The 56,514-nt window shown below is 62.3% G+C and carries 51 protein-coding genes (2 of these 51 only partly in view); 18 read left to right on the forward strand and 33 right to left on the reverse strand.

The window, feature by feature from the left end; all coding sequences use genetic code 11:
- Window positions 1-217 carry the end of a class I SAM-dependent methyltransferase gene (locus AC0L2P_RS25560; protein WP_473505164.1) on the forward strand. Its footprint begins 476 nt before the window's first position, so only the last 217 of its 693 coding nucleotides appear in the window; its start codon lies off the left edge, out of view; it ends in the stop codon at window positions 215-217.
- Window positions 183-647, forward strand: a complete 465-nt coding sequence (locus AC0L2P_RS25565) for a GtrA family protein (RefSeq protein ID WP_473505166.1) — start codon at window positions 183-185, stop codon at window positions 645-647. Before AC0L2P_RS25560 ends, AC0L2P_RS25565 begins: the two co-directional genes overlap by 35 nt.
- Here the strand turns inward: AC0L2P_RS25565 and AC0L2P_RS25570 are convergent.
- The gene (locus AC0L2P_RS25570; protein ID WP_473505168.1) at window positions 644-1,276 is read right to left on the reverse strand and encodes a hypothetical protein; all 633 of its coding nucleotides are present in this window, start codon (window positions 1,274-1,276) and stop codon (window positions 644-646) included. The two genes, AC0L2P_RS25565 and AC0L2P_RS25570, sit on opposite strands and share 4 nt — an antisense overlap.
- Window positions 1,263-2,426, reverse strand: a complete 1,164-nt coding sequence (locus tag AC0L2P_RS25575) for a hypothetical protein (protein ID WP_473505170.1) — start codon at window positions 2,424-2,426, stop codon at window positions 1,263-1,265. The genes AC0L2P_RS25570 and AC0L2P_RS25575 overlap by 14 nt, the downstream gene beginning before the upstream one ends.
- Window positions 2,427-2,817: 391 nt before the next feature.
- Between AC0L2P_RS25575 and AC0L2P_RS25580 the strand changes: the two genes are divergently transcribed.
- The 4 genes from AC0L2P_RS25580 to AC0L2P_RS25595 all read left to right on the forward strand — a co-directional run bounded on the left by AC0L2P_RS25580 (window position 2,818) and on the right by AC0L2P_RS25595 (window position 6,015).
- Window positions 2,818-2,973: a hypothetical protein gene (locus tag AC0L2P_RS25580; protein WP_473505171.1), complete on the forward strand. Its 156-nt coding sequence runs from the start codon at window positions 2,818-2,820 to the stop codon at window positions 2,971-2,973.
- 163 nt (window positions 2,974-3,136) lie between these two features.
- Complete coding sequence (locus AC0L2P_RS25585) at window positions 3,137-4,117, forward strand: hypothetical protein (protein ID WP_473505173.1); 981 nt, start codon at window positions 3,137-3,139, stop codon at window positions 4,115-4,117.
- Window positions 4,117-5,151: a hypothetical protein gene (locus AC0L2P_RS25590; protein ID WP_473505175.1), complete on the forward strand. Its 1,035-nt coding sequence runs from the start codon at window positions 4,117-4,119 to the stop codon at window positions 5,149-5,151. Before AC0L2P_RS25585 ends, AC0L2P_RS25590 begins: the two co-directional genes overlap by 1 nt.
- A gap of 117 nt (window positions 5,152-5,268) precedes the next feature.
- Window positions 5,269-6,015, forward strand: a complete 747-nt coding sequence (locus AC0L2P_RS25595; protein WP_473505177.1) for a gamma-glutamylcyclotransferase — start codon at window positions 5,269-5,271, stop codon at window positions 6,013-6,015.
- On the opposite strand, the gene AC0L2P_RS25600 is transcribed toward AC0L2P_RS25595, so the two are convergent.
- The 10 genes from AC0L2P_RS25600 to AC0L2P_RS25645 all read right to left on the reverse strand — a co-directional run bounded on the left by AC0L2P_RS25600 (window position 6,002) and on the right by AC0L2P_RS25645 (window position 20,453).
- Entirely contained in the window at window positions 6,002-7,984 is a 1,983-nt protein-coding gene (locus tag AC0L2P_RS25600) for a glycoside hydrolase family 127 protein (RefSeq protein ID WP_473505178.1), read from the reverse strand. The two genes, AC0L2P_RS25595 and AC0L2P_RS25600, sit on opposite strands and share 14 nt — an antisense overlap.
- Before the next feature lie 27 nt (window positions 7,985-8,011).
- On the reverse strand, window positions 8,012-8,869 hold the full coding sequence (locus AC0L2P_RS25605; protein ID WP_473505180.1) for a carbohydrate ABC transporter permease: 858 nt from the start codon (window positions 8,867-8,869) through the stop codon (window positions 8,012-8,014).
- Window positions 8,869-9,795: a carbohydrate ABC transporter permease gene (locus AC0L2P_RS25610; protein ID WP_473505182.1), complete on the reverse strand. Its 927-nt coding sequence runs from the start codon at window positions 9,793-9,795 to the stop codon at window positions 8,869-8,871. The genes AC0L2P_RS25605 and AC0L2P_RS25610 overlap by 1 nt, the downstream gene beginning before the upstream one ends.
- 488 nt (window positions 9,796-10,283) lie before the next feature.
- Window positions 10,284-11,540, reverse strand: coding sequence for an ABC transporter substrate-binding protein (locus AC0L2P_RS25615; RefSeq protein ID WP_473505184.1), 1,257 nt, complete (start codon window positions 11,538-11,540; stop codon window positions 10,284-10,286).
- Window positions 11,541-11,610: 70 nt separating this feature from the next.
- Window positions 11,611-12,660, reverse strand: a complete 1,050-nt coding sequence (locus tag AC0L2P_RS25620; RefSeq protein WP_473505186.1) for a LacI family DNA-binding transcriptional regulator — start codon at window positions 12,658-12,660, stop codon at window positions 11,611-11,613.
- A gap of 259 nt (window positions 12,661-12,919) precedes the next feature.
- A complete protein-coding gene (locus tag AC0L2P_RS25625) occupies window positions 12,920-14,389 on the reverse strand; it encodes a DUF6600 domain-containing protein (RefSeq protein ID WP_473505188.1) in 1,470 nt (489 codons plus the stop codon).
- Window positions 14,390-15,011: 622 nt separating this feature from the next.
- A complete protein-coding gene (locus tag AC0L2P_RS25630) occupies window positions 15,012-17,201 on the reverse strand; it encodes a helicase C-terminal domain-containing protein (RefSeq protein WP_473505190.1) in 2,190 nt (729 codons plus the stop codon).
- 22 nt (window positions 17,202-17,223) lie between these two features.
- On the reverse strand, window positions 17,224-17,532 hold the full coding sequence (locus AC0L2P_RS25635) for a DEAD/DEAH box helicase family protein (RefSeq protein ID WP_473505192.1): 309 nt from the start codon (window positions 17,530-17,532) through the stop codon (window positions 17,224-17,226).
- An 84-nt stretch (window positions 17,533-17,616) separates the two neighbouring features.
- Window positions 17,617-19,557: an ATP-binding protein gene (locus tag AC0L2P_RS25640; RefSeq protein WP_473505194.1), complete on the reverse strand. Its 1,941-nt coding sequence runs from the start codon at window positions 19,555-19,557 to the stop codon at window positions 17,617-17,619.
- Window positions 19,558-19,796: 239 nt separating this feature from the next.
- The gene (locus tag AC0L2P_RS25645; RefSeq protein ID WP_473505196.1) at window positions 19,797-20,453 is read right to left on the reverse strand and encodes a hypothetical protein; all 657 of its coding nucleotides are present in this window, start codon (window positions 20,451-20,453) and stop codon (window positions 19,797-19,799) included.
- Window positions 20,454-20,982: 529 nt separating this feature from the next.
- Between AC0L2P_RS25645 and AC0L2P_RS25650 the strand changes: the two genes are divergently transcribed.
- Both AC0L2P_RS25650 and AC0L2P_RS25655 read left to right on the forward strand, forming a co-directional pair.
- A complete protein-coding gene (locus AC0L2P_RS25650; protein ID WP_473505257.1) occupies window positions 20,983-22,713 on the forward strand; it encodes an adenylate/guanylate cyclase domain-containing protein in 1,731 nt (576 codons plus the stop codon).
- A 223-nt stretch (window positions 22,714-22,936) separates the two neighbouring features.
- A complete protein-coding gene (locus tag AC0L2P_RS25655) occupies window positions 22,937-23,473 on the forward strand; it encodes a dihydrofolate reductase family protein (protein ID WP_473505198.1) in 537 nt (178 codons plus the stop codon).
- 213 nt (window positions 23,474-23,686) lie between these two features.
- On the opposite strand, the gene AC0L2P_RS25660 is transcribed toward AC0L2P_RS25655, so the two are convergent.
- Window positions 23,687-24,592, reverse strand: a complete 906-nt coding sequence (locus AC0L2P_RS25660) for a LysR family transcriptional regulator (protein ID WP_473505200.1) — start codon at window positions 24,590-24,592, stop codon at window positions 23,687-23,689.
- 147 nt (window positions 24,593-24,739) lie between these two features.
- Between AC0L2P_RS25660 and AC0L2P_RS25665 the strand changes: the two genes are divergently transcribed.
- Window positions 24,740-25,636, forward strand: coding sequence for an MBL fold metallo-hydrolase (locus AC0L2P_RS25665; protein WP_473505202.1), 897 nt, complete (start codon window positions 24,740-24,742; stop codon window positions 25,634-25,636).
- Between the two features lie 68 nt (window positions 25,637-25,704).
- Here AC0L2P_RS25665 and AC0L2P_RS25670 read toward each other — a convergent pair whose 3' ends face one another.
- The 5 genes from AC0L2P_RS25670 to AC0L2P_RS25690 all read right to left on the reverse strand — a co-directional run bounded on the left by AC0L2P_RS25670 (window position 25,705) and on the right by AC0L2P_RS25690 (window position 31,969).
- Window positions 25,705-26,574, reverse strand: coding sequence for a patatin-like phospholipase family protein (locus AC0L2P_RS25670; RefSeq protein WP_352453459.1), 870 nt, complete (start codon window positions 26,572-26,574; stop codon window positions 25,705-25,707).
- Window positions 26,571-27,821, reverse strand: coding sequence for a M16 family metallopeptidase (locus tag AC0L2P_RS25675; RefSeq protein WP_473505204.1), 1,251 nt, complete (start codon window positions 27,819-27,821; stop codon window positions 26,571-26,573). The genes AC0L2P_RS25670 and AC0L2P_RS25675 overlap by 4 nt, the downstream gene beginning before the upstream one ends.
- A 322-nt stretch (window positions 27,822-28,143) precedes the next feature.
- Window positions 28,144-29,496 (reverse strand): M16 family metallopeptidase, encoded by a 1,353-nt coding sequence (locus AC0L2P_RS25680; RefSeq protein ID WP_473505206.1) that lies wholly within the window; start codon window positions 29,494-29,496, stop codon window positions 28,144-28,146.
- Window positions 29,497-29,628: 132 nt separating this feature from the next.
- On the reverse strand, window positions 29,629-30,183 hold the full coding sequence (gene rsmD / locus AC0L2P_RS25685) for a 16S rRNA (guanine(966)-N(2))-methyltransferase RsmD (RefSeq protein WP_473505208.1): 555 nt from the start codon (window positions 30,181-30,183) through the stop codon (window positions 29,629-29,631).
- Window positions 30,164-31,969, reverse strand: coding sequence for a pseudouridine synthase (locus tag AC0L2P_RS25690; RefSeq protein ID WP_473505210.1), 1,806 nt, complete (start codon window positions 31,967-31,969; stop codon window positions 30,164-30,166). Before AC0L2P_RS25690 ends, rsmD begins: the two co-directional genes overlap by 20 nt.
- Window positions 31,970-32,045: 76 nt before the next feature.
- On the opposite strand from AC0L2P_RS25690, the gene AC0L2P_RS25695 reads away from it, so the two are divergent.
- Window positions 32,046-32,498: a nucleoside deaminase gene (locus AC0L2P_RS25695; RefSeq protein ID WP_473505212.1), complete on the forward strand. Its 453-nt coding sequence runs from the start codon at window positions 32,046-32,048 to the stop codon at window positions 32,496-32,498.
- 65 nt (window positions 32,499-32,563) lie between these two features.
- Here AC0L2P_RS25695 and AC0L2P_RS25700 read toward each other — a convergent pair whose 3' ends face one another.
- Window positions 32,564-33,238, reverse strand: a complete 675-nt coding sequence (locus AC0L2P_RS25700; protein ID WP_473505214.1) for a hypothetical protein — start codon at window positions 33,236-33,238, stop codon at window positions 32,564-32,566.
- A 195-nt stretch (window positions 33,239-33,433) separates the two neighbouring features.
- Window positions 33,434-36,424 carry an isoleucine--tRNA ligase gene (ileS, locus tag AC0L2P_RS25705; RefSeq protein WP_473505216.1) on the reverse strand — a complete coding sequence of 997 codons (2,991 nt, stop codon included), beginning with the start codon at window positions 36,422-36,424 and terminating at the stop codon, window positions 33,434-33,436.
- 393 nt (window positions 36,425-36,817) lie between these two features.
- Here ileS and AC0L2P_RS25710 point away from each other — a divergent pair, with 393 nt between their 5' ends.
- Window positions 36,818-37,219 (forward strand): antitoxin Xre/MbcA/ParS toxin-binding domain-containing protein, encoded by a 402-nt coding sequence (locus AC0L2P_RS25710; protein WP_473505218.1) that lies wholly within the window; start codon window positions 36,818-36,820, stop codon window positions 37,217-37,219.
- A 3-nt stretch (window positions 37,220-37,222) separates the two neighbouring features.
- On the forward strand, window positions 37,223-37,657 hold the full coding sequence (locus AC0L2P_RS25715) for an RES family NAD+ phosphorylase (RefSeq protein WP_473505220.1): 435 nt from the start codon (window positions 37,223-37,225) through the stop codon (window positions 37,655-37,657).
- A gap of 3 nt (window positions 37,658-37,660) precedes the next feature.
- On the opposite strand, the gene AC0L2P_RS25720 is transcribed toward AC0L2P_RS25715, so the two are convergent.
- Complete coding sequence (locus tag AC0L2P_RS25720; protein WP_473505259.1) at window positions 37,661-38,431, reverse strand: MipA/OmpV family protein; 771 nt, start codon at window positions 38,429-38,431, stop codon at window positions 37,661-37,663.
- 247 nt (window positions 38,432-38,678) lie between these two features.
- On the opposite strand from AC0L2P_RS25720, the gene AC0L2P_RS25725 reads away from it, so the two are divergent.
- Window positions 38,679-39,233, forward strand: a complete 555-nt coding sequence (locus AC0L2P_RS25725) for an HdeD family acid-resistance protein (RefSeq protein ID WP_023674340.1) — start codon at window positions 38,679-38,681, stop codon at window positions 39,231-39,233.
- A gap of 79 nt (window positions 39,234-39,312) precedes the next feature.
- Here AC0L2P_RS25725 and AC0L2P_RS25730 read toward each other — a convergent pair whose 3' ends face one another.
- Together AC0L2P_RS25730 and AC0L2P_RS25735 are read right to left on the reverse strand one after the other, a co-directional pair.
- A complete protein-coding gene (locus AC0L2P_RS25730; RefSeq protein WP_473505222.1) occupies window positions 39,313-40,320 on the reverse strand; it encodes a bifunctional riboflavin kinase/FAD synthetase in 1,008 nt (335 codons plus the stop codon).
- A 9-nt stretch (window positions 40,321-40,329) separates the two neighbouring features.
- Window positions 40,330-41,190: a TIGR01459 family HAD-type hydrolase gene (locus tag AC0L2P_RS25735; protein WP_473505224.1), complete on the reverse strand. Its 861-nt coding sequence runs from the start codon at window positions 41,188-41,190 to the stop codon at window positions 40,330-40,332.
- Between the two features lie 260 nt (window positions 41,191-41,450).
- On the opposite strand from AC0L2P_RS25735, the gene AC0L2P_RS25740 reads away from it, so the two are divergent.
- Window positions 41,451-42,083, forward strand: a complete 633-nt coding sequence (locus tag AC0L2P_RS25740) for a LysE family translocator (protein WP_352479901.1) — start codon at window positions 41,451-41,453, stop codon at window positions 42,081-42,083.
- Between the two features lie 6 nt (window positions 42,084-42,089).
- Here the strand turns inward: AC0L2P_RS25740 and AC0L2P_RS25745 are convergent, their stop codons facing one another.
- Both AC0L2P_RS25745 and AC0L2P_RS25750 read right to left on the reverse strand, forming a co-directional pair.
- Window positions 42,090-42,914, reverse strand: coding sequence for a DUF2189 domain-containing protein (locus AC0L2P_RS25745; protein ID WP_473505226.1), 825 nt, complete (start codon window positions 42,912-42,914; stop codon window positions 42,090-42,092).
- 143 nt (window positions 42,915-43,057) lie between these two features.
- Window positions 43,058-43,762, reverse strand: a complete 705-nt coding sequence (locus tag AC0L2P_RS25750) for a glutathione S-transferase family protein (protein ID WP_473505228.1) — start codon at window positions 43,760-43,762, stop codon at window positions 43,058-43,060.
- Between the two features lie 108 nt (window positions 43,763-43,870).
- On the opposite strand from AC0L2P_RS25750, the gene AC0L2P_RS25755 reads away from it, so the two are divergent.
- Window positions 43,871-44,236 (forward strand): winged helix-turn-helix transcriptional regulator, encoded by a 366-nt coding sequence (locus tag AC0L2P_RS25755; protein ID WP_473505230.1) that lies wholly within the window; start codon window positions 43,871-43,873, stop codon window positions 44,234-44,236.
- Here the strand turns inward: AC0L2P_RS25755 and AC0L2P_RS25760 are convergent.
- From AC0L2P_RS25760 to AC0L2P_RS25770, 3 genes are all read right to left on the reverse strand, one after another.
- The gene (locus AC0L2P_RS25760) at window positions 44,233-44,604 is read right to left on the reverse strand and encodes a DUF2147 domain-containing protein (RefSeq protein WP_473505232.1); all 372 of its coding nucleotides are present in this window, start codon (window positions 44,602-44,604) and stop codon (window positions 44,233-44,235) included. The genes AC0L2P_RS25755 and AC0L2P_RS25760 overlap by 4 nt on opposite strands.
- 171 nt (window positions 44,605-44,775) lie before the next feature.
- Window positions 44,776-45,870, reverse strand: a complete 1,095-nt coding sequence (locus tag AC0L2P_RS25765; RefSeq protein ID WP_473505234.1) for an alkene reductase — start codon at window positions 45,868-45,870, stop codon at window positions 44,776-44,778.
- A 63-nt stretch (window positions 45,871-45,933) separates the two neighbouring features.
- On the reverse strand, window positions 45,934-46,722 hold the full coding sequence (locus AC0L2P_RS25770) for an SDR family NAD(P)-dependent oxidoreductase (protein ID WP_473505261.1): 789 nt from the start codon (window positions 46,720-46,722) through the stop codon (window positions 45,934-45,936).
- A 110-nt stretch (window positions 46,723-46,832) separates the two neighbouring features.
- Here AC0L2P_RS25770 and AC0L2P_RS25775 point away from each other — a divergent pair, with 110 nt between their 5' ends.
- Both AC0L2P_RS25775 and AC0L2P_RS25780 read left to right on the forward strand, forming a co-directional pair.
- On the forward strand, window positions 46,833-47,396 hold the full coding sequence (locus AC0L2P_RS25775; RefSeq protein WP_473505236.1) for a TetR/AcrR family transcriptional regulator: 564 nt from the start codon (window positions 46,833-46,835) through the stop codon (window positions 47,394-47,396).
- A 277-nt stretch (window positions 47,397-47,673) separates the two neighbouring features.
- Window positions 47,674-48,192 carry a CAP domain-containing protein gene (locus tag AC0L2P_RS25780; protein WP_473505238.1) on the forward strand — a complete coding sequence of 173 codons (519 nt, stop codon included), beginning with the start codon at window positions 47,674-47,676 and terminating at the stop codon, window positions 48,190-48,192.
- A 45-nt stretch (window positions 48,193-48,237) separates the two neighbouring features.
- On the opposite strand, the gene AC0L2P_RS25785 is transcribed toward AC0L2P_RS25780, so the two are convergent.
- The 5 genes from AC0L2P_RS25785 to AC0L2P_RS25805 form a co-directional block, all read right to left on the reverse strand.
- Window positions 48,238-50,925 carry an EAL domain-containing protein gene (locus tag AC0L2P_RS25785; RefSeq protein WP_473505240.1) on the reverse strand — a complete coding sequence of 896 codons (2,688 nt, stop codon included), beginning with the start codon at window positions 50,923-50,925 and terminating at the stop codon, window positions 48,238-48,240.
- Window positions 50,926-51,098: 173 nt separating this feature from the next.
- On the reverse strand, window positions 51,099-52,634 hold the full coding sequence (locus tag AC0L2P_RS25790) for a DHA2 family efflux MFS transporter permease subunit (RefSeq protein ID WP_473505242.1): 1,536 nt from the start codon (window positions 52,632-52,634) through the stop codon (window positions 51,099-51,101).
- Window positions 52,635-52,946: 312 nt separating this feature from the next.
- Complete coding sequence (locus AC0L2P_RS25795) at window positions 52,947-54,125, reverse strand: HlyD family secretion protein (protein WP_473505244.1); 1,179 nt, start codon at window positions 54,123-54,125, stop codon at window positions 52,947-52,949.
- Complete coding sequence (locus AC0L2P_RS25800) at window positions 54,122-54,601, reverse strand: MarR family winged helix-turn-helix transcriptional regulator (protein ID WP_473505263.1); 480 nt, start codon at window positions 54,599-54,601, stop codon at window positions 54,122-54,124. The genes AC0L2P_RS25795 and AC0L2P_RS25800 overlap by 4 nt, the downstream gene beginning before the upstream one ends.
- Before the next feature lie 157 nt (window positions 54,602-54,758).
- Entirely contained in the window at window positions 54,759-55,664 is a 906-nt protein-coding gene (locus tag AC0L2P_RS25805) for a LysR substrate-binding domain-containing protein (RefSeq protein WP_473505246.1), read from the reverse strand.
- A 149-nt stretch (window positions 55,665-55,813) separates the two neighbouring features.
- On the opposite strand from AC0L2P_RS25805, the gene AC0L2P_RS25810 reads away from it, so the two are divergent.
- On the forward strand, window positions 55,814-56,514 hold the 5' portion of the coding sequence (locus tag AC0L2P_RS25810; protein ID WP_473505248.1) for an FAD-binding oxidoreductase. It continues 688 nt past the right edge of the window; only the first 701 of its 1,389 coding nucleotides appear in the window; the start codon lies at window positions 55,814-55,816; the stop codon falls past the right edge of the window.

The following is a 56,514-nucleotide window of genomic DNA, read 5'->3' on the forward strand; positions in this document are numbered from 1 at the left end:
GACGCGTCTAGCGGTGTTCCGGTGCCCGTTCGACCAGGACGCGGTCCTGCTCGGCGCCGCCAAAGCTGCGTATCTCTTTCAGCAGACCGGCTTCAGGGACATCCGATCCGAGCATTTCCTGCTGCTGCCGTCGGCAAGGCCCTTTGCCAGAAGAATCGAGCGCGCGCTCGCGTCGCTGCCGCTTGGAGCGCAGTATGCGTGTAGTGCGCATGTCTGAGCGCCGTTCGACCGGCGACGCCGGGCTGAAGCTGCTGGCGCGTTTCGGGTCGGTCGGCATTGCTGCAACGATCCTCTATGCCATGATGGCCACCGCTTTGGCAGAATGGGAGCAGTTCGGCTTCTCGCCGGTCGGTGCCTCGCTCGCGGCTTACACGGTAGCCGCCCTGTTTTCTTACCTCGCGCATAAGTTCGTAACCTTCGCCTCGAGCGGATCGCATCGAACGGAAGCTCCGCGTTTTTTCTTGCTGACGGCGACAGGCTTCGCCGTTGCCTACGCGGCGCCGTTGCTTTTGACGGCGAAACTCGGCCTGCCGCCGATTATTGCCATTCTGGTTACATGCTTGCTTGTTCCGGCGGTCAATCTTCTCATGCTCGACCGCTGGGTTTTTCAGCAGCGAAGACACGGCCAGCGTGATCGCCCGCCCTAACCCGCCTCACTGGGATCGAGCCGGAACGACAACAATTTGATGGAGCGTTTGTAGATGTTGCTGGCGGCCGGAGTTTGCGGAATGCCGTCGAGGTAGTCAAAAGCGATGTCGAGTGTTTTAGTCTCGGCGAGAGCCGCCGGTGGGATGGCGAACGAGACCGCTCGCGGCTCTTTGCCGGACAGCGTCACCGCATGCACCCGAAAGCCGTTCACCGAAATCATAACCCGCTGCGTGAGCTGCGGCGGGCGAATGACGGCGGCCATTTGCAGCGTGGCCGTCAGGCCGTCGCGCAGCGACGGTATCTCCAGGCGAAGCCGCGAGGTCTCGCCCAGCGAATGGGTGCCGTCGGCAACAGGCCCCGACCAGCCGCAGACCATCATGCCGGCTGCCTTTTTAGCTCCGTCGGACCGGAACGACACCGTCTCGCCAAGGATGTAGCTGCCGACCGCATCGCGATTGAGACAGGTCGTTGTCCTATCAATGTAGTAGGCGCGATAATCGGCGTTGACGTTCGGATTGAGAGCAAGCGCAAGAATGACGATTTCTGTTCCCGCCAGAACCGCCGCCAGCGCGTAGCCGCCAAGCCTGGCCCCGCGCTGAGACCGGCCCGAAATGTCAGACCAGGGCAAGATAGCCCCCGATCCATGCCACGGTCATGAAATAACAGGCGCCCAGGAAGAGAGCCAGAGCCGCAAGAAAAGTCAGCTTCGACGCCGACAACAGCATGGCCAGCAACATTGTCAGAGGTGCGAGCCCGACGACGTATCTGACCATCGAGGCCAGGTTCGTGACCAGCGGCAGGATGATGCAGCAGGCGCAGAACAACGCGGCGCCATATTGCCTGCGAACCGCCAGAACCGCCGACAGCGCCAGTCCTATGAGTGCGGCGAGCGCGCTCCATTGCGGCGCCGTCGGCAGCCATCCAGTCGTCGGAACGGCCGAAAGCCCGTCCCATATGAAGGCGAGCGGATTGCCCGGCACCCGTCCGAACGCGCGCTGCACGTGCAGGAAGGCAAAGCCGTCGCCGACGGTCAGATAAAGAAACAGGATGTAGGCGAATAGACCGGCTGGAGAGATGAGAATTGCGACGAGCAGGTCCGGCCGGCCAAGCAGCCAACGTGGGAACGACAGCGTCGACCCGCCCTTGGCGCGGTAATCCCTGAACATCTGAATGACGGTTGCAAATACAACAAGCACTCCGACGAGCCTGGTTGCCGACAGGAGAGCCGATGACAGTCCCGCAGCCAGGTAGCTGGAGCGCTTGAGCGCCAGAAAAACGCACGACGTTAGCAGCACGAAAAGAGGCTCGGTCAGGAAAGTCGTAAAATGATAGGAGAACGGGCCGCTGAGCAGGAAGGCGCAATACAGCACATAGGCGCGCATGTTCTTCTCGAGCAGCGGCCACGCCACCAAGCAGGCGGCGTAGCTGCACCCAATCGATGTGATCGATGCGATCAAGATGGTCGGAAAAGGGAAAACAGACCGGATCGCCGCCACCAGCATCGGATAGAGCGGGAAGAAGCCCCAGCGTCCGACATTGCTCTGGCCTGGAATGGGAAAGCGCTCATAGCCGAGTTCGGAAATGCCGACATACCACGCGCAATCCCACCGGCAGAGCGCTTGGGCGTAGGCCGCGAAGCCGGTTTCCGACGAGACCGAAGCGAATGCGGCATAGCGGATGGCCAGTCCACTGAGGACGAACAGCAACGGCACCGCCACGACGGCTACCGCAACAAGGCGGCGACCGGCGTTCGGACGCGCGACAGCTTCGAGCGCCAAAATCTGCCTCCACCCGTTCAAGTGGCTGGCGCCACTCAAAGCTAGATGACGCGCGCCCTGGCGAATTCAAGGCATGAAGCGCTGCTCAAATCGGCGATACCGCTATCCGGCGTCCCTGATCCAGACCAGCGTTTCGGGGGCACATGATCGACAAAATGACCCGGAAATGACCGAGATACAAAGCTTTCCTTCAGTTGTGCATCAATAAGCCGCGACAATTTTTAACCAATGTTTAGGAAAATTCGCAGGTTTATCGACAGACAGCAGGCAATTCGGCAAACCGGTCTTTGCTGGATTTATGTGGATGGGCAACGCATCCGTACTTGACACCGGGACAAGCTGAAGAGCTATGCTGAACAGGGTCGCAAGTTTGCGCGGGGGGAATCTGTTCATGGATTTCATCGAGAGTTGGTTTGGTATTTCACCTGACGGCGGCGACGGATCGACCGAAGCTCTCTACATACTTGCCATTGTCGCAATATTGGCACTCGTATTCCACCAGCGCATTGTGCAATTCGCGCGCGGTTTTTTCTTCGCGCGGAAATAGCCAGCTTACCATTCGAGCTCAGCTTTGTTCGTCTGACCCCAGCTTTGTTCGTCTGACCAGAGTACAAACGGCACCAGTCGTCTGACACTCCAATACGCTGTTGCCGCGCGAATCCCGTTGTTAATCAGAGCGTTGCCCTGCGTTAGCTTCAGAGGGGGAGTCGATGCGAGGAATAGCGGCAATCCTGCGAGCACTGTTCTCCGCCTGGATTCCGGCACTGATCGAGATGGCTCACCGTTTCTGTCGCCGGTGGCGGCTAGGGGGTGATCGCCGGGTCGACCAGAAAGGGTCCCGGGCGCATTGCGTACCGATCGATCACCCTGCTTTCTGCCGGCCTGACCCGCTGATCTACGATCAGTATTACCTGATCGGCCTTGGTCTCGCGGTCACCTGGGATAATCCCGACATCGAGCTGCGCCAGGGTGGTGTCCCCGTTCCCGCCGGCAGGTTGCAGGCGGACACCGACTACGAGGTGCGGGTTCGCGTCTGGAACGCCTCCGCGAATGCCGTCGTCGTCAAGATGCCGGTTCATCTGTCCTATCTGTCGTTTGGCATCGGAACCGTGTCGAATCCGATAGGCACGAGGCCGGTCTCGGTCGGGGTGATCGGATCCGCCAGCCAGCCTGGGTTCGTCTCCTTCGACTGGCATACGCCGCGGCAAGCAGGTCACTATTGCCTGCAAGCTTTGCTCGACCCGGCCGATGACGCCAACTTCGCCAACAATCTCGGGCAAGAAAATACCGATGTCGGACTGGCGCAGTCGCCAGCAACGTTTCAATTCGAATTGCGCAACGCTACCCGTCGGCCGCATCGGTACCGGTTCACCGTCGATGCCTACACCATTCCGCCGCTCGGCCCCTGTCGCGACGACCGGCAGCCAACGGAAGAGACCGCCAAGGCGGAGCAAAAGCGCCGGCTGGCGGCACACTTGCCGTCGGCTCATCCCCTGCCGCCGGGCTGGAAGGTCGAAATTTCGCCTGACCTGCCGTCGCTGGCGCCGGGCGAACAGGTGACGATCACGGCGGTCGCTACGCCGCCGGACGGCTGGACCGGCCGGCAAGCCCTCAATCTGAATGCGTTTGACGAGGGTGACCGCGCCAGCGGCGGCGTCACCTTGACCGTCCTCAGCAGCTTGGAGCCGTGATGGCCACCGACGACAAATCCTGGACCAAGTGCACGACCGCCGACGAGGTGATTTCGGTCAACCAGTACATCAGCGCGGCGATTACCAGCGGCATATTCGCGGCGGTAATGGTCGTAGTGGTGGTCGCGATGGGCGAGCCATGGTGCATACCGATCGCGCTGGTGGTGACCGAGATTGTCTGGATTCTCGCCTATTGCGACTGGTGGCTCAATAAGCGGCTGGTTTGCCTCGGCGAGCCGGTCAGCATCGTCGGCATGGTCATCAGCATCGAGCCGCCGTCGGAGAAGACCTGGCCGGGAAGCCTGGACTCCGACTACAGCCTCAATTTGCTGCTGCCGAACAACCCGGTAGGCGTCACCCAGCCTGTTGCCGCCGCCAGTGCCCCGTTCGGCTATCTCATGGCGGAAAACGCAATCACCTCCTCGCATGGCTTTCTGTTCACCGGGAACCCGGCGGAGGACAAGGTGACCGGGGTAAAGTCGGAGGCGCTGCATGTTGAGTTCGAGGGTGCATCGATCCATGACCTGCAGACCGTCAACATCCTCGCCCTGATCGCGGCCCTGGCGGCGCTGGCGCTTTGCATGTCGGGCGTGGGCGTGGTCGTTGCCTACGTACTGGCGCTTCTCGCCCTGCTCGCTTCGCTGCTCGGCGCAGCCTTCAGCAGTTCGGACACGGCCAGTCCGAGCGATGCCGGCCTGCCCAGCATCGAGACCAACAAAGGCGATGGAACCGGAGCGACAATCCTGGGGGTGACCGGCCGGTGGGTCTATGATGCCGGACACATCCACGACAGCTTTCATGAAGGCCACAACGAACTGCATCCGGTCCAACAGGCCCAGATTCTGGGACGACCATGGGACGGCGACTGGCCCGACGATATCGACGAAATCGTTCGGGGCTATCAGGACGGCTACGCGCAGTCCCAGGATCCGCTCACTAAGGAGCAACAGGAGCGGCCCGGCTCCCGGTGGTCGCTCCATCCCTATGTCGACGGCTGCAACGACACCGTCCGGCCAGATCAGCCTCCGCACTAAACTAGACCAGTCAAGCTGTTGGACACGATAGTTCGAACCCGATACCGCGCCGGTGTACTCGGCCCTTGAGAATCCTCCAGCCTTCGGCAACATGGCGGCAAAGCTGAGAGCATGAGGATGAGCAAGGTTATTTCCGCTGCGTCGCGGCGTCGGTCGGCACCGCGCAAGTCACCGATGGCGCTGACCGAGGCGCTGGTCGCCCGTACTTTGCGGGCGGTCGAGGACGCCGGACCGACACCGGGCATGGTCTACATGACCGATGCCGACTACGCGCGCATTCGCGACGAGGTGCTGGCCGGCGCGCCGGCCGGGCCGGTGAAGCTGTTCGCCTATGGCTCGCTGCTGTGGAAGCCGGCCGGCGAGCTCAGGGGTGGCGAACGGGCCGTGGCGACGGGCTGGCACCGTTCGTTCTGTTTTACGGTGCAACGCTTCAGGGGCACCGTTGAGCAGCCCGGCCTGATGATGGCGCTCGACCGCGGCGGCCAATGCCAGGGCATGGTGTTCGAGATCGCCGAGCCGGTGGCGGCCAATCTCGAGGCGCTGCTGCGCCGTGAGATGACCATCCTGCCGGCCGTCAACGTGCCGCGATGGCTGCAGGTCAGGACGAGCGACGGCATGGGCCAAGCGCTTGGTTTCGTTGTCGATCCCGCCAATCCGCGCTATGCCGGCAAACTCGAAAAGCGAGCGATAGCGGCGACCCTGGCCACGGCCGTCGGCCATTGGGGTTCGGGCGCCGAATATCTGTTCGAGACCATTCGCCATCTCGACGCCTGCGGCATCCGCGACCGCAACCTCTGGCAGCTGCAGGAACTTGTGGCCGAGGAGATCGGGCGGGCGACGCCGTCGGCCTTCATTCGCCCCTGAGCCAGACCAGCATCTCGCCGGGGTCGCGGTTGTCCCAGGCGAAATACGGCACGGCGGTGACTTTCGCTTCCTCGACCGCCGGCGGTTCGGTGCGGTAGAGCCCTTCTTCCCAGTTTTCGACAGCCTCCTTTTTGGCAATCGCCGAAAGTGTCACGACGCCGCCCAAAAGGTTCGGCTGCTGATGCGCCTCGATGTCGGCCGTTCGCGGCAGGGCGATGCGGTGCAGCTGGCTGGAATTGTCGGTCTCCTCGACGCAATAGATCAGCGGTCCGCGCGCCAGTGCGACGCGGCCGATATCCTGCCGCACCTGCGGGTTGGCGTAGAGGCGGTCGACCGCCATTTCGAGATCGAGCTCGACGCGGTCGCCCTTGCGCCATTCGCGGCGGATCGCTGCGTAGCCGTCGCTGGTGACAGCGTCCAGATCGATATCGGCGCCATTGACCTTAAGCGCCGCCCTGCGGCACCAGCCCGGCAGGCGCAGATGCAAGGTGAACTCGGTCGGAGCTTCCGGTTCGACGGAGATCGAGACCGCGCCGTCCCAGGGATAATTGCTGGTTTGGGTCAGCTCTACTTGCGTGCCGGCGATATCGAAACGAGCCGTGCCGTTTCCATAGAGATGGACTGCCAGTGCGTCGTCCGACAGGCCGTAGAAATAGCTGCCGATCGAGGCGACCATGCGCCCGACATTGGGCGGGCAGCACGGGCAGCGGTGCCATTTCCAGCGGTGGTGGGCGCCGCGGCTTTCGAGCGGATTTTCGTAGAAGAACAGCGAGCCGTCGAGCGACAGGCCGGAGATCGAGCCGTTGTAGAGCGCCCGCTCCATGATGTCGGCGTAGCGCGCATTGGGGCCCATGCCGAGCATGCGGCTTGCCCAGAACACCAGGCCGACCGAAGCACAGGTTTCGGCATAGGCGGTGTCGTTGGGCAGGTCGTAATCGGCGGTAAAACCCTCATTGTGCGACGACGGCCCGAGGCCGCCGGTGACGTAGAGATTCTTGGTCATGAGATCGTCCCACAACCGGTCGAGCGCCACCCGCAGCGTGTCGTCGCCATATTCGGTGGCGATGTCGGCCATGCCCGAATAGAGGTACATCGCCCGCACCGCATGGCCGACGACCTTGTCCTGCTCGCGCACCGGCTTGTGCGACTGGTTGTATTCGTAAGTCTTGAAATGATAGGCCTTCGGGTCGGCCCCGCGGGCACGCGCCTCCTCGTCGAAATAATGCGGCTCAAGTCCCCGCTGGTCGATAAAATATTTGGCAAGCTCCATGTATTTGCGCTTGGCCGTCACCCGTGCCAGCTTGACCAGCGCCAGTTCGATCTCCTCGTGGCCGCAATAGCCCTTCTTCTTGCCGGGCTCGGGACCGAACGTCTCGGCGATATGGTCGACGTAGCGGCACATGATGTCGAGCAGCTTGCGTTTTCCCGTGGCCTGATAATAGGCGACCGCGCCTTCGATCAGGTGGCCGGCGCAATAGAGCTCGTGGCAGTCGCGCAGATTGGTCCAGCGCAGGCCCGGCTGGATGCGCTGGTACCAGCTCGACAGATAGCCGTCGGGCTGCTGCAGCTTGCCGTACATGTCGATGACGGCGTCGATCTTCTTCTCCAGCTCGTCGTTGCGGCGGCGGTAGAGTGAGTAGGCGGCGGTCTCGATGGTCTTGCCCCAATCCGAGTCCCAGAACATCTGCGTGGTCACCGTCGATCCGGTGAACTCGTTGCCGGCGGTGGCGGCCTCGTCCGGCGAGGGTGAGTGGAACGAAATGACGACGCCGGGCGACGGCCGGTCCGGATCGATCTGCTCGAGCATGCGCGCCTCGACGCAGCGGTCGTAGAGGATGCCGGCGGTTTTGCTGGCGACGGCATCGACGCGGTCGCCCCAGAAGCCGCGCACGTCGACCTGCGGCACCGGCAGCGGGCGGAAGGCGAGTTTCGGCTTGGTGCCCTGACTGGCGGATTGCGATGCGGTCATCAATTTACTCCGGTTCGGTTCGATTCGTCACTTGACGGCCCCTGCCATCAGGCCGCGGATGTAGAAGCGCTGCAGCAGCAGGAAAAGCACCAGGCACGGCACCATCATCACGGTGACGCCTGCCTGCACCGCGCCCCAGTCGATGGCGCCGAAGCGGCCGGACTGCAGTGCGGTCATCATGATCGGCAGCGTGAATTTCGACTGGTCGGTCATCAGCACGAGTGCTGCCAAAAACTCGTTCCAGGCGCCGAGGAAAGCGAACAGCGCGATGGTGACGATGCCCGGCCAGACCAGCGGCAGCATCACCCTCAACAGCATGGTGACATTGTTGGCGCCGTCCATGCGCGCGGCCTCCTCGATCTCGCGCGGCACCGCGTCGAAGGCGTTGCGCATCATGAAGATCGAGAACGGCAGCTGCAGCGTGACGTAGACGCAGACCAGCCCGGTCAGCGTGTTGTGCAGGCCGATTTTTGTCAGCACCAGGAAGATCGGCGTCAGGATCGACTGGAATGGGATCATGATCGTCGACAGGATGACGACGAAGAGCAGGTTCTTCAGCGGAAAACGGAAGCGCGAGAAACCGTAGCCGGCGAGCACGCTGACGATCACCGACAGCACCACAGTCATGACCGAGACATAGATGCTGTTTTGCGCCGGCAGCCACAGCCCGTCACCAAAGGTGTTGAGCGTGGCGTAGTTCTCGAGGGAAAAACCCGTCGTCGGCCAGGGCGGCAGCGGCGGCTGGCGCGCCTCCTGCGCCGGCTTGAAGGCCGAAAGCACCGTCCAGGCGATCGGCGCCAGGAACAGAATGGAGGCGATGATGCCGGTCGCGTGCTCGGCGACCTGCGCGCCGATCCGGCTCTTGCGGCTGCGGGCCTGCGCCATCAGTCGACCCCTTCCGGATTGCGCAACAGCCACAACTGGACAAGGCTGAGCGCCACCAGGATGACCAGCAGGACCATCGAAAGTGCGGCGCCATAGCCGAGCTTGAACGACACGAAGGACTGGTTGAAGATCCAGTAGACGGCAGTCAGCGTCTGGTTGCGCGGGCCGCCGCGCAGGATGATGTAGAACTGGTCGAAGGCGAGGATCGAGCCGGCGACCGACAGGATCAGCGCCAGCGCCAGCGTGCGGCGCATCAAGGGCAAGGTGATCGCCCGAAACCGCGCGAATGGCCCTGCCCCGTCGATCATCGCCGCCTCCTGCAGGTCCGGCGGGATCGACTGCAGACCGGTCATCAGGATGATCATGGTGAAGCCCGCCACCTTCCACACCACCATGGCGATGATCGACCAGAAGGCCGGCTGGAAGGTCGCCAGCAGATTGAATTTCTTCTCGGTCAGGCCAAGCTCGAAGGCGGCCGGGCTGAACAGGCCGGAATCGACATTGAGCAGCCACGACCACAAAAGGCTCGCCGAGGCAAAACCGATGACCGCCGGCATGAAGAAGGACGTGCGGTAGAAGCCGGTCAGCTGCCGCGGCCTTTCGATGAACAGCGCCAGCGGAAAGGCGACGGCAAAGATCGCGATCGTCACCACCACCGTGTAGTAGCCGGTGAAACGCAGCGCGTTCCAGAAGCGGGTATCGCGCAGGATCGCCCAGTAATTGTCGAGGCCGATAAAGCTATGCGCGCCCATCAGCGGCCAGTTGTGCAGCGACATCCAGGCGGTCATGCAAAGCGGCACGATGAAGAAGACGACGACAAGGGTAACGGCCGGCGCGACATAGAGCAGACCGATCCACTGCCGGCGGCCAGCGCCGACCAGTTTGCGGGGGCGTGCCGGGGCGGAGATTGCTGTGATGGTGGTCATGGCTCTACGTCCCCCTCCCCCTTGAGGGGAGGGTCCGGCCGAAGGCCGGGGGTGGGGTCCTGCGTGCAGCGCGCCGACGAAAAAGAACGTCGAGTACTTCGCAGACGACCCCACCCGGACCTGCGGTCCGACCTCCCCTCAAGGGGGAGGTGGGGCTGGCGCTCATCCGCCGAGGTGGTGGTTGTAGCGATTAAGGTCATGCCTGTTCTTCCGTTAACGCTGCGTCCCCTTGAGGGGAGGGTCCGGCCGAAGGCCGGGGGTGGGGTCCTCTGCGAAGTGTTCCGACGTTTCTTTCTGTCGGCGCGTTTCACTGAGGACCCCACCCGGACCTTCGGTCCGACCTCCCCTCAAGGGGGAGGTGGAGTGCTGCGCGGGTGGGGTCGCCTGCGAAGTGCGCCAACACAAAGAAAACGTCGAGCACTGCCGCAACGACCCCACCCGGACCTACGGTCCGACCTCCCCTCGAGGGGGAGGTGGGCGCCGGCGCTTTACTTCTGCGGCGCCGAATCGATGATCGACTGCATGGTCTCCTGCGCGTTGGCGATGGCGCCGTCGACGTCTTCGCCGAAGAAGACCTCGTTCATCATCTGGTTCCACGGACCGTTGGCCGAGTTGATCAGGTCGTTGAACACCACTGAATAGGGCGTGCGGCCCTTGGCCATGGCTTCGGCGGCGACCTTGTAGCGCGGGTCGAGGTCTTTCAGCGCCTCATTGGCGATGTCGCCGCGCACCGGCAGGCTGCCGTATTTCGCTAAAATGGTCTGGCCCTCGAGCGAATAGGCGAAATCGAGGAACTCCTTCACCACCGCGACCTTGGTGGTGCCCTTGGTGACGACGAAATTATCGCCGCCGGCAAACGACGACCAGCCGCTATCCTTGCCCGGCAGGAAGGTGATGCCGTAGTCGATGTCGGGATATTGCGTGTTGAGCGCGCCGATAGCGAAGGCGCCGGAGGGCGAGATGCCGATATTGCCGGTGGCGAAGGCGGCAAAGAAGTTGGAGCCGGTGTCGGTCTGCGCGCCTGATGGCACCAGGTCCTTCTTGACCATCGAACGGTAGAGGTCGATGGCGCCGCGCATCTGCGGCGTGTCGAGCGTCGCCTTGGAGCCGTCCTCGGTGAGGATATCGCCGCCCGAGGCCCAGATCAGCGGCGTGAAGGTGAAGATGTTGCAGCCGCCGCAATTGCCGGAGAAATAGAAGCCCTTGATGTCGCCGCCGAGTGCGTTGACCTTTTCGGCATCGGCTTCGATCTCGGCCCAGTTGGTCGGCCCCTTTTCCGGGTCGAGGCCGGCCTGCTTGAACAGCTTCTTGTTCCAGATCAGCACCGAGGAATCGGCCGAGAACGGCAGCCCGTAGATGCGGCCCTTGTAGGTGCCGGTCTTGACATGCGCCGGCGACAGGCTGGCGAAATAGGGCAGCGATTTCGCCCAGTCGGTGATGTCTTCGAGCTGGCCGGCAGCGGCAAAGGACGGCGTGTAGATCAGGTCGAGCGACAGCGCATCGGGCGCCGTGCCACCGGCGGCGGCAGCGCCGTATTTCGGGATGATTTCGGCATTGGGGATGATGTCGAGCTTGATCTGGTTCTGATGGCCCTTGTTGAAGGCATCGACGATGCGCGGCATGAAGTTCGAGCCGTCGGCGCGCACCCAGATGTTGGCGGTGTCGGCGGCGGCGGCCGAGCCGGCCGTTGCCAGCGTGCCCAAAATGCTCGCGGCGATGGCGAGCCCGGTAATGGTGGTTCTCATGCTTCTCCTCCACATGGTTTTAACTCGGCCGCGCCCCCAAGCGGGTGCTATCGAAACGGCCCGTTTCGTTTCAGCCGTCCGGCGGACGGCCGCATGACTGACGCACCACCAGCCGGCACGGCAGTTTTCTGATGCCCGGCACAGCGGGTTGGCCGCCGACGAGCGAAAGCAAGGCAAGGCCGGCCTCGCGGCCAAGTGCCGCGAGATTCATGTCGACCGAGGTCAGCGGCGGGCGGGTCGCCTCGGCGACGATCTGCCAATTGTCGAAGCCGATGACGCCGACCTCGTCCGGCACGCCGATGCCGCGCTCGCGCAACGCGTCGATGACGCCGCGCGCGATCTGGTCGTTGCCGCAAAACACCGCATCGGGTTTTTCGCGCGCGCCATCGTCCCCGTCGAACAGTTTTGCCACGGCGTCGTGGCCCCAGGCTTCCGACCATGGGCCGAGCAAAGGCTCCATCACTGGCAGGCCGTTCTCGGCCAGCACTTCACGATAGGCTTCGGCCCGCGCATGCACCACGGCAAAGCTCGCGGGACCGCTGACATGGGCGATGCGCCGCCGCCCGAGCCGGCAAAAATGCTCGACCGCCAGCCGCGCGCCGCCGGCATCGTCCGACACGAAAGCGATGGCGTTGGGATCGGGCTCGGTGAAAGCGTAGATCGCCGGAATGCCGAGATTGGCGAGGTCGACCGGCAGATGGCGGTCGATGCGCTTGCCGGTGGCGATGATGCCGTCGACGCGCTTGTCGAGCATGGCATCGACATGCAGCTGGGCAAGGCGCGGGTCGTCCTCGACGTTACACAGGAACACCGAGACGCCGGCATCGACCAGCGCATCGGAAACGCCGGCCATCAGCGGCAGCGAAAAGCGGCCATAGGTGTCGTTGGTCAAAAGCCCGACGGTAAAGGAGCGCCGCCTGAGAAGGCTCTGCGCCAGGCTGTTCGGACGAAAGCCAAGCCGCTGCGCCGTCTCGCGAATGCGCTCGCGCGTCTCGGCCGTCATCCGCCCCTGCCCGTTCAGCGCCTTTGAGGCCGTGGCAACGCTGACGCCGGCAAGCGCCGCCACCTCACGGAGGGTGACGGGCTGCTTGGCGGGCGTTGGCTGGACGTCGGACGCCATGATTCGGATATCGATCCTCCCATTTGAGAAAAGCTTTTCTCTTATGGCCCCTGCGGGGTGCTGATTGGTGATGTCAGCGGACGCGGGGCGATTTGGGAAAAGGTTTTCTCAGGGGGAGATTAGGACGACGGATATGGGGATGGCAAGGGGGAATGGCCTGGTTGAAGGATGTTCGGGCAGGCAGCTGCGTATGTCTGCCCTTTGGTCCACGACAGGCACCGCGATCGAACAATCGCGGTGCCGCAGTCTACCCGTACGGCTAGCAGCTCTCAGTCTGTGGATCGCACGGCTTGTTTTTCTGCTTCTGGGGCTTGGGCTTGGCCGCCTGCTCGGGCTCGGCTTGCTGCTGCTCGGCGGGCTGCTGCTTGGCCTTCGGCTTCTCAGGCTTGGCAGCCTGATCGGGCTCGGCCTGCTGCTGCTCCGCGGCGGGCTGCTTCTTGGTCTTCGGCTTCTCAGGCTTGGCCGTCTGTTCGGGCTCGGCCTGCTGCTGCTCGGCGGCGGGCTGCTTCTTGGTCTTCGGCTTCTCAGGCTTGGCCGTCTGCTCGGGCTCGGCCTGCTGCTGCTCGGCGGCGGGCTGCTTCTTGGTCTTCTCAGGCTTGGCCGCCTGTTCGGGCTCAGTCTGCTGCTGCTCGGCGGCGGGTTGCTCCTTGGTCTTCGGCTTCTCAGGCTTGGCCGCCTTGCCAGGCTCGGCCTGCTGCTCGGCGGCGGGTTGCTCCTTGGCCTTTGACTTCCCAGGCTTGGCCGCCTGCTCGGGCTCGGTCTGCTGCTGCCCGGCGGCGGGCTGCTCCTCGGTCGTCGGCTTCTCAGGCTTGGCGGTCTTTTCCGGCTCGGCCTGTTCGGTCGTTGCCGCGCCTTCGGTCGGCTTCGATTTGCGGCCGGCCTGAACCTGCTTCACCTCCTCGATGTCTTTGAGCTTGGCCGGTTTGGCATCGGGGTCGGCTTTCACCTCACCTTCAAAGACCTTGACCGTATCGTTTTCCAATTTGCCGGCCTCTTCGGGCGCGTCGGTCTTGCTGACCTTGACGGCCGTCACCTGCTGGTTCGTCTCCTTCTCGATGACATCAACATCAATGACCTTGTTGATCACGACGTTGTTCTGGACCGTCACGTCGCCGGCCGGCTCGGCCGCCTCGACAATGCGCACATACTCGGGCTCATCACGGATAACGACGGTAGAAACATCCTCAGCAAGGAATTCGCGGGTGGGGACCACAACCCAGTAATAATCCGGCGTCGTGTCGATGGTCACCTCGATTGAAATCAGATCCGGATCGCGGCGCGGCGGCAGCGGAGCCCAGATCATGTGCTCCCTGTCACGACGCCAACTCACCCATGCCGGCGCCCAACGCTTGCCCGGAACCCAGTACCAGCCGATATCGTCGGCATAGCCCCACCGGCCATAATGGTACGTCGCCCAGCCGAACGGCTCGTCGGATACCCACAGCCAGCCATACTGCTCGGTATAGGCCCAGTGTCCAACGGTATATGGACGCCAATCGTCAGGTACATCAGCCGGCACGAAAACGGACGCTCCGTGATACGACACCCAGTCACCATCCGACGACAGGTCTTCGTAGAACGTGCTGATCGAAACCTCGGTGGCAGCCCTTGCCTCGGACACAGGCGACAACGGCATGACCGGCTTGGGAATCTCGACGACCGTGAGCAGACAGCCGGCTACGCCGCCGAGCATCAGTCGCACCGCATGGTGGGTAAGGACGCGTTTCATCCTAATCCTCCTCAGAAACAGATCGCCCTTCATCCTACAAACCCGCCGGCTGCCGGATTGTTCCGCTTTGCTGACGTTGCCCGGATCGGCTCCAGCGACGGCTTGGCATCGCACGATGATGTTTGGGATCGACATAAGCATTGCTTCATGGGACCGTCACAAATGCGCGCCGAAGGCGCGGCGATAGGGTCGTTGGTCAGCGGGCCGCGCCGTCTCGCGAATCCGCTCGCGCGTCTCGGCTGCCCCTGCCCGTTCAGCGCTTTAGAGGCTGTGGCAACGCTGACGCCGGTAATGGCCGCCACCTCGCGGAGGCTGACGGGCTGCTTGGCGGCGTTGGCTGGACGTCGGACCCTATGGTTTGTGTATCGATCCTCCCCAGATGGGAAAAGCTTTCTCTTAGGGCCTGCGGGTGCTGAATGGTGAGGTCAGCGGACGCGGGGCGACGCGCTGTAGTTTCCGGCGCCAGCGTCGGAAGCTGCCAGGAATGAGGATCGTCGATGCCGAGCCGGTCACCAAGGGCCAGACCGCGTCCTTGTTTCACTGGTCGGCATTGCTTCTTCTAAATTGAGCGGCCCGAAACCCCTACCGTTCGGACAAAGTGGCTTATGTGGAGCATATTTTGCTACTTCACATCCTTGAGCTTCCGCGAATAGTTCGTCAGGAGATCGTCAACAGATAGCTGGTGTGCGTCGACCATTTTCTGGATGTGCTGGGCCGACAAGTCGGCAAGGTTCTGGCCCTCAAAGGCTTTGAAAAACTCCCGGCAGGCCTTCTCGAGTTTGCGCAAATCCGAGACGGTGACACCCTCTACATAGTGCGTGAACGCTGCGGCGCTCTCGATCCGCTTGGCAGGATGGATGATTAAGCGCGTTGGCTGCATGCCCTTGTAGTGCTTGTCGAACCAAGCGGAGGAGCGATTCATCTGCTCAGCCTCACGCTTGTTAATTTCGGCGCGCGTAACGTCGACCTCGCTTTTGCATTCGATGATGAGATAGCGCGTGTCATCGAGTGCCCAGAGATTGTCAGGGCCTTCCTTCCACTCCTTGTCTGGGCGCTCTCCGGCGAAGCCTAGAGCCCGGCTGAGCTCATCGAGTGCATGCTCGAAGTCCTCAGCCTTTACGCCGAAACGCAGCCGCCCCAGGATATCAGAGACTGTTACGTCCATGTCGGCATAGGTTCCGAATGCACTCACCCACGCCGCGATGCGCTCCGCCCGACCCTGGCTAACAACGGTTAACTTGGTGACTGTTACTCCGGTCGGCGGCTTTAGCAGCATCCGGTTTTTCTTGTGTGCTGCGACCTGTAGCTTCTGGGATTCGGTCCGGTTCGTGCGGTGGTGATACCGCGCGCGCTCCTGTAGGTACCATGCCTTGTCATCCTTTTCGACATGGCCGTCATCCATGAGTTGTTGGAGCCGCTCGGAGGCGCTCGCGTAGTCTCCGGCGACGAAAGCCTCCTCGGCTGCAAGTTCGGCGGCATAAAGTTTCAACACACTCTCATTCGGACCGCGCGGGACAATCCCGTCCATCTGCTCCGCATAGTAGGCCTTCCAGTCCGGATCACGCCCGAGGCACTGCTGGATGAGCGTTGAGAAAGCTTTGGCGGGTTCCTCGCCATCGACGACCTCTTGGCGCGCCATCTCGGCGACCTGAAGCCCGATCTGGATCTGCTTGTCGACCTGCGGTGACAGGAACCGGCGCGTTGCTTTCTCGCGTATAAGCCGCACGAGGTCAGAACCGGTCACGACGATTACAGAGTAGTCCTTTTCGCCGCGTACGCTTCGGCCCATACCCTGCTCGACCGTCCGAACTGTGCGCATCAGCGTGGCCTCACTCCTTGGACGGACATGTTCAGCGTACAGGTCGATAAGGCTCTCTGAATAGGGGCGGGAGTCAAAAACGAGAATGCGGCAGGTATGGTCAGGCAAGTCGACGCCATCATAGCGGTTCACCAGCACAACAGTATTCTCGCACTCGCCGCGCCTCAGCGCATTAACTGCGTCATCGATCGTCTCGCGGTCGGCGACTAGAGAACCGTTGTCTTCCCAAGCCTTACTCCGCGCGAAGCTCGGGGTGAGCGCGACAACCCCACGCTTCCGGCCGGCCTTTGGCTTGCCGTAGACATTGACAATACGATCGCGGTCAAGTTCCTCGCTAATGAGCGACGGGATGACGACCATCTTCTCGCCTGACCAAGTCTCACGGTCGTAGGTCAGGGGCGTTGTGATCGTCTCTGGCGAGAGCCTCAGGCCCTTCACGAGGAAAGCGTCGTCGGTGACAGTCGCCGACATAAAAACCCGATGCACCGCGCGTGAGTATGAACCAAAGGCTTCAAGCGGGGGAAGGTGCGGTTCGATCTCGACTCCGGTGCCGGAGATAATGCATTGGCAATGCGCGAGAATGTTGCGCAGGAGCGGCCAGGCAAACTTCACAGATTTGCGGTCGGACTGAGACGATAAGATGGAAGCGACTTCGCTCTCTCGCTCCATCCATGCCCAGTACGGCACAGGCAGAAGCGACTCGCGCTTGCCGTTCTCGATGTCCGCGAAGCTGCCCACGCCCTGCTGCTCGAGGTCGGTCGCGAACAGAGTCTTCAGCGCAGCGTAGACGGGCTCATCGCTTGGGATGCGGATGCGGCACGCCTCCCGGATTCGGTCCGCACAGGCGTGAGCATCATCCATAAGGACCGTGTCGACCTCGATCGATGCTCGGTTCAGGCCGAACTTGCTCATGCCGTTGAACAACTTTTGGACAGAAGTCACAAGAATGCTGGTCGAATTCAGAAACGCTTCGGGCAGGTCGTCGTCTGCCATGCAGGTGCGTATGCCGAACTGTCTAGCCTGCTCGCAGGTCTGCGCGATCAGGAAGTGATCGGGACAAAGGGTAGACTACCGGCCCTTTACCTGCGTTGAGCCGCGACTGGAGCATCAGCAGACCGACCAGCGTCTTGCCCTGACCTGTGTGCAGCTTGACGATGACGTCGCGGGTGTCGGCTTGGCGTGAGTTCCATTCCCGGAGCACCGCCTCCTGCGACGGGCGTAGCGGGCCCTTGTCGTGCGCTCGGTCTAACGTATCGTATATTTCAATAGGATCGACCGGCTTGATGTCCGCCTTGCCAGCGAGCTGCTTGCGGAAATTTACCATATAACTCTGGCTCTCCGTTCGTTGATCATTTGTTCGTTTTGCTGCTTCTGTAATGGCGAGATCGAGTGAGTCTGGATTGCTAGTTCACGCAACAATGGTCTCGGGGAAAAGACTCTTTTGCTTAGGCTCTCTAGGAGCGACAAACGCTTCGGCATCGAAGCCACGTTCTCTCAGGAATGGTGCAGCCACGAGTTTCTCTCGGAGACCCAACATTCTAGCCTCCGCACGGCGCACAAATTGGCTATAGAGCAACGGCTGAATCACCACCCGGCCGTCCCACTCCTCGCGCTTTCCAGTTTCACTAGAATCGATCCTGGCTCCTAAAACGAAACAGTCGACCCTCGTAGCTGGGGTCACAAAGCCCTTCTTGATTAGCTCTTTCACGTAACGCCAAGGCTGTTCCTTCTGCTCGCTGCCGATCGGCACGTTAGGCTTCTTTATCTCGGCAATCACGAGACGACCGACGCCACTGACCTCATGATGTTCGTCGTAGGAGTCTCGGCCATAAAGTCCCACTGATCCGTCCGTAAGCATTGCAAAATCCGGGCGAAGCAGGCTGCCTTTTTTGTTCGAGCCGAACAGATCGCGGATCACTGTGGTCATCCCTCTGTTACTTGTAAACTCCAGCGACTCGAACTCGGGCCCGAAGACCCAAAGCGATTTTTCTATAAGAGGTTGGAGATCACCGACTTCGTCCATTGACGGGTCACTTAGCTTCCGGTCGAGTTCCTCGATCAGCTTTAGTCCGCTTTGGATTTCATCCAGTGCATCCTTGGCCAGTCGAACTGTCCAGTCCTCAAGTATTAGGTGCAGTGTGTCGAGATCCCCGGGGGGCATCTCGTTCAGCTTGCTGATGAGGGCGTATTTGCTCGTCGAAAGCTCTAGGTTAGCGAGTATCCCGGCAACCTGCTGAACTTCGTCCGACGAGATGCTTTGGCATTTATCTATTACCTGATCGACAAACTCGTCCCAGCGGTCTCTACCAACTGGCGGCAACTTTCCGATCGTATGAGCAAAATTCTCCCTGATCGCTACTTTGGTCTCTTCGCGCGCTGCGGCATCGAAAGCTGACAGGAAATTCAACACCGCAGTGTAAACAGCAGATCGAGCCGCTCTCCAGGCGTCACTTGTCGGACGGAACGCGGACCAATCATCAAGCACGTGATCCTCGAGAAAGTCTGCTTGCACGATGATTTGGAAGCGTTTCGCCTCGGTTTTTCGACCGTCCAGCAGCCGGTCCTGATCAAACCCCATCCAGCTAGGCGTTCCGACCAGGCGGTTGTTCACGCGCCATGCGATGCCATGATGCCATGTGGTCTTGTCGGCCTTAATCGCGTCTACGATAATCAGATGGGCTATTCCATAAGGCTCGACCAGAACGTCCAACTCTTTCAGCTTGATGCTCGGGAGGTCGTCAAACGTAATTAAAGATCCATCAACAGAGACCCGGAAATTGGGATCTGCAAGAAAGCGTGTCCCGATGACCTCTTTTATCTCGTCGACGGTGAGCGCAATCCCTCCAAAGAAGCCTGTAGCTGTGATCGTCGTTCCATGTCCCTCGACCTTTTCTTCGCGGTGTATCAGAGCTATATCGAAGGGACTCGCAACACCGCGTCGGACTTCGTAGGTCAGTGCAACGCCTCCGCACCAGGTTGTGACTGTGTAGGGATCGGAAAACCGGAAGGCGGCGTGTCGTCCTCGGCCGTTCCGACCATAGGCTCTACGTGCGCTGTGTGCAGATATTTCTTCCGGTGGTTCGACGACATTCCCTTCCTCAGAAACTCGGTTATAGTCGAGTTTCCGCCATCTCCTCTCGAACATCGGTCCGGTCATTCCCTTTCCGTTGTCTGTTATCGAGAAAAGCGTTCCGTTGTGGCGATCTGGCCAAGTGATGTCGATGTCCGTCGCATAGGCGTCCCACGCATTTGCGACCAACTCGACTATTGCAGTAGCAGTGTCAGAAATAATCGTGCCAGCATGTCGATCGAGAAACCGCTCATCGAACAAAACCCCGTCGGCTGCCATTTCACTCCCCCAAACGAACATGCTAACTAATTTATTTGCTGGCCTTAGTCTACCAACGGTTGCTTGTCCGTTCTGGACTTCCCCAGAGCTAGGCGCGCATGAATCGAGCACGTGGGTGTCGACACCCCAACCGACTTGAGCCAAGCCTCCTCGCCACCTGGCGTCCTAGGTGGACGTCCTTTACTTTGCGGCACGTTTTGGCAAGCAGATCAATTAACCACCGAGTCCGTTTGCACCTATTACGATCCTATCTTCTTCAGCTTGACATCTAGTATGTTGCTGGCTCTAGCCTCCCGAAGTTTTTCAGCGACCAATTGACGACGGTTACCTACGTTTGGAATCCCCCACGCCCTGCTTCCGGCATAACAATCGAGAATACGCCCAGTAAAACCTTTCACTGTGCGAGGTGTAAGATCATCAAGACTATTCCGTGTCATCTGGCTGACCTGGTGCAAGGAGATAACTTTGACCCCATCTGGCTCGTAGACCCAGACATACACTCCCTCTTCTCCGACCACCGCTCTCATGCGGCGGCAAGCATCCTTCAGTTCTTTATGATCTATGTTTCGATCATATTTCGCTTGGATAAAAATTCCTTTATCGAAACCGCCCGGACCCTCCAATGAAATGGAGAGAAAGAGGTCGGCCCCGAACAATTTCTCCATCGACCTTGGACCACGATCGGGTAACGACTGCGCTATGACACGAAAAACGTAGTCGCCAGCCTGCGAATTATCTAATCGATCTTCCAATCTCTGACACAGCCTTGATGTGATTTCCGCCTCTTGCACAGTACTGACGCCGTATATCGTTTCTGAATAGAGATCCCTTACCAAATCATCGATAGCTTCCCCCAGGCGCTCCATAATTTGACGGCGGTTCTCCTTATTCTGCATATTGCCCCTTATCGAATCGCCGCGCTTTACATGCAGCGAAGCTGTATTCGAATTTCTCTGCAATGTCCGGCAATTCTAAAGTCGCCGAAAAATGACCGCTTCGGGTCGGTTGGCTGGTTCACCCGAACGTCCGCTATCCGGATAGCATGACGGGTCCAGGGAGGTCCGCAACAGGTCATAAAGAAGCTGCCGAGCGTGGCCTGGAACGATGAAATGCAGAAATTCAAGGACGACGAGCTTGCCGATAGCGGCGCCGTACTTTTGGGGCGCATGACCTATGAGATCTTTGCCGGCTCGTGACCCAAGGAGACCGGAGACTTCGCCGACCAGTTCAACGCGCTGCCAAAATAGGTCGCGTCGGCGAGCTTGACGCCGCGCGGGGCGTCTCCCGCGCTTGACGCGATCGAGTTCGCAGCCACCAGGGCGGAAGGCGCCCTTTCTTGCTGCTGCGGACCACTTGATTCAGCCACAAGCCCAAATTGCTGGATTTGGCGGCCCAGGAAGGATAGGCTTGGTTTTTGGTTCAGCGATGGAACAGAGACTAGCCGCAATTCTGGCTGCCGATATGGCGGGCTACAGTCGGCTAATGGAGGCCGACGAATCCGGCACGCTCGCACGCCTTCGCACCCATCGCATAGAACTGGTCGATCCCGCCATCGCCAAGAACAAGGGCCGGATCATCAAGACCACCGGAGACGGCATGCTCGTTGAATTCCAGAGCGTGACGGATGCCGTGAAATGCGCCGTGGAAATCCAACAGCGCATGAAACGGCGCAATTCGGATGTGCCACAAGATCGGCGTATCGAATTCAGGATCGGCATAAATCTCGGCGACATCATCTTCGACGATGAGGACATTTTCGGCGACGGCGTCAATATTGCCTCGCGCATCGAGCAACTCGCCGACGTCGGCGGTATCTGCGTGACCGCAGCGGTGGCGACCCAAATTGCCGACCGTCTCGAAATTGCCATGGAGGACCTAGGCGAGAAGACGTTAAAGAACATCAGCCGCCCGGTTCGCCTCTATCGCGTTGGGTTTGACAGTCCTGCCCTGCCACAAGTCGAGGCAAAGCGATCCATCTCGAAACCTTCGATTGTGGTGCTGCCTTTCAGCAACATGAGCGGCGACCCCGAGCAGGAATTTTTCGCGGACGGACTGACCGAGGACATCATCACCGAACTGTCCCGCCACCATGAGCTGTTCGTCATCTCGCGCAATTCCGCCTTCGTCTACAAGAACCGCGCCGTGAATGTGCGCGAGGTGGCCGAGAAACTCGACGTCCAATACCTGGTGGAGGGAAGCGTCCGCAAGATCGGCGACAGGGTGCGCGTGACGGTTCAGCTCATCGACACGGCAAATGACGCTCATATCTGGGCAGACAAATATGACCGGAAGCTGGACGACATATTCGCTATACAGGATGAGGTGACCGCGGCGATCGCAGCCACGCTGCCCGGTCGTGTCGAGGCGGCTCAGCGGGACCAGCTCGCGCGGGCGAAACCTGCAAACATGGCCGCCTATGAATGTGTGCTTGCCGCCAAGGTGCTGCATCACCGAAGCACGAGTGCGGATAATGAACGCGCGCAAACCTTGATAGAAAGGGCCGTCACGCTCGACCCCGATTATGCCCATGCCCATGCCTGGCGGGCCTGCATTCTTGGCCAGGCCTGGGTCCATAACTGGTGCAAGGACAGGGATGCCGTCTGGAACAACATCATGGCAGCGCTGGACAGGGCGCTGGCGCTGGACAACAACGATGCCGATGTCCATCGCATCCTCGCCGCCGTGAACGTGAACAACAATGAGCTGACCACAGCGCGCTACCATCAAGAGCGGGCGCTGGCCCTCAATCCCAATTACGACCTGGTGGTGGTGCAGCAAGGCGAGTTGTTGACGTGGCTGGGGAGGCCGGAAGAGGGAATTGAGTGGATCCGCAAGGCAATGCAGTTGAACCCGCACCACCCGGAGAGGTTCTGGAGCCATCTGGGAAAGGCGCATTTCGCCGCGCGCCAGTATGGCGAGGCGATCGAAGCTTTCATGCATCTGTCGGCCATGGACTCGGCTCAGCACGCTTTCGCCGCTGCCTGCTACGGCTGGCTGGGCGACGAAATCGCGGCCGCGGCGCATCTAGGCAAGATCAGAACGCTCGATCCCCCATTCGACCTCGATTCATTTATCGCCACCCTGCACTATGCCCAGGAGTCTGACGTGCAGCACGTCCGCGAAGGACTGCTGAAAGCCGGTATTGCCAACTTGTAGGCAGCCCGTGACTACGAACCAGAGCCAATCGGCGACAGGCAAAAAAGACCGGCCCCCACCCGATGCGGGCCTTGTGGCATGACCGACCGACGGGCGGCTTAGGGTCAGAGGCGGCCGTCGCTCTTTGGGAGCGAACCGGGAAAAACCCTCCCCCTGAAAAAGCGCCGCGCTAGTTGACGGAGCAGTTCGCACAAGACCCGCGCTCGGCAGAAAGGAACCCGCCATGCGAAAACTCATCGTCACCGAATTCATCAGCGTCGATGGCATTGCCGAGGTCGAGAAGCTGCCGAGCGTCGCCTGGAACGATGAAATGCAAAAGTTCAAGGACGACGAGCTTGCCGACAGCGGCGCCATGCTTTTGGGGCGCACGACCTATCAGATCTTTGCCGGCTCGTGGCCCAAGGAAACCGGAGATTTCGCCGAGCGCTTCAATGCGCTGCCGAAATATGTCGCTTCGACGAGTTTGACGGCGCTCGACTGGCAGCCGGCCGAGCTGCTGCAGGGCGCCTTGCCGGACGCGGTCAGAGGGCTGAAGCAAGGCAGCGGCGGCAACATCTATGTGCATGGCAGCCTCAGCGTCGCGCAGGAATTGCTGCGCCACGGCCTGGTCGACCGCATCAGGCTGCTCAGCTATCCCGGCGCCGTCGGCCAGGGCAAGCTGCTGTTCCCGCCCGGCGCGCAATTGCCGCTCGAGCTGGTATTTGCCAGGCAGTTCGGCAACGGCGTGGTGGCGCTGGAGTATGCGGCTGGCAAGCCGTGATGAGCCAATCTCCCCCCTCGTGGGGGAGATGCCCGGCAGGGCAGAGGGGGGGCGCGAAGGAACGCCGGCCTTTGTTTCAATCTGTGATGAACTGGGAACTTGCGCGCGTACGCTATGCAACCGACTGATAGGTCGGCGGGACAGCGCCCCCCTCTGGCCTGCCGGCCATCTCCCCCACTTGGGGGGAGATCGCAGCTTTGGCCATCAGCCCTCCTACCGCCCCTGCCCGCCTGACTCCAACTTCTGCACGGCCGCAATCAGCATCTCGACAAACCTCGTCACCTTGGGCGGGCGGAAGCGGGCAGCGGGGTAGACTGTGTAGATGCCGCCGGAGGGCAGCCGCCACTCGGGCAGGATCTGCACCAGCCGCCCGGCGGCCAGCTCGTCCCGCACCAAAAAGTCCGGCAGCACCGACAGGCCGGCGCCGGCGCGGACGGCCGCCAGCACTGCCGGCGTTGCGTCGATCGCAATCGTTGCCTGCATGTGCACGGCCTGCTGCTCGTTGTCGCCGCGCGAAAATTGCCATAGCAGCGGTTCGCGCAGCGCCATGTTGGCGACGAAGGGCAGCCCGGCAAAGTCTTGCGGTTCGCCGGCGGTGAACCGGCCTGCAAAGCCGGCGCCGCATACCATGAATTGTTGGAAGGTGCCGATGCGCCGCGCCTGCAGGCTGGAATCGGCCAGCCAGCCGACGCGGATCGCCACGTCGATGTGGCCGGAAACCAGGTCGATCGTCTCGTCGCCCAGCGTCAGCTCCACCCGGCAGGCGGGATAGCGCGCGCTGAAGGCGGCGACCACCGGCACCACCGCCGACGTGCCGTAGTCGTTGGAGGCGGCGATGCGCAGCGTGCCGGTCGGCTCGGCGGCCGCCTGCGCCAGCTCGTCGAAGGCATCCTCTGCCTGCTGCAGGACCTGGAGGCAGCGGACGTGGAACGTCCGGCCGGCTTCGGTCGGATGGACGCGCCGCGTCGTGCGGATCAGCAGCGTCGTTCCGACATCGCGCTCCAGCCGCGCCACCTGCTGGCTGACCACCGCCTTGGTGATGCCGAGCCGCTCGGCAGCCCGTGTGAACGAGCCGGCGTCGACCACCGCAGCGAAATAGGCCAGCCGGTTCAGGTTCATGCTTCGCTCATGGCAGATGCAGCCTCATTGTCAGGCAAAAGCATACATTACGTCTATTTTGTCGGCCTTCAATACGTATTCCGCTTTTGCCATCTTGCGGGCATCGAGGCTGCGCGCCGCCGAATTCACCATTCCCAGGAGACATCCATGTTCACACGGAGAGCCATCATGAAAACCACCCTCGCCACCGGCGCTGCCGCGGTCTTTGCTCCCGCCGGGCTTGGCCATGCGGCCGGCGGGCTTTCCTGGAAGCATTTCCCCGCCGGGCAAAACGGCTTCTTTCGCGCCCCGGTGCTGGTCTCCGGCGCCACTGAAGCCGTGCTGATCGACGGCGGCTTCACCTACCCCGACGGCCGGGCCGTGGCCGAGGCGATCAAGGCGAGCGGCAAGACGCTCACCACCATCTATATCAGCCAGTCCGACCCGGACTATTATTTCGGCCTCAAGCCGATCAAGCAGGCGTTCCCACAGGCACGGGTGATCGCCGCAGCCGAGACGGTGGCCGCCATCAACGGCAATGTCGAAAAGAAGCTCGCCGTCTGGGGGCCGCAGCTGAAGGAGAATGGCCCGCAGGCGCTGGCCGACGTCGTCATCCCCGAAGCCTTCGACGGCAAGACGCTCAGTGTCGATGGCGAGAGCATCGAGATCGTCGCCGCGGAAGGCCTCGCCAACCGGCGCTATCTCTTCGTGCCGTCACTGAACGCGGTGTTCGGGGGGGTGATGATCTTTGCCGGCGTGCATGTCTGGACCGCAGACACGCCGACCAGGGAACAGCGCGCCGCCTGGATCGCCAATCTCGAAAAGATCGCGGCGCGCAAGCCGGCAATCGTCGTGCCCGGCCACATGACGCCTGAGGCCGCTACGGACCTTTCGGGCGTCGAGCACACAAAAACTTATCTCATCGCCTTCGAGGAAGAACTGGCCAAGGCCAAGGACGCTGCCGCGCTGAAGAGCGCCATGGAAGCCCGCTTCCCCGGCCTCGGCATGGGCGTCGCGCTCGACATCGGCTCCAAGGTTGCCACCGGCGAGATGAAGTGGGGCTGAGAAGGGCGCCACTTACGAAGGATACGCTCATGGTCCAGCGGGCGCTGCGGCCTGACGCTTGAGCGCTGTCATCCGCCGAGGCGGTTGGTGCGCTTGCTGGCTTCGGCCTTGGCCCGCGCCTCCACCGCCTTCTCGATCTCGCGCTTCAGCTCGTCCTTGATCGCCACCGTCTCGGCCATCAGCGCCTCGACCTTCATGAAATCGAGCACCCGGTATTTCGACACCGCCGGGCGGATCAGAATGTCGGGCCGGCTCTGGTTCAGCTTGCTGGCGATGATCGACTGCATCATCAGCTGCGTGGCGCCGAACATCAGGTCGACGGAGGTCGGGAATTTGCGGCCCGCCTCGGTCGGCGCGCCGACCACGTCGACGGCGATGATGATGTCGGCGTCGAGCTCGATCAGGTCGAACGGCACGGGATTGTAGATGCCGCCGTCGATCAGCAGCCTGCCGTCGCGCATCACCGGGCGGAACACCGCCGGGATCGCCGCCGAGGCGGCCAGCGCCGAATGCAGCTCGCCTTCGTCGAACACCGCAAGCTGGTGGCCATAGAAATCGGTTGCCGTCACCTTCAGCGGTATTTTGAGTTCGGCGAAGGTTTCGGGAATGGCGTCGGGCAGGAACGCCTTGAGGATGCGCTCGACATTGAACTGACTGACCCGCAGGCCGCCCTGCAACGCTTCGGCAAAAGTGCCTGGCCGCGCCCGCCACATGCGCGTCGCCACTTCGGCGCGGCGGCCGAGGATCGAGCGCGTATAGTCGTGGATGTCCTTGCCGGTCATGCCCGAGGCCATGCCGGCGCCCATGATGGCGCCGATCGACGAGCCGGCGATCGCCGCCGGCCTTATGCCCAGTTCGTCCAGCACCTCGATGACATGGATATGCGCCAGCCCACGCGCCCCGCCCCCGCCAAAGGCGATGCCGAAGCTAGGGCTCATCCCTTATTGGCCGCGCCGAGCTTCGGCCCGACCACCATGACGGCCGGCTCGGCGGAGAGCAGCTTTTTCGCCACCGCTTTGACCTGGTCCAGCGTCACCGCGTTGATCAGCGCGGCACGGCGCTGCATGTAGTCGATGCCGAGCTTGTCGAGCTGCAGTTCGACCAGCGTCGAAGCGATGGCGCTGGAGGAGTCGAGATTGTTGATGGCATAGGCGCCGATCATGTATTTCTTGGTCGCCTCAAGCTCAGCCTCGGTCGGCCCCTGCTCGGCCATGCGCTTGACCACGTCGCGCACCACGGCCAGCGTCTCGGCCGCCCGGTCGGCGCGGGTCGAGGTGGTGATAGACAGCGCCTGCGAATGCTGGTGGTCGACGAGGTCGGAGCTGACGCTATAGGCCAAGCCGCGCTTCTCGCGCACCTCGTCGAACAGCCGCGAGGTGAAGGCGCCACCGCCGAGGATCTCGTTCATCAGCACCGCGGCGAAGAAATCCGGCGCGTTGCGCTTGACGCCGGGATAGGCGAGTTGCAGCGAGGCCTGCGGCTGGTCGTAAACGACCTCGAGCTGCTGGCCGAGTTTCAGCTCGATGTCGGGAACGGGCGTAAGCACCTGCTTTGCCGGCAGGCTGCCGAACACCAGGTCGAGCTTCTGCTTCAGCGTCTCGGCGTCGATGGCGCCGACCACCGCGACATGCAGGCCGTCGCGGGCGAAATTCCCCTTGTGGAAGGCGCTTAGATCGGCCGGCGTGATCGTCGCGATGCTTTGCCTGGTGCCCTGGTCGGGCCGGGCGTAGGGATGCCTGCCGTAGATCGCGTCCAGCCATTTGCGTTGGGCGAGCGTGTCGGGATCGCGCTCGTTGGCGATGATGCCGGACAGGATCTGAGCGCGGATGCGGTCGATCGGCGCCTGGTCGAAGCGCGGCTGGTTGACCGCCACGCGAAGCAGGTCGAAGGCGCCGTCGCGCTGCTCGGCCAGCATGCGCATCGAGCCATAGGTGCCGTCGCGCTGCGCCTCGAAGCTCATCTCGGCGCCGACATCGTCAAGCTTGATCTGGAAGGCCTCGCTGTCGAGGTCGCCGGCGCCTTCGTCGAACAGGCCGCTCATCAGATTGGCAAGCCCTTCCTTGCCGGCCGGATCCTGCGTCGCGCCGCCATCGAAAACGAAGCGGATGGCGACGATCGGCACCGAATAATCCTCCACCAGCCAGGCGGTGATGCCCTTGGGCGAGGTCACCTCCTGGATGTTCATGGCGGCACGGGCTGAAAGCGCCGGCAGGACGAGGAAGAGGATGGAGAGGATGAGGGTTGCCAGAAGCGGGCCGGCGTGCGCGCGCTTCCCTTCTCCCCTTGTGGGAGAAGGTGGATCGGCGCGAAGCGTCGAGACGGTTGAGGGGTGTTGGACGGAGTGCCGTTGGTGCCAAGCTGGAACACCCCTCATCCGACCGAGCTTCGCTCGGCCACCGCCCTGGGGCGAGCCACGTGTCTCGCCCCGTCCTTCGGACCCCACAAGGGGAGAAGGGGAGGAGCCCACGAGGGGAGAAGGCAGAGCGGGACCGTGCTGGCTCATCACATCAATTCCCAGCCTGGGTTTCGGGCAGCAAATAACCGGTGGTTGCGTGGTCGAGATTGAGATAGCGGGCGGCGACCGCCTTGACCTGGTCGGCGGTGACCTTGCGGATGCGGTCCGGCCATTGCTGAACGTCCTGGACGTTGCCGCCGGTGGCGAGCGTCGAGCCGTAGATGTTGGCCATGTCCTCCTGCTTGTCGCGCGCAAAGATCATCGAGCGGACGAAACGGTCCTTGGATTTTTCCAGCTCGTCGCTGGTGACGCCGTCTTTGGCGATGCGGGCGATCTCGGCATCGACCGCGGCTTCGACGTCGGCAAGCTTGGCGTCGCCGCGCGGCGCGCCGTAGATGGTGAAATTGGTGTCGTCGAGCATGGTGCCCTGGAAGAAGGCGCCGGCTTCCGCGGCGATGCCTTGGCGGACGACAAGCTCCTGGTAAAGCCGGCTGCGGTTGCCGCCGCCGAGGATTTCGGACAGTACGTCGAGCGCTTCGGCTTCGCCGGGCTTTGCCGTGTGATAGGACGGAACCACCCATTGCGTGGTAAGGCTCGGCACGCTGACGTGGCCGTCGGTCAGCGTCACCGTGCGCCTGGTGTTCTGCTCCGGCTCGACCGGGCGGATGCGCGGCGGCAGATCCGGGCCGCGCGCGACCTTGCCATAGGTCTTTTCGGCCAGCGCCTTGACCGTTTCCGGCTCGATATCGCCGGCCACCACCAGCACGGCGTTATTGGGCGTATAATATTTGTTGTAGAAGGCCATCGCGTCGGTCCGGTTCAGCTTCTCCATCTCCTGCATCCAGCCGATGACCGGAATGCGGTAGGGCTGGTTCTGCCACAGCGTGGCGTCGATCTCCTCGTCGAGCACCGCCTGCGGATCGCTATCGATGCGCGAGCGGCGCTCCTCGAGGATGACGTCGCGCTCGGTCTTGATGACGTCGTCGGTGAGAATGAGATTGCGCATGCGGTCGGCCTCGAAGCCCATCATCTCACCGAGCGCCTGCGGCACCACCGTCTCATGAAAGGCAGTGTAGTCGTAGGAGGTGAAGGCGTTGTCCGAACCGCCGATGGCGGCGACGGCACGGTCGAGCTCGCCGGCCGCATGGTTGCTGGTCGCCTTGAACATCAAATGCTCGAAGAAATGGGCAATGCCGGACTTGCCCGGCGGCTCGTCGGCGCTGCCGATCTTGTACCAGACCATATGAGTGACGATCGGAGCGCGGTGATCGGGGATGACGACGACCTCCATGCCGTTGTCGAGCAGGAAATTGGTCACGACGCCGTCGTCAGCGGCAAGCGCGGGGGTCGTCGCCAGCGCTAGCGTCAGCAGTATTCCGCACAGCCATTCAGCCTGAAATGTCATAGATGGCTCCGGTTTGTGGTGGAACGATAGGCGGGGTTGCTGGTCGAGGCAAAGCGAATTGTTCGTCATTTTGAAGGCACTCAGTTCCTCGCCCTCGCAACGCGGGGAGAGGAATCGCCAGCGCCGGCGCGCTCACCCAGCCTCGATAAACCGGATGACCGTCTCGCCATAGTTGCGCTCGTCGAGAACCGAAAAGCCCGGCCCTGGCTCGAACGGCGCCGCCGCCGCTTCCTCGACAACGCAGAGCGCGCCGGGGGCGAGCCAGCCGCCTGCCTTGGCCGCGCGCAAGGCGCGTTCGCCAAGGCCTTTGCCATAGGGCGGATCGGCGAAGACCAGGCCGAATGCGGCGATGGTGCCGGCCTCGCCCAAGCCCGTCGCGTCGCGGCGGAATATCTTGGTGCGGCCGGTGAGGCCGAAAGCCTCGACATTGGTGCGGATCAGGCCGCGCCCTTCGGCGGATTCCTCGATGAAGACGGCATAGGAGGCGCCGCGCGACAGCGCTTCGAGGCCGAGCGCGCCGGTGCCGGCGAACAGGTCGAGCACGCGCGCGCCGTCCAGTCTTTCGGGAAAGCGATGCGCCAGCACATTGAAGACCGCCTCACGCGTGCGGTCGGTGGTCGGGCGGATGGCAAAGGTGCGGGGCGTCGCCAGCGGACGCCCGCGAAACTCACCGCCGACGATCCGCATTGCTTCCTTTCGGGCCGCCGCGCGGCCGGTCGCCACCGCTATCCGGACGTTCGCCGCGCGGCTTGCCGAACGGCTTTGCACCGCCGCCTTGCGGCTTGCCGCCAGGCTTGCTGTAAGACGGCTTGAACGAGGCCTTGCGCTGCTTGTTTTCCGCCGCCTTCGCGGCGTCTGCCTCCGCCCTGCCCTTGCCGATCGGCCGTGCCCCCGGCGCCATCCAGACATTGGCCTTACGCTGGCCCGGCGGCTCGATCGGCCGCTGCTCGCGTTCGGACTTCTTGCCGCCGAAGCCGCCACGAGGCTTGTCGCCACGGGGTTTGTCCCCAAAGTCGCTGCGTTCAGGTCTGGGGCCACGCTCGCCAAAGCTCTTTTTCGGCCCAAAGCTCCTGTCGGGGCTTGTCGACAGTTTGCCGAGCGCTTCGTCGCGGCTGCCTTCTCGGCGCTTGCGGTTCTTGATCAGGCCGCCCTCGCCGATCGGCCGGCGTTCGCCATCGCGGGTGAATTTCGGCCGCTCGGGCTCCTCCTCCCGCTCACGCCTGACCGGTTTGTTGGAAAACGGCTTGGCGATATCGGCATCGAAATTGGCGCCTGATTCCTCGACCAGTCGCTCGCCGAGCTGGTCGCGCAGCACGCGACCCTTGATCTCCAGCACATGGCCTTCCGGCAAATCGTCGAGCTGGAACGGCCCGTAGGAAATGCGGATCAGCCGCGTCACGTCGAGACCGAGCGCGCCCAGGATATTCCTGACCTCGCGGTTCTTGCCTTCGCGCAGGCCGAGCGTCAGCCAGGCATTCGAACCCTGCTCGCGGTCGAGCGTCGCTTCGATGGCGCCATAAAAGACGCCGTCCACGGCAATGCCTTCGCGCAGGCCGGCGAGCGCGCTTTCCTCGACCTTGCCATGGACGCGCACGCGGTAGCGCCGCAGCCAGCCGGTGGCCGGCAGTTCGAGCACGCGCGACAGGCCGCCATCATTGGTGAGCAGCAGCAAGCCTTCGGTGTTGATGTCGAGCCGGCCGATGGTCATCAGCCGCGGCAGCCCGGGCGGCAGCACGTCGAAGACAGTCTTGCGGCCTTCGGGATCCCGGTTGGTCGTGACCACGCCGGCCGGCTTGTGGAACAGGAACAGCCTGGTGCGCTCGATCGGCGGGATCTCCATGCCGTCGAGATGGATGATGTCGCCGGGCATCACATTGAAGGCCGGCGAGGACAGCACCTTGCCATTGACCTTGACGCGGCCGGCCGCAATCAGTTCCTCGGCGTCGCGGCGCGAGGCCAGGCCGGCACGCGCCAGCCGCTTGGCAATGCGTTCGCCGGCTTCTTCCGTTGCCTCGACGCGACGCGGGCGCGGCTTGAAGCCGCCTTCCGATGCCGCCTGTGCCCTTTGTGCCCCATTGGGCCGATCGCCGCCAAGATCACGTTTGGGACGATCGCCGAAGTCACGCTTGGGGCGGTCGAAGCGCCTCTCGCCGCGCTCGCCTTCGGCGGCTGCCGGCCGGTCCCCGCGCGGTGCGTAAGGCTTGCGTGGACCTTCGCGCTTCTCATAAGGCTTGCCTTCAGGTCTTGGTCCCTTGCTGAATGGCCGGTCGCCTTCCTTGAAGTCAAGCTTCGGCTTGAAGTCGCGCTTCGGCCGTTCGCCTTCGGCCGCCGCCGGCCGATCGCCGCGCGGAGTGTAGGGTTTTTTCGCGCCGAAGGATGGCTTGCCGCCCTTGTCGGAAGCGCCATCGCGACCACGCGGCCCTGCCGGCTTCGGGCCGGCTTTGCGCGGGAATTTCTTGTTTTTGTCGTCCATGTGGCCTTTGCTCGTTTGCGCGGGTAGTAACAGGATCGCGCTCTAGTGGCGAGGAGATAATCGGAATGGAAACCACGTGAAGCGGCAGGATTTCATGGGGCTGGCGCTGAAAGAAGCCGAAGCCGCCGCCCAGCGTGGCGAGGTGCCGGTTGGCGCGGTCGTCGTCGGCGGCGATACGGTCGTTGCGAGTGCCGGCAACCGCACGCGCGAGTTTGCCGATCCCACCGCCCATGCCGAGATGCTGGCGATCCGCGAGGCCTGCCGCAAGCTTTCCAGCGAGCGGCTCAGCGGCCACGATCTCTATGTGACGCTGGAGCCGTGCGCCATGTGCGCCGGCGCCATCTCCTTCGCCAGGCTGCGCCGGCTCTATTTCGGCGCTGCCGACGAGAAGGGCGGCGCAGTGGTCAACGGCGTTCGCTTCTTCACGTCACCGACCTGCCACCATGCGCCCGACATCTATCCGGGCATGGCCGAGAACGCTGCAGCAGCGCTGCTGAAAGACTTTTTTCGCGAGCGACGCGGATCCTGAGTTCCGGCAGAATGGTCCAAATCCAGTCTGACCGATCCAGGCCAAAAAAGCCTGTGGCCGCCAGTCTACCAAGGCACCCAGTCGAACATGCGGCTGCTTTTGGCGGCCGCCTCCTTCTTGAGGCGTCGTTCCTTCTTGTACTCGTCCTCGCCGAGATCGTCCTGCGGCGCGGTGGCGGCAGCAGCGCGGTATTGCACCGGCGGCTCGCTCAGATATCTGCGGGTGGTCGGGTCGCCCTGTTGGCCTTCAGCCTGGCGGCGCTTGATTTCCGCGGCGCGGCCCTTGTCCGAATCGGCCGGAGTCCAGGCCGGCGGATGGCTCGAAGCCGACTGCGCCATCGCGGCCTTGACCGACGCCGGATCCGTCTGCACGTCATCGACGATCTGCGCCTGGTAGGCGGGGTCGTCCTGATGCAGGGTGGCATCGACGCGCAGGCGGGCACGGCGCTGCTCCGGCGATTCGGGCCATTCGGCACTCGCCGCTTCGATGCTTTCCTGCGGCGGCGGCAACACTTCCTTCTGCCCCGGCCCTGGCTTCACCAGCGCGGGGCGCGGCTTGTAGTCGATGTTGTTCTTGCGCTTGGGCGCGAAGGAAAAAGCCCCGGTGAGGTCGTCGGCAAGCTGCGTGGCAGCAGGCTTGTCGGTTCCGTAAGTGGGCGAGCCCATGCAGCCGGACAAAGTGAGGCCCGATACGACAAGCGGCGCCAGCAGCGCAACGCGCGCGTAAGTTCTCTCGGTCATGCCAAAAAGTCCCACTGTAGACAGCCTCTCGATTGCCGCCGGCCAAAGAAAGGTCCGGTCCCCGTCGCCTATACTCTTCCGACGGAATTCCGGCGACAATTTGTCGTCCGGAGTTTCGCGTGTTTACCTCAACCACTCGTTAAGGGCAACGCGCCGGGGGCCGATCGACCGCCCGCCGTGGCATTTGTGCACGCCTTAAAGGCGGCTCAAAGCCTTCAGCTCATGCAGGACAGCTGCGTCACGGGCCGAAACATCCGGGAATTCCGGATCTGAGCCGACATCGGCGGTGTAGCGCCAGGAGCGCGCGCATTTCACCAGGCCGCGGTCCTCCGCCTTCTCGACGACCACAGCGACGCCCTTGACGTCGTCGAGTGTAAAGCTACCCGCCGGCGCCTCGCCGTGTACGATAACCAGACCGCTGGTGATCGCCATCTCAGCCACGTCGACATCGGCGATCGCCGCTTCGAGCGCGGCATCGTCGAGGGTGACGACCGGCACCGCTTCCAGCGAAGAGCCGATGACCTTCTGCGCGCGGGCGATTTCCAGCGCCCCGGTGACGACACGGCGGACCTGCCGAACCTTGCGCCACTTCTCCGCCAGCGCTTCGTTCCTCCACTCCGCCGGGATATCCGGGAACTGATCGAGATGCACCGAGAGCGCATCCGGATGGCGGTCGAGCCAGGCTTCTTCCATGGTGAAGGGCAGCATCGGCGCCAGCCATTTCACCAGACAGTCGAAGAGATAGCGTACCACCTGCACGGAAGCCTTGCGCTTCACGCTGGAAGGCGCTTCGCAGTAGAGCGCATCCTTGCGGATATCGAAATAGAAGGCCGACAGCTCGACCACCATGAAGTCGAGCAGCGCGCGGGTGATGCGCTTGAATTCGAAGGCGTCGTAGCCCGAACGTACGATTTCATCGAGTTCGGCGAGCCGGTGCAGCATCAGCCGCTCCAGCTCCGGCATCTTGTCCAGCGGCACCTCCTCGCCCTCGTCGTGGGCAAGCGTGCCCAGCATCCAGCGGATGGTGTTGCGCAGCTTGCGGTAGGCGTCGATATTGGTCTGCAGCACGTTCTTGCCGAGCCGCTGGTCTTCCCAATAATCGGTCGTCACCACCCACAGCCGCAAGATGTCGGCGCCGGACTGCTTGATGACGTCCTGCGGCACGACGGTGTTACCGAGCGACTTCGACATTTTCCGCCCCTCCTCATCCATGGTGAAGCCATGCGTGACGACGGTGTCATAGGGCGCCCTGCCCCTGGTGCCGCAGCTTTCGAGCAGCGAGGAGTGGAACCAGCCGCGATGCTGGTCGGAGCCTTCGAGATAGACGTCGGCCGGCCATTTCAGGTCCGGCCGGTCTTCAAGCGTGAAGGCATGCGTCGAGCCCGAATCGAACCAGACGTCGAGGATGTCCGTCACCTGCTGCCATTTCGAGGCATCGTGGTTGCCGAGGAAACGCTCCCTGGCGCCGGCGGCGAACCAGGCGTCGGCGCCTTCTTTCTCGAAGGCGTCCATGATGCGCTGGTTGACCGCCTCATCGCGCAGCACATTGCCGTCGGCATCGGCAAAGACGGCGATCGGCACGCCCCAGGCGCGCTGGCGCGACAACACCCAGTCCGGGCGCTCCTCGATCATGGCACGGATGCGGTTCTGGCCGGCGGCAGGCACGAAGCGGGTATGGTCGATGGCCTTCAGCGCGCGGCTGCGCAGCGTCGTGCCGTCGCCAAGCTCCTTGTCCATATAGACGAACCATTGCGGCGTGTTGCGGAAGATGATCGGCTTCTTCGAGCGCCAGGAATGCGGATAGGAGTGCTTCAGGCGGCCGCGCGCGAACAGCGCGTTGCGCTTGATCAGCTCGTCGATGACTGCCTGGTTGGCGTTGCCCTTCTTGCCATTGTCGTCGATGACGCGCGCCGCTCCACCCTCGCGGTCCGGGCCAAAGCCCGGCGCGTCCTTGGTGAAGAAGCCGGCATCGTCGACGGTGAAGGGGATCGCGATGTCGATGCCACGCTGGCGAAGATCAGAGGCGGCATCCATCCAGGCGTCGAAGTCTTCGCGGCCGTGTCCCGGCGCGGTGTGGACGAAACCGGTTCCGGCATCGTCGGTGACATGATCGCCGGCCAGCATCGGCACGGGAAAATCGTAGCCGCCACCCAGACTCTTGAGGGGATGCGAAAGCGTAAGATTTTCAAGCTCTTCGGTGCCAACGTTGCGAAGCCGATTCAAGGTAACCTTGGCTTTCGCGGCAGCGTCGTCAGCAAGTTTCTCGGCAAAGATCAGTTTTTCGCCGGGCTGAGGACCAAAGGCGTTCTCGGCCGCCGTAACCTCATAGAGACCATAGTTGATGCGCGGCGAGTAATTGACGGCGCGGTTGCCGGGGATTGTCCACGGCGTCGTCGTCCAGATGACGACGTTGGCATCAAGCAGATCGAGCGACGTCTGCGTCAGCTTCGGATCCAAGCCTGGCTGCCCATCCTCGATGTTGATGACCTGGCGAGCGAGGCTGACGACCGGAAACTTCGCCCAGATCGTGTCCGACTCATAGTCCTGGTATTCGACCTCCGCCTCGGCCAGCGCGGTGCGCTCGACGACGCTCCACATCACCGGCTTGGAGCCGCGATAGAGCTGGCCGGACATGGCGAATTTCAGCAGCTCGCCGGCGATGCGCGCCTCGGCATGGAAAGCCATCGTCGTATAGGGATTGTCGAAATCGCCGACGACGCCGAGCCGCTGGAATTCGGAACCCTGCACCTTGATCCAATGCGCCGCAAACTCGCGGCATTCCTGCCGGAACTCGTTGACCGGCACCTCGTCCTTGTTCTTGCCCTTGGCGCGGTATTGCTCCTCGATCTTCCATTCGATCGGCAGGCCGTGGCAATCCCAACCGGGTACATAGTTCGAGTCATAGCCGCGCATCTGGAACGATCGGGTGATGACGTCCTTGAGGATCTTGTTCAGCGCATGGCCGATATGGATGTTGCCATTGGCGTAGGGCGGGCCGTCGTGCAGCACGTATTTTTCGCGGCCGGCTGCGTCTTCGCGCAACTTGCGATAAAGGTCCATGTCCTGCCAGCGCTTGACCAGCAGCGGTTCCTTTTCCGGCAAACCGGCGCGCATAGGGAAATCCGTCTGCGGCAGGTAGAGCGTTTTGGAATAGTCGATCGTCTCGGCGGTATCGGTATCAGTCATTTGTCTGCCATATGCGGTGCCGGCGGCAAAAGGGCCCGGGCGTTGAAGTCTTCGCTTGACACATATCGTCTTCCCAAAACCGGACCCACTTTTGGGCGATATGCGTTGATGATCTGGAAACGACGCGAGAGGCCGCGCGCAAGATTCCCGGCCGCTCCGGCGGCGGTCAGGCCGCCCGGAACACCGGGCCTGTAATTCGTATCGCGGTCGCGAAAAGGCGCGAAAAGCTCGTCATGGCTGGGCTTTTAGCCGAGACAGGCGATATTGAAAAGCCCGAACTCTCGGCGGTTTCCTGTCGGGGGCACCATGGTCGCTAGTTTGTTGTCGTGGCTTTCCTTGCATGATGTGCCACTTGCGCCTATATCTAGGGGCAAGTGGCAGCGGAGCCAGCCCATGTCTAGTCTGCGTATCAAGGTTCGCCCAGAAGCCGACACCGCGATCCCCGATACCGCGACAGAACGGTTTCTTGTTCATGTCACCAGGGTCGAAGGGCTCCGTCAACGGGGCTTCAGTAGTGATGAAATCTACAAGATCGTTGGCCCGCGACGGACCCTGGCGCGTCGTAAAGAGCGAAACGAGACTCTGACGATCGCCGAATCCGACCGCGTCCAGCGACTTGAGCGGGTTTCAGCGATGGCGGACCGGGTTTTCGGCAGTCATGAAAAGGCGCAGCGTTGGTTACGCAAGCGCAGCAGAGTGCTCAACGAGATACCGATCAACCTCTTGCAGTCCGAGACGGGTGCCGTCCTGGTGGAAGAAGAACTCCATCGCATCGATTACGGCATTCTCGCCTAGCATATGCGGTTGTGGCGCATTTCCAGCTACGCCGATCTCTCCGGCGTTGGTGGCATGGTCAGCGCCGGCCGTTGGCACGTGATGGGGACACCGATCGTCTACTGCGCCGATCATCCAGCTACAGCGCTTCTCGAAATTCTGGTGCATGTGGACGCGGAAGACCTGCCCCAGACCTATCAGCTTCTGGAAATCGAAGTGCCGGACAGCGTTACCGTTGCATCTCCGGAATTATCTGATGGCTGGAAGGACGATACGGCCACGACGCAGCGGCTCGGCACGGACTTTATCGCCACAGCCAAGCACGCGGTTATGGAAGTCCCTTGTGTGATCGTGCCGTTTACAAGGAACTATCTCTTCAACCCAGATTTGCTGGCGCGCGACGGCATCCACATCGTTGAGGTCACAACGCATCCTATCGATACGCGATTGCTGGGGTAGACATCACATCGAGAAATCGAAGCGATAGGTCGTCGACACGCCGATCATGAACTGATCCCTGGAGCCACGCTCCTTGACCAGGCTGGAATCGGCGGCCGGGCCCATCAGGCGGGAATATTCGCCGAACAGGCTGGCCGTCATCGGCTCGGTCACCTTCCACGTCACCGCGCCGCCCAGGCCCGCCGACCTCACCCCGCCGCCGGGATGATATTCGCTAAGCCCCGAGGCCAGGGACTCCTTGGCATCAACGCCGTAATAGGCGTCGAAATAGTCCGATGAGGCGAACGAAACGCGCGGCCCGCCGGAAATCCTGACATCGGGCGTCACATCGTAAAAGGCGTCGGCGGCGATGTCGGCGACAAAGCCGTTATGGGCGCGAATGCCGTGCCGCAATTCGGCGCGGGCACGCAGCCAATCCAAAGGATAGAATTCGAAGAAGCCGCCGGCCTCGCCGCCCCAACGCACCGGGTCGAGACCCTTCAATTCATCGGCGTCATCACCGTCGCGGGAAAACAGGAACTTGCCTGTCAGGCCGGCGCGGACGCCGTCATCGTCGATCAACGCCAATGAGATGTTGTCGTTGCGCGAGGTGAAGCGCGCCGCGGGACCAGCCTTGCCGAGCGAGATGATGGGCGAGGCGCTGAGCAGGTACTTCTTGCCGCCCTCGAAATTCGGGGCAACCATGCCGGTGGCGCCGACCGTCAGGTACCAGTCTCCGGATAGCCAGCCGAAGGTGCCCTCGCCTGCCTTGGCAACGCCGCAGGTGCCGAGCATGAATGCGGCCAAGACCGTCGGGATCGTCGGGGCAAACCGCATTGTCACTCCGTATGCGCGAAACACGCCCGGCAGAGACGCGGGCTCGCAAAAAGCCATGGCGCGGTTTCGGTAAAATTTGACTTAAATTCGAAGAGTTCGCCCGCTTTTAGCGTGCGTTCCGGTGCGGGTTGCTCGCTGGACGGTCGAGGCGATCGGCGCTACCTTCCGGAACAAAGAAGCTAGGCAACCTTGAGGGAGAAGGGCAATGACCGTGCACAGCGATGCCATGAAAGACGCCATTGGCCAGACGCGGGCGAAATGGGGATGGTTCGTCGCGCTTGGGGTGCTGCTGCTTGTCTTCGGCGGCATCGCCTTCGGCAATCTGTTCATCGCAACCGTCGCCTCCGTCTTTGTCGTGGGCTGGCTGATGCTGATGGCCGGCATTGTCGAAATCATCCATGCCTTCGGCGTGAAGACATGGGGCCGCTTCTTCTATTGGCTGCTCAGCGGCCTCCTCTACGCCGTCGCCGGGTTCTTCGCCTTCGACAATCCGGTCCTCGCCTCGACGGTGCTGACCTTCCTCCTGGCGGTCGCGCTCCTTGCTTCAGGCGTGCTCAGGGCCTGGGTCGGCTACAGCCACCGGCCGCAGCCGGGCTGGGGCTGGGTGGTCGCGGCCGGCATCATCAGCGCGCTGGCGGGACTGGTCATCGCAATGGGCTGGCCGGTCAACAGCGTGTGGGTGCTCGGACTGTTCCTGGCCGTCGACCTGATCTTCCAGGGTTGGACCTTCATCGCCCTTGGCCTGGCGCTGAAGAGATAAATTCTGGTTTGAGCATGATCTTAATCGGAAAACCGGTTCCCACTTTTTGCTTCGCTGACCTTCGGTTCGGGACGACGCTCTAAAAAGCTATGGCCGCGTCCAGCCCGGAAAGCGGCCTGACGCCGGCGAGCAATGCCTTCGCCTCGGCCTCGTCTCGCTTCATCTGGGCGACCAGAGCGTCAAGCCCGTCGAACTTCACCTCCGAGCGCAGGTAGCCGAAAAAGGACACGGCACAAATCTCACCGTAGAGCTCGCCGGAAAAGTCGAAGACGAAGGTCTCCAGCAGCGGCGCGCCATTGTCGTCGACCGTCGGCCGGCGGCCGAAACTGGCGACGCCATCATAAAGCGAACCATCGGCGCGGCGGAAGCGGACGGCATAAATCCCTTCCTTGAGGGTGGCTTCCGGCGAAAGCCTCATGTTTGCGGTCGGAAAGCCGAGCGTCCGGCCGAGCTGCTGGCCGCCGATCACCTGCGCCTCGACGGTGAAACGGTAGCCGAGCAAGCCGGCGGCCTCGGCCACATTACCCTCGCACAGCAGCGTGCGTATGCGGCTCGACGAAACCACCTCGGCGCTTTCGTCGCGAAACGCATCGGCGCTTTCGTCGCGAAACGCATCGACCAGCGTGACGCCGAAGCCATGGCGCTCGCCGGCCGCCATCAGATAGGCCGGGCCGCCCTGGCGGTCCTTGCCGAAGTGGAAATCGAAGCCGGTGACGGCGTGGCTTATGCCGAGGTTGCGCTCGAGCACGCCGGTGACGAAAGCCTCCGCCGACAAGGAGGCGAACTCGCGTGTGAACGGTTGCTCGACCAGGGCCGCAAAGCCCAGATGCGACAACAGCCGCGCCTTCATCGGCGGCGGCGTCAGCACGAACAACGGCATGTCCGGCCTGAACACCTTTCGCGGATGCGGTACAAAGGTTAGCACCAGGGCAGGCACGCCGCGACGCTCCGCTTCGGCGCGCGCGCGTTCGAGCACCGCCTGGTGCCCGCGGTGGACGCCGTCGAAATTGCCGATAGCCACCACGCCGCCGCGCAGATGCGCCGGCAGCGGTGCGGTTGCGGAAATGCGTTCGAACATTGCCGTCATGGCTTGAACCTATTGCAGTCTTGGAATCACCGCGACCGGCCTGTAGCCGTATTTTTCCAGAAAGGCCGCGAGCCTGGCCGGATCCGGCTGCAGCGTCTCACCGTAGTCGCGAGCATGGATGCCGCCCGACACGTAGAGCACGTCGAAGCCATTGTCGGCCGCGCCCTTGATGTCGGTCATCATGCCGTCGCCGATGGCCAGAACCTGTGAACGCTCGACCGAGCGGCCGAGAATGTCGGCGATCTCCTTCATGGCGACGTCATAGACCGGCGCGTAGGGCTTGCCGGCGATCAGCGTGCGTCCGCCAAGCTGTGCGTATTCGCGGGCCAAAGCGCCTGCGCACCAGATCATGCGTTCGCCGCGCTCGACGACGATGTCGGGATTGGCGCAGATGAAGGGCAGGTTCCTGGCACGCAGCTTCTGCAGAAGATCGGCATAATCTTCCGGCTTCTCCACCTCGTCATCGAACAGGCCGGTGCAGACTACGCCGGATGCTTCGAACTCCTCAACGAGTTCGATGTCGAGACCGTCATAGAGCGTGAAATCCCGATCGGCGCCTATATGGAAGATCTTTCGCGGCCCTTCGGCGATCAGGTCGCGGGTAACGTCGCCGGACGTCACGACACGGTCATAGGCGGCGGGGGGAACGCCGATGGCGTTCATCTGCGCCACCACGTCGGCACTGCGGCGCGGCGAATTGGTGATCAGCACGACAGGTATTTTCGCCGCGCGAGCAGCAATCAGCGCGGCAGCCGCCGCGGGGAAATGCCATTCGCCATTGTGCACTACGCCCCAGACGTCGCACAGGATGGCTGAATAGGCTCCCGACAGGTCTGCGAGCGAACCGATGATGTCGGGCGAATCCGCCATGCCATTGTCCCTGTATCATGATGCTTGCAAGCGCCGCGACCGACGGTCCGTAGCGGCCGGACCGGATTAACCGAAGCGCTTCGCCCTGTCACCAGCTTTCGTTGTGCCGCACGATTGTCGAACGAGACACATCGTCGGCTGAAACCGATGGGATTGGTGACTAAGGCAGGGGCGCAGCGCGCTGGCGCAACGGCTCCTGCCCTCATGCCCTTGCGGGTGATGGAAGCATGTGGTGAGTGTCCTGATCCGGAGATGCGCCCTTGCCTGAACCCGCCAACCACCTTGCCTTCGCGCTGGTCTGCCTCGGCATGGTGCTGACGCCTGGCCCGAACATGATCTATCTGATCTCGCGCTCGCTGTCGCAAGGGCCGAAGGCCGGGCTGATCTCGCTGGGCGGCGTTGCGCTCGGTTTCCTGTTCTACGTGCTGTCGGCGGCGTTCGGCATCACTGCGCTGCTGCTCGCCGTGCCGTTCGCCTATGATGTGCTGCGCCTTGCCGGCGCGCTCTATTTGCTGTGGCTCGCCTGGCAAGCGGTAAAGCCCGGCGGGCGCTCGCCCTTCCATATCCGCGAACTGCCGAAAGACAGGCCGCGCAAGCTGTTCGCCATGGGCCTGATGACGAACCTGCTCAACCCGAAGGTGGCAGTGCTCTATCTGTCGCTGCTGCCGCAATTCATCAGCCCCGGCAAGGGCCACGTGCTGTCGCAGCTTCTGGTGCTCGGTGCCACGCAGGTCGCGATCAGCCTGACCGTCAATGCCATCATCGCGGTGACGGCCGGCTCGATCGCCGTTTTCCTCGCCGGGCGGCCCTTATGGATGGTGATCCAGCGCTGGATGATGGGCACGGTGCTGACCGCGCTGGCCGTCAAGATGGCAACCGACGCGCAACGCTGATCGGTCCTACATCGGCCGCCTGACCTGCTGTGCCCGCTCCGGTTCGACCACCCTGCGGTAGAGATGCCAGGTCGCGTGGCCAAGGATGGGCATGACGACGGCAAGCCCGGCAAATAGTGGGATCGAGCCGATGACCAGGAGCACGGCAACGATCAGGCCCCACAGCGCCATCTGCAGCGGGTTTGTCATAACTGCCCTTGCCGACGTCTCGACTGCCGAGACCGCGCCGACATCGCGGTCGAGCAGCAGCGGAAAGGCGACGACGGTCGTCGCCAGCACGATCGCGGCGAAGGCGAACCCGGCCAGGTTGCCGAGCAGGATCAGTGTCCAGCCCTTGCTGGTCGTCAGCACCTCGCGAATAAAGCCGACGATAGAGGCCGGAGGCTGATTGCCGTACAGGCTGGTGTAGATCGATTGCGCGGTGAACAGCCAGAGCAGGAACAGTACCACCAGCATCATACCGATGACCGCAATCGCGGGCAGCGCCGGGGAGTGGCGCACGTCGAGCGCATGCCACCAGGATGTATCCATGCCGAACTCGCGCCGGCGGCTGATTTCGTAAAGGCCGATAGCGGCGAACGGACCGACCAAAGCGAAGCCGGACATCAGCGGATAGATGAGCTGGATGGCGTTCGAGCCCGACGTCCACTGCGTCAGGATCAGGCCGACCACCGGATAGATCAGGCACAGGAACACGTAATGCGATGGCTTGGCCCAGAAATCCTCTACGCCGAGACGGAGCGCATCGAGCAGATCCTCGGTGCTGATGCGGCGCACCTTGGGCTGTACATGCATTCCACCTGCGTCCGCCATGACATGAAAGCCGGCCATAACCTTTCTCCCGTGTGTCGGGGAGGTCACCACCAGGATGGCCGCCCGCAGCTGCCACTTCAAGAACGGCGATATGATAGCCGATCTCGGCAAGCTTGTCGCCACCGCCCGGCGCCGGGGCGCCGGGCGGCTGAACGAACAGATTAGGCCGCGAAGCGATCGATCACCGCCGCCAGCGGCACGTGACCGAGGCAAGCGCCGGACCCGGCGGGCTTTTCGCCAGCCTCGACAGCGAGCGCGTATCGCACGGCCGGATCGGCTTCAATGCGGCGGCGTAGCGCCGCCAGCTTGGGATAAGCGGTGCCGTCGACCGCCTGGTGGAACTCCGCCCAGCGCGCCACGCCGATCAAGGTGGTATCGGCAAGCGTCAGCCGATCGCCAACCAGGAAGTCCGTGTCGAGGATCATCGCCTCGAGCTGGTCATGGCGGTTGGTAACGACCTTGCGGCCGAAATCACGCAAGGTCGCCAGCAGGGCCGGTTCAGCCGATTCCATTTCATATGCAGCCCAGAGCGGGGTGAAAGCGGCGGTGAAGCCGGTGTTCACGAAGGCCACCAGCTGGTGCATCCGGTCTGCTTCCGGCGAGCGAGGCTCGAAGCTGATACGACGTTGCGTATCGCGGGCTTCGAGCCAGGCGGCAATCGCCATGGTCTCGGTGAGCACCCTGCCCTGGTCCGTGATCAATACCGGCGTTTCCTGACGGCCGTTGATGCTGGCATAGGCGTCGTTCTTCATTTCAGTGAGCATGTCGACTCGACACAGGCGGTAGGACTGTCCGACGCGTTCAAATGCAGCGACAAGCCCCATCGAACTTCCCAGCGGGAAGCCGTAAAGGAGAATAGGTTCCATTTCTTTGTCTCTTCCATGATTTAGGGATTACGCTGCGCAGCGAAACTTGACCCTAAACGCTGGTCGCCCCATGTAAATTACGCACTATTCTGTAACCAGGTCCCCGCCATGAAAGACGTCGTCTCACGCTGCCCGATAGAGGAGACCATGCGTGTGCTCAGCGGTCGCTGGCCCACCTTGCTGCTGTATTATCTCAAGGACGGGACCAAGCGCTTCAGCGATCTGAGGCGGGACAACCCGACCGTCTCGCACCGCATACTGGCGCTCGAACTGCGCAAGCTGGAGGAAGCCGGGATTGTGCGGCGAACGGCGCATGCCGGCTATCCGCTACGCGTGGATTACGACCTCACGAAGCCCGGTCTCAAGCTTGTGCCGCTCATCGATGCCCTTGGCGACTGGTGGGAACATACCGAGGACGATCGGGCCGGCCGGGTCTCATCGACGCCCAGAACGAGGCTCGTGAAGGCCGCCTAGCCAGTTGTCTCTGCATCGACAGATTTCCTGTCGATGCTAGCTAGTCTATTCCTGACACACCCAAATCTGCGAGCGACCGCGTATTGGACACCAATGTAGTCGCGCACGTTGAGCTTCTTGCTGCCGTCCGTCAGTTGGATTTTGCTGCTGTAGACCTTACCGCTGTCGGGATGGAGGACCCGCCCGCTTGTATATTCGACGCCGTCCTTCTTCAGGCCGGATAGGATCACCAGGCCGATAACGGGCGCATTCTTCAAGGCGCCTTCGCACTTCGTACAGGTCAGGCTTTCGTTCGGGGCAAAGAAGACTTTTTCATGATGCGGATCAGCGCCCTTGGCCTGCCGCTGACGCCGTCGACGTTCCTCCACAACCCGACCGGCGAGGCATTATCCGCCCACGCCGCTGAGGAGAGTGCCGCCACCCCGGTGAGCGCGAAAACGGCCGATTGTTTCAGAATAAGCATAGCGATGATCTCCAAGAGGACGAGGCACCGCTGTCGACGTGGGATAGTTGCCGCGCAAGCGCGGCCCTCTGATGGCTCATGGGCGGCTTGCGGCTGCAATGGCGGGATAATCCGTATAGCCCGCGGCGCCCCCGCCATAGATCGTAGCCGGATCGACGGCCGCCAGCGGTGCGCGGGTCCCAAGCCTCTCCACAAGGTCGGGATTGGCGATGAAGGGGCGACCGAAGGCGAACAGGTCGGCCTTGTCCTCGGCCAGCCGCGACGTCGCAAGCTCGAGATCATAGCCGTTGTTGGCGATATAGGTGTTGTTGAAGCGCCGGCGGAGCGATCCGAAGTCGAACGGCGCGACATCGCGCGATCCGCCCGTGGCGCCCTCGACTACATGGATGTAAACGATGCCCAAAGCGTCGAGTTGATCGACGATATAGTCGAACTGCGCCTGGGGGGCGCTGCTGGAGATGCCGTTGGCGGGCGATACGGGCGAAATCCGGATTCCGGTGCGCGCGGCGCCGATCTCCTCGACCACCGCTGTCGCAACCTCCAGCATCAGACGGGCGCGGTTCTCGACCGAGCCGCCATAGGCATCGGTGCGGACATTGGCGCTGTCTTTGGCGAACTGGTCCAGCAGATAGCCGTTGGCACCGTGAATCTCGACGCCATCGAAACCGGCCTCAATGGCGTTCGCGGCTGCTTGTCGGAAATCATTGATAAGCCCCGGAAGCTCCTCCAGTTCAAGCGCGCGCGGCTCCGAGACATCGAAGAAGCCGTTGTTCACAAACGTCTTGGTTCCGGCCCGGATCGCCGACGGAGCAACCGGCGCTGCCCCGTTCTCCTGTAGGTCGACGTGCGAGACGCGGCCGACATGCCAGAGCTGCAGGAAAATCCGCCCGCCCTTGGCGTGCACGGCGGTCGTGACCTTGCGCCAGCCGTCGATCTGAGCCTGGGAGTAGATGCCTGGCGTGTCCTGGTAACCTTGTCCCTGTTGCGAGATCTGCGTGGCCTCGGAAATCAGCAAGCCGGCCGACGCGCGCTGGCCGTAATACTCCGCGGCGAGATCGCCTGGAACGAAGTCCGGGCCAGCGCGATTGCGCGTCAGGGGCGCCATCACAATACGATTGGAGAGGGTTAGCGAGCCGACAGTATAGGGCTCAAACAGCGTTTTGCTCGTCATAGGTCACCTTTGTTTGTCCCCCGCCGCGGCGGAGGTCGTTTATCGAAATGGCGTTGTTGGTGCTCAGGCGACCTTGCGGTACCGCTCGGCGGGATGTTCGTTCCGATAGTTTGGAAGCATGGCCTGGCGCGCGGCCTGAAGCGCGTCCCACTGCCCGGCATCGGGAAGCGGCGGGATGGTCACCGGTTCGCGGCGGTCGAAGCCGACCAGTGCCGCATCAACCAAATCGTCCACCTCCATCACGTTGGAAAGAGTGTTGATGTCGGCGCCGACCTGTTCCCAGATCTCCGTTCGCGTCGTGGCGGGAAGCACGGCCTGGACGTAGACACCCTTCGGTTCGAGTTCGAGGCTGAGTCCCTGCGACAGAAACAGCACGAAGGCTTTGGTTGCGCCGTAGACCGTCATGCCGAACTCCGGCGCCAGGCCGACCACTGAGCCGATGTTGACGATCGAGCCTTCGCCCGCCGCCGCAAGGCGCGGGGCGATGGCACTGGCAAGCCGCAGAAGTGCGGTCGTGTTGAGCGCAACTAGGCGCGTCACGTCATCCGTGCTCTGCTCGATGAAGCTTCCGCCAATGGCCGTTCCGGCATTGTTGACGAGGATCCCGATGCTGGCGTCGTCGCGCAGCCTCGTCTCCACCGTTGCAAGATCGGTGGGCTGCGTGAGATCAGCCTGGACGATGTCGATCGCCACGCCGGTCTCCTGACGCAGGCGCGCTGACAGCGCCTCCATTCGTGCCGTGTCGCGGGCAACTAGCACGAGGTCGTGCCCGCGGCGCGCAAAGCGATCGGCATAGGAAGCTCCGATGCCGGTGGAGGCGCCGGTGATGAGGACTGACGGAATGGCGGTCATGGGATTGCTCTTTTCTCTGTAGGAACTTATATTCATGACGGTCATCATGATTGCAGATAAATATGATGACCATCATGTAAATGTCAACGGAGCCGGCGGAGAATTTTGAAATGAAGGTCAGCCGAGAGCAGATGGCGGAGAACCGCCGCCGGATTCTGGAGGTTGCCAGCCGGCTGTTTCGCGACAAGGGATTCGATGCGGTCAGCGTGGCTGAGGTGATGAAGGCCGCCGGGCTGACCCATGGCGGTTTCTATGGTCACTTCAACTCGAAAGACGACCTGATTGCGCAGACCCTTGCCCATGTCCTCGCCGCGGACACAGGCGGAGGGCGCGGTCTTCGCGCTTATGTGGATGACTATCTTTCACCCCGGCATCGCGACAACTGCGCCGGTGGTTGCCCGACGGCGGGCCTTGCCGCGGCCATCCGCCATCAAACCCCGGCAGCGCGCTCGGCCATGACCGAAGGTCTTCGATCGCAGATCGACCGTATTGGCAAGGCGTTCCCGGAGCTGGATGCGGCAGACAGGCGCCGCGCGGCGATCGGAAGCTTTGCGGCGATGGTGGGGGCAGTGATCCTCGCCCGGGCGATTGACGAGCCAGCGTTTTCCGATGAGGTGCTGGAACAGACACGTGCTTGGATCCATGCCGGGATTAGCCAAGTGTCTGCTAGCTAGGCGGTCTGCGGCAGGAGTGCGGCTATCGGCGGTGGTTGGGTGCCTATCCTGCAGAATATCGCGCCGTGGCGTGCAATCAGCGGGATTTCACGGACGGCTAAAGGCGCGAAGCAGCCATTCGCAGCGCGCACCGGTGGAGGTCACCGATCGGTCAAAACGGCTATTCCGTCTCGGGACCACGTGTCAGATTTTCACCACCGGGACGACGAACCGCAGTGAGCGAGATTTTTGAGCGCTTGCCCGGCAAAAGCCACGATCGCCGTTATGTCAGGCGGGCATGACCGTTACGAAAATCGAAAATTATGAGGCCCGATCAAGCTTTAGCAGGCGCGTGCTGCTCAGAGCTGCCGGCCTTGGCGCGCTTGCCGGGCTCACCGCCTGCGCAACCGCCGTGCTGCCGACCGGCGAAGGCGCCAGCGTCTCTGCCTCCGCCGCTGGCACGCTGGCCGGCATTCGCGCCTCAGCCGGTCTTGGACCGCTTGTCCCCGATCCTCAGCTCGAACAGGCAGCCTTGCAGCAGGCCGGCTATATGGCGCGCGGCGGCCGCATGAATCACACCACCGGCTGGGGCAAGGATTTTGCCTCGCGCGTCAAGGACAATGGCATTGCCGGCGCTGCCGCCGAAAACATCGCCGAAGGCCGCTTCGACCAGCAGAAGCTGTTCGATATCTGGGTGAATTCGCCAGGCCATCGCCGCAACATGCTCGACCCGCGCTTCACCCGCTTCGGCCTCGCCTATGTACGTGACGGCCGCGACAGCACGCTTCGCTACTGGTGCCTTGTGCTCGGTAGATAAGCCTCCGCCATTCGATCGGCGAAAACCTGCAGGATGGCCGATCCGTCAGTCTGCGCGGCCGCCACCGAGCAATTGCTCGATGTCCTGCGCACAAACTGGTCTGCTGAAATGATAGCCCTGCATTTCGTCGCAGTTGTTCCTGCGCAGGAAGGCGACCTGATCATCCGTCTCAACCCCTTCGGCGATGACCCTCAGGTTGAGATTTTGCCCCAATGAAATCACCGCGCTGGCCACAGCCTGGTCGTTCTCGTCGGCGGCGAGATCCCTGATGAAGGACTTGTCGATCTTCAGCCGCGCCACGGGAAAGGTCTTGAGTGCGCTGAGGCTGGAATAGCCGGTGCCGAAATCATCGATCGAGATCTGGACACCCAGGCTTTGCAGGGCGTTCATGGTCACGACGGCGACGTCGATATCCTGCATGATAAGGCTCTCGGTCACCTCCAGCTCGAGATACCTGGCCTCCAGCCCGCTGTCCTTCAGCGCGCTGACGATGCGATCGATCAGGTTGCGTTCCCTGAATTGCCGCGCCGACACATTCACGCAAACGGTCAAAGGCGGCAGCCCTGCGGATTGCCAGGCTTTGTTCTGCCGGCACGCCTCATGCAGAACCCAGTCGCCGATCGGTACGATCAGACCTGTCTCCTCGGCGGTCGGGATGAACATCGTCGGCATTATCGTGCCAAGCGTTGGATGGTTCCAGCGTATCAATGCCTCGACCGCAAAAACCCGACCTGACCGAAGGTCCACCTGCGGTTGATAGAGCAGCGTGAATTCCGAACGCGCCAAGGCATTTCGCAGCTCTTCCTGAAGCACGAATTTTTCATGCGCCCTGGTGTTGAACTCCGGAGCGTAAAACTGGAAATTGTCGCGGCCGAACTCCTTGGCGCGATACATGGCTGCATCGGCATTTGCCAGCAGCGTATCGGGATCCGTGCCATCCTTGGGATAGTTGGCAATGCCGATGCTGGCCGTCGCCCGCACAAGATGCGCTCCGAGCCGAACCGGCTCCGCAAGTGCCGCCCGGAGCTTCTGCAAGGTCTCGGAGACGAGATCGACGTTCGCCGGCTGGTCGAAAAGCACGATGACGAATTCGTCGCCGCCAAGCCGCACGACGGTATCGGTTGCCCTTACGCAGTCGACCATGCGACTTGCGGCGATCTTGAGAAGTTCGTCGCCGGCATTGTGGCCGAGCGTGTCGTTGACGAATTTGAAATTGTCCAGATCGATGAATACCACTGTCACCCAGCGATCGTATCGCTGGGCGTACAAGACCGCCTGCGCAAGCCGGTCCTCGAGCAAGGCGCGATTGGGAAGCCCGGTCAGCACGTCATGGTTGGCCATGAAGTGGATCCGATCTTCGGCCTGTTTGCGTTCGATGGCGATCCCGGCGATGCGCGTGGTGAAATCGATGAGGCGCGTCTCGGGCTCGGTCGGTTCGCGCACCGTCCTCGAATACATCGCAAAGACGCCGAGCACGGCGCCCTGGTGCGACAGGATCGGGGTCGACCAGCATGAACGCAAACCGTGCGGCCGCGCGAGTTCGCGATAATCCTGCCAAAGCGGATCCTGCATGATATCAGCGACAATCACCGGTTCGCGCCGATAGACAGCGGTTCCGCAAGACCCTGCCCTGGGGCCGACCGCGGCGCCATCGATGGCGTTGGTGTAGTCTCTCGCCAGGCTCGGCGCGGCGGCATGGCGCAAATGGCTGCCATCCTTGTCGAGCAGCAAGACCGAACCGAATATGCCTGCCAATTGGGACTCGACCAGACGCATGAGCCGCTCGAGCACGTCTTCGAGGGGAGCGCTCTTTGCGATCATCTCGAGGATATGCGCCTGCCCGTCGCGCAGGATCTCGGCTTGCTTGCGCGCAGTGATGTCGCGGGCAATGCCGACGAGGCCGAAAATGTTGTTTTGAACGTTGCGCAACGGCAGCTTCGTCGACAGGAACCATTTGCCGGTGCCTGACGCATCAACGACGAACTCCTCCTCGTCGATCATCGGTTGTCCGTCGCGCATCAGTTCCTGCTCGATGAAGCGAAATTTGTGCGCAAGATCCGGTGCGTGAAGGTCGAAGTCGCTCAGACCGATCATGTCGCTTGTGCTGTCCCGACCGCTGTCGGACGCAATGGCTCGGTTGGCGACGACGAAGCGGCTTTCGGTGTCCTTCACCCACATGTAGTCAGGCACCAGGTCGATCAGCGTCTGCAACGAGATACGCTCGTCGACGACCAAGCGATTGGCGCTGAGCTCGCTGATGTCCTCGTGCGTGGCCACCCAGCCGCCGTCGGGCATCGGCTGATGGCAGACCTGAATTGTCCGGCCATCGGCGAGCTCGGCTGTCCAGTTTCCCGAGGCCGTACCCGAATTGACTGCCCTCGCCAACGTCAGATAGGCGTCCGCATTCATTGCGGCGGTCCCGACAGCGACGCGCCGCTCGACGATTTCGCGCAGCGCCGCACCCGGCTGCAATTGCTCCGGCGCAAGGCGATAGATTTCCGCATAGCGTCGGTTGCACAGGATCAGCCGTTCATCGGCGTCAAAGAAACAGATGCCTTGCGAGATGTTCTCGATCGCGGTCTGGAATCGCAGCGCCTGGTCCTGAAGCGTTGCAACCGTGGCGCGAAGCTCGCGCTCGAGGGTCTCGTATGAGGCAGTCGCCAGTTGTGCCAGCGTCGTCAAATTGGCGGATTCGGGCGCTTCGGCGGTTTGCCTGGATGATTTCGTGGCCAAATACAATTCCTCCGCTGATGCTTGAGACAAGAAAAGGAGGCTCGCCTTCAAACCAAAAGCGACTGCATATTGGTCCGGATATACTAATGGCAGGTGAACCGGCTCAACGCCGACGCGACCGGCACGAGCAACTGGAGCCTTGAGCCGGTCGCGGTTGCTGTAAGCCCTGAGGCTTAGTCCATATGCGCGGCAGGTGCCCCACCGGCGGGCGGCGCAGCCTTTGGCTTGCGCAGCAGGAAAACAAACGGGACGGCAAGCAGCGTCATCATCATCAGCAGCTTGAAGTCGTTGACGTAGGAGATCATCATCGCCTGGATATTGACCATGCGATCCACCAGCGACAGCGCCGCCGGATCGCCGACCGCCGCTGCCGCCGACGCGGCCCAGAGGTTGGGATTGAACGGATTGACATAGGCCGAGAGCTCGGCGTGGTTGATTTGCGTGTTACGCACCAGCAGAACCGTCACGACCGATACGCCGATCGACGAGCCAAGATTGCGCACCAGGCTGAACAACGCCGTTGCATCGGTGCGGAAGCGTGCGTCGAGCGTGGCGAAGGCCACGGTGGACAGCGGCACGAACACCATTCCCATTCCAAGGCCCTGGATGATGCCGGAGCTGAGGATAAGCCAGTTGTCCATCTGCGGCGAGAAGCTCGACATCGTGTAGAGCGATTGCGCGGTCAGCAGGAAGCCGATAACGACGAGGATCCTGGCATCGATCCTGTGCATGATCCGCCCGACGAACAGCATTGCAATCATCGTGCCGACACCGCGCGGCCCCAGGACGATGCCGATGGTGAGGGTCGGATAGCCGAAGATGGTCGACAGCATGGGCGGCAGCAGCGACATGCTCGCCAAGATGAGCACGCCCATGACAAAGATGAACGCCAGCCCGGTGACGAAATTGCGATCTAGGAATATCTTCGGGTCGATGAAGGGGTGCTCCGCCGTCACCGTGTGAATGGTGAATACCCAGAACCCGGTGATGGAAAGTCCAAGCTCGATCCATATCTCGATCGAGGAAAACCAGTCGACCTCGCCGCCACGATCGAGCATCAGCTGCAGCGCCCCGACACCGAGCGAGAGCATGGTGAAGCCGAAGAAATCGAAGCTGCGCACCCGCCGGGCGACGCTGGGAAGATATGCGGCCATGCCGAGGAAGGCGATGATGCCGACCGGCAGGTTGATGAAGAACACCCAGCGCCAGTTGAAATTCTCGGTCAGCCAGCCACCCAGCGTCGGGCCAAGGATCGGTCCCAGCATGATGCCGGCGCCCCAGATGGCCATGGCCTGACCGTGGCGTTCCCTGGGGTTGATGTCGAGCAGGAAGGTCTGCGACAGCGGCACGATGGCCGCGCCGAACACGCCTTGCATCAGCCGGAACAAAACGATGGTCTCCAGGCTCCAGGCAATGCCGCACAGCATGGAGAAGACGGTGAAGCCGACCACGGCCGTCAGGAACAGCTCCTTGCGGCCGAAGCGGTCGGCCAGCCAGCCGGTCACCGGCGTCATGATCGCCGCGGCAACGATGTAGGAGGTCAGCACCCAGTTGATGTTGTCGGGGGAGGCGCCGAGATCGCCGGTCATGGTCGGCAGCGCAACGTTGGCGATCGTCGTGTCGAGCGCCTGCATAATCGTCGCCAGCATGAGCGCAACTGTGATCAGGCCGCGGTGCGGCACTTCGCGAAAGGGTTCTGGACTGCTCATGACGTAAAACTTCCAGCAGGTAACAAAAACGTGTACATTAGGTTTCCGGACGGCGAGGCCCTCGCCGTAGAGAGACCCTCATCGCGGTGGGACGCGAGCACCGATGTGGGGGTTACATCGACTGAGCGTCTCGACAAAGCGGGCGCCTGCCGTCCGGAAACCTGAGGACCGAAGATCCTGTGCGGAGTTTTCTGCTCAGGCAGGCTGCAGCGCAGCCCGTCTGCGCATTCAACCCTTCCTGCGCCTCCCTCGGACCAATCCTGTCACCTGCGTCCATCTCGCTGTTTGCTATGCGGCCGCTGTCAGGCCTCTTTACTTGGGCTCGCCTGCCGTGGCGCGGCGGAAAATGCTCGGCAGCCCGCGGGAAACGCCGGTGTCCACCGTGACGGTCGCGCTCATGCCGGTGCGCAGCGCCATCTTGGCCTCGGCATCGGTCAATTCCAGGCGGACCGGAATGCGCTGCGTGACCTTGACCCAGTTGCCCGTGGCGTTCTGCGCAGGCAGCAGCGAGAACTCGGCCCCGGTGCCGGCGCCGATCGCCTTGACGGTGGCTTCGAACGTCTTGCCCGGATAGGTGTCGACCACGATTTCGGCCTTCTGGCCCGGCCTCATGTTGGTGAGCTGGGTTTCCTTGAAATTGGCGTCGACCCAGGTGTCGCCGGTCTCGACCAGCGAAAACAGCGGCGTGCCCGAACCGACATACTGGCCGACCTTGAACGAAGCGGCCTGGCTGATGATGCCGTCGGCAGGCGCCTTGACCGTGGTCTGGACCATATCGTAGGCCGCCTTGTCGCGTGCTGCGAGCGCCGCCATTACCGTCGGATGCTTGTCGGTCTCGATGTCGGGATTGCCGCCAAGTGCCGCCTTGGCGCTGACGATCCCTTGCTGGGCCACGGCCAGCTGCTGCTTGGCCTTGTCGAGGTCGTTCTTGGCCTCGTCCAGCGACGACTTGGCGTTGATGCCCTTGTGGGCAAGGTCGGCGGCGCGGTCGTATTGCGACTGCGCGTACTGGACCTGGCTTTCGTCGGACTTCTCCTGCGCCAGCGCCTGGCTGTAGGCCGCACGCAGTTGCTCGACATTGAGCCGTGCGCCCGCCACCGCCGCGTCGGCCTGAGCCAACGCGATCCGGTAGGGCTCGGGGTCGATGGCGAACAATACGTCGCCCTGCTTGACAGACTGGTTGTCGAAAATGTCGACCTGAACAATGCGGCCGGCCGTATCGGCGGCTATCGACACCTTGGCCTGCTGCAGATTGGCGTTCTCGGTCTCCTGATAGCGGCCGCCGGTCAACCAGACATAGCTGCCGCCGGCGATCAACGCAGCCGGCAGCACAAACATCAAAAGGAAGCGGCCGGCACGGCGCTTCTTCTTCGGCGCTACCGGCGCCGGAGCTACTTGCGGAGCGACCGTTACCGGAGCTGCCGCCGGCTTCGCGGGAGCGTCCATCTCCAGCTTGGCCGCATTCTCATCTAGTTTGGCTACCGCGTTCATGCTGCTGCGCCTTCCGTATTCTTCACTTTTTCCGAGGGCGGCGTCTCACCATCGGCAAGATTCTGCACCATTGTCTCCAGGGCCTTGACCAGGACGCGGCGATCTTCCGGCGAAACGCCAACGAGCGATTCCTCGTAAACCTCGCCGGCAAGGCTCTTGACGTGGGCATAGGCCGCGTTCGCCTTCGCGGTCGGGAAAATCATGCGCACTCGCCTGTCGGCTGCGTCGGGACGGCGCTCGATCCAGCCGCCCTCCTCCATGCGATCGACAAGACGCGAGACGCTGATCGGCTCGATTTCGAGAAGCTCGGCAAGCCGCGCCTGCGCGACACCCGCTTCCTTGGCGACACGTACCAGAAGCCGCCATTGCGCCGAAGAAAGGCCGAATCCACTGGCGCGCGCCTCGAAGCGCTTGCGCATTAGGCGCTGAACGTCGTGGATCAAAAAGCCCAATCTGTCGATGCCGTCGGAAACCATGAGCGACATATATAATAAGCGTGCTCATAATTCAAGGAGCCGGATTGTGCCAGAAACCGGTAAGTGTGCATGGCAGTCAGTGCAGGGGAGATCGTGGTTAGCAATTTATTACGCCGGGCGCTTATGGCGAGTATGCAGAAGATCGGCGTTCAGATGCTCAGACTATCGATCTCATCCAGGCGGAAAAGGCCTCGATATGCGCTTGTCGGGGGTGATTGGCTATGCCGGCAAGGTAAAAGCCATAGCCTGGCAGAGAGAGATCATGTGCCTTGACCAGCCTGCCAGCTTCGAGTTCGCCACTGACGACCACATTGCTGCAGATAGCGATGCCTTGCCCAGCCGCGACCGCGTCGATCGCGTGCAGCTCTTCGCGGAAGCTTAGGCCCCATGCCTGGTTGGAATTGGGGATGCTGGGATCGATCGAGCGTGCGATCGCCAGCCATCGCTGCCAAGTCGGCGCTTCCGGGTCGCGGTTCGTCCAATTGAAATGGATGAGCGGGTATTGCAGCAGATCGGCGGCGCGCTCGATCTGTCGGTCGCCTGCGAACAACTCCGGGCTGCATACCGGAAAGAATGCGTCCCGAAAAATTTCCTGCGCGGGAACATCCCGGGGCATCCTGCGCGCATAGCGGATCGCGACGTCGGCGTCACCGGCTCGCAGGTCCAGAACGGCGTCTGTCCCGATGATCTCCAGTGGAATGTTCGGATGTTGTTCGCGCCACTTCGAAAGGCGCGGAACCAGCCATCGGCTGGCAAATGCATTTGGGCTCGTCACGCGTAACGGGTGTTGGCCAACACCGGCCGAGGCTGATGCTATTGCCGCGGCGAAAGCATCGAAGCCGCTGCAAATTACCGGGAATAGCTGTTCGCCCACGGCTGTGAGCGCGAGCGGTCGTGGGCGCCGCCGGAACAGCAATTGCCCACAGACCTCCTCCAGCAATCGAATCTGGTGGCTGATGGCCGTTGGCGTCACCCCGAGCTCCGTCGCGGCCTTTCTGAAGCTCATCAGCCTTGCAGCGGCCTCGAAGGCGCGAAGCGACCCGAGCGGCGGAAGTTTTCTCATCCAGGCAGTTTAGATGAATTTAGCTCATCCAGCGACTGAGATATTCGATTTTGCAGTGAATGGCCCCGCATGAGATCATTATGATCCGACACATGTCGGTGAACGACAGCGCCTGTCCAACCGTGCCGGATCACGAAGGGTGTCCCTCGATGAGCATGTTCAAGCTTATAGACGGTTCCGAGCCGACGTTGCAGGCGCCAGATATCGCCCGCCTCAGGCAGGCGATTCGCGGCGATCTGATCCTTCCGGACGACCCTGGCTATGACCAGGCGCGCAGAGTTTGGAATGGCATGGTCGACAAGAGGCCGGCGGCTGTCTTCTATTGCGCCGAATCCAGCGATGTCGTCACGGCCGTCAACTTCGCCCGATCGCAAGACTTCCTCGCCGCTGTCCGCGGCGGTGGCCATAACGTCGCCGGCAGTTCGGTATGCGACGGCGGCGTGGTGATCGATGTGTCACGCATGAAGCGGATCGAAGTCGACCCGGTCCGCCATATTGCGCGCGCAGAAGCCGGCTTGAACCTGGGCGAGTTCGACGCGGCCACACAGGTCCATGGTCTTGCGACGACCATGGGTGTCAACGCGGATACCGGTATAGCCGGACTGACACTCGGCGGCGGGTTCGGCAAGCTTGGCCGCAAACATGGACTGAGCTGCGACAACCTTGTCGCTGTCGAAATCGTGACGGCGGACGGCCGGTTGCTCACGGCAAATGCGACCGAAAATGCAGATTTGTTCTGGGGCATTCGGGGCGGCGGCGGCAATTTCGGAATAGTCACGACTTTCGAATACAAGCTCCATCCCGTGGGTCCGCTCCTCATCGCGGGATCGATACTATACCGCTACGAAGA

It is taken from the genome of Mesorhizobium sp. WSM4836, from assembly GCF_055811815.1.

Bases quoted from the DNA above. Each gene is read 5' to 3' on its own strand.
- AC0L2P_RS25580 (WP_473505171.1), top strand. From the start codon at position 2,818: ATGGATTTCATCGAGAGTTGGTTTGGTATTTCACCTGACGGCGGCGAC.
- AC0L2P_RS25585 (WP_473505173.1), top strand. From the start codon at position 3,137: ATGCGAGGAATAGCGGCAATCCTGCGAGCACTGTTCTCCGCCTGGATT.
- AC0L2P_RS25590 (WP_473505175.1), top strand. From the start codon at position 4,117: ATGGCCACCGACGACAAATCCTGGACCAAGTGCACGACCGCCGACGAG.
- AC0L2P_RS25595 (WP_473505177.1), top strand. From the start codon at position 5,269: ATGAGCAAGGTTATTTCCGCTGCGTCGCGGCGTCGGTCGGCACCGCGC.
- AC0L2P_RS25600 (WP_473505178.1), bottom strand. From the start codon at position 7,984: ATGACCGCATCGCAATCCGCCAGTCAGGGCACCAAGCCGAAACTCGCC.
- AC0L2P_RS25605 (WP_473505180.1), bottom strand. From the start codon at position 8,869: ATGGCGCAGGCCCGCAGCCGCAAGAGCCGGATCGGCGCGCAGGTCGCC.
- AC0L2P_RS25610 (WP_473505182.1), bottom strand. From the start codon at position 9,795: ATGACCACCATCACAGCAATCTCCGCCCCGGCACGCCCCCGCAAACTG.
- AC0L2P_RS25615 (WP_473505184.1), bottom strand. From the start codon at position 11,540: ATGAGAACCACCATTACCGGGCTCGCCATCGCCGCGAGCATTTTGGGC.
- AC0L2P_RS25620 (WP_473505186.1), bottom strand. From the start codon at position 12,660: ATGGCGTCCGACGTCCAGCCAACGCCCGCCAAGCAGCCCGTCACCCTC.
- AC0L2P_RS25625 (WP_473505188.1), bottom strand. From the start codon at position 14,389: ATGAAACGCGTCCTTACCCACCATGCGGTGCGACTGATGCTCGGCGGC.
- AC0L2P_RS25630 (WP_473505190.1), bottom strand. From the start codon at position 17,201: ATGGCAGACGACGACCTGCCCGAAGCGTTTCTGAATTCGACCAGCATT.
- AC0L2P_RS25635 (WP_473505192.1), bottom strand. From the start codon at position 17,532: ATGGTAAATTTCCGCAAGCAGCTCGCTGGCAAGGCGGACATCAAGCCG.
- AC0L2P_RS25640 (WP_473505194.1), bottom strand. From the start codon at position 19,557: ATGGCAGCCGACGGGGTTTTGTTCGATGAGCGGTTTCTCGATCGACAT.
- AC0L2P_RS25645 (WP_473505196.1), bottom strand. From the start codon at position 20,453: ATGCAGAATAAGGAGAACCGCCGTCAAATTATGGAGCGCCTGGGGGAA.
- AC0L2P_RS25650 (WP_473505257.1), top strand. From the start codon at position 20,983: ATGGAACAGAGACTAGCCGCAATTCTGGCTGCCGATATGGCGGGCTAC.
- AC0L2P_RS25655 (WP_473505198.1), top strand. From the start codon at position 22,937: ATGCGAAAACTCATCGTCACCGAATTCATCAGCGTCGATGGCATTGCC.
- AC0L2P_RS25660 (WP_473505200.1), bottom strand. From the start codon at position 24,592: ATGAACCTGAACCGGCTGGCCTATTTCGCTGCGGTGGTCGACGCCGGC.
- AC0L2P_RS25665 (WP_473505202.1), top strand. From the start codon at position 24,740: ATGTTCACACGGAGAGCCATCATGAAAACCACCCTCGCCACCGGCGCT.
- AC0L2P_RS25670 (WP_352453459.1), bottom strand. From the start codon at position 26,574: ATGAGCCCTAGCTTCGGCATCGCCTTTGGCGGGGGCGGGGCGCGTGGG.
- AC0L2P_RS25675 (WP_473505204.1), bottom strand. From the start codon at position 27,821: ATGAACATCCAGGAGGTGACCTCGCCCAAGGGCATCACCGCCTGGCTG.
- AC0L2P_RS25680 (WP_473505206.1), bottom strand. From the start codon at position 29,496: ATGACATTTCAGGCTGAATGGCTGTGCGGAATACTGCTGACGCTAGCG.
- rsmD (WP_473505208.1), bottom strand. From the start codon at position 30,183: ATGCGGATCGTCGGCGGTGAGTTTCGCGGGCGTCCGCTGGCGACGCCC.
- AC0L2P_RS25690 (WP_473505210.1), bottom strand. From the start codon at position 31,969: ATGGACGACAAAAACAAGAAATTCCCGCGCAAAGCCGGCCCGAAGCCG.
- AC0L2P_RS25700 (WP_473505214.1), bottom strand. From the start codon at position 33,238: ATGACCGAGAGAACTTACGCGCGCGTTGCGCTGCTGGCGCCGCTTGTC.
- ileS (WP_473505216.1), bottom strand. From the start codon at position 36,424: ATGACTGATACCGATACCGCCGAGACGATCGACTATTCCAAAACGCTC.
- AC0L2P_RS25710 (WP_473505218.1), top strand. From the start codon at position 36,818: ATGTCTAGTCTGCGTATCAAGGTTCGCCCAGAAGCCGACACCGCGATC.
- AC0L2P_RS25715 (WP_473505220.1), top strand. From the start codon at position 37,223: ATGCGGTTGTGGCGCATTTCCAGCTACGCCGATCTCTCCGGCGTTGGT.
- AC0L2P_RS25720 (WP_473505259.1), bottom strand. From the start codon at position 38,431: ATGCTCGGCACCTGCGGCGTTGCCAAGGCAGGCGAGGGCACCTTCGGC.
- AC0L2P_RS25725 (WP_023674340.1), top strand. From the start codon at position 38,679: ATGACCGTGCACAGCGATGCCATGAAAGACGCCATTGGCCAGACGCGG.
- AC0L2P_RS25730 (WP_473505222.1), bottom strand. From the start codon at position 40,320: ATGACGGCAATGTTCGAACGCATTTCCGCAACCGCACCGCTGCCGGCG.
- AC0L2P_RS25735 (WP_473505224.1), bottom strand. From the start codon at position 41,190: ATGGCGGATTCGCCCGACATCATCGGTTCGCTCGCAGACCTGTCGGGA.
- AC0L2P_RS25745 (WP_473505226.1), bottom strand. From the start codon at position 42,914: ATGGCCGGCTTTCATGTCATGGCGGACGCAGGTGGAATGCATGTACAG.
- AC0L2P_RS25750 (WP_473505228.1), bottom strand. From the start codon at position 43,762: ATGGAACCTATTCTCCTTTACGGCTTCCCGCTGGGAAGTTCGATGGGG.
- AC0L2P_RS25755 (WP_473505230.1), top strand. From the start codon at position 43,871: ATGAAAGACGTCGTCTCACGCTGCCCGATAGAGGAGACCATGCGTGTG.
- AC0L2P_RS25765 (WP_473505234.1), bottom strand. From the start codon at position 45,870: ATGACGAGCAAAACGCTGTTTGAGCCCTATACTGTCGGCTCGCTAACC.
- AC0L2P_RS25770 (WP_473505261.1), bottom strand. From the start codon at position 46,722: ATGACCGCCATTCCGTCAGTCCTCATCACCGGCGCCTCCACCGGCATC.
- AC0L2P_RS25775 (WP_473505236.1), top strand. From the start codon at position 46,833: ATGAAGGTCAGCCGAGAGCAGATGGCGGAGAACCGCCGCCGGATTCTG.
- AC0L2P_RS25780 (WP_473505238.1), top strand. From the start codon at position 47,674: ATGACCGTTACGAAAATCGAAAATTATGAGGCCCGATCAAGCTTTAGC.
- AC0L2P_RS25790 (WP_473505242.1), bottom strand. From the start codon at position 52,634: ATGAGCAGTCCAGAACCCTTTCGCGAAGTGCCGCACCGCGGCCTGATC.
- AC0L2P_RS25795 (WP_473505244.1), bottom strand. From the start codon at position 54,125: ATGAACGCGGTAGCCAAACTAGATGAGAATGCGGCCAAGCTGGAGATG.
- AC0L2P_RS25800 (WP_473505263.1), bottom strand. From the start codon at position 54,601: ATGGTTTCCGACGGCATCGACAGATTGGGCTTTTTGATCCACGACGTT.
- AC0L2P_RS25805 (WP_473505246.1), bottom strand. From the start codon at position 55,664: ATGAGAAAACTTCCGCCGCTCGGGTCGCTTCGCGCCTTCGAGGCCGCT.